The organism is Paenibacillus mobilis, from assembly GCF_058267595.1.
Genome location: NZ_JBZCMS010000020.1, coordinates 1 through 50,028 on the forward strand (window position 1 = coordinate 1; position 50,028 = coordinate 50,028).

A 50,028-nucleotide genomic window follows, 5' to 3' on the forward strand; every position below is an offset into this window, starting at 1 on the left:
GCCACCCGAAGGCGATAGGTTTTCCATTTGAAGTTAAGTTTGTGACTCATTTTGAATCTGACGAGATCGGAGCGAAATTCAAATCCACATGGATTTGAATTTCATCCCCAATGTATCTCATTTGTTTCTCACTCGTTGTTCAGTTTTCAAAGATCAAACCAGCGATTTCACTCGCTTTTCATTCATCGTCGCATCTCAGCGGCGACTTTTATAATATATCACATTATCCAGTTAGCAGTCAAGCACTTTTTTTCAAAAACCTTTTTTCGACTTATTTGTCGAGGCTTGTACCTTCAAGGGACGATGTATAATGTAACACATGCAAAGATAACCCGTCAACTATTACATCCAAGTTAATTTTAAGCCGATAAGAAGCCCTACTCCCGGCAGCCCCAAAACCAACACAGTACCTATGGTAGCGGGATTCAGCGGTATATGGACCTCCGGCAGAATCCCCACAAAGTTGATGGCATAAATGCCTACAGCAGCGAGGGCAAAATGAAGGCCCAGCCTGGTGATCCAGGCGAAGCCTATTCTTTTTGAAATCCAGACATACAGCATTAGCACAACAGACAGCACTAGTATTCCTGCCGCAATTAGTTTCATGATCCTAACCTCCTTACCGTTTGAGAGTTGATAGATCGCGGATAAACATGCAAACCCAGATGAATCTCCAATCTCTTTGCTTCCTTTAGTTGAATCTGATATCTTCTCTCTGCCGCTTCCAGTGTATAAATGGCTACATCCACTTCGTCTTTCCCTGTAGCCGCCTGAAAAGCCAGATGAGCTCTTTCCCATTCCTTATGTGCCCTGAGCACCTCGTAATAGATCCTTTCCCTTTCCTCAAGTTCAAGCTTTTGCTGCTTCCTGTCGTTTGATTTCGAGAATAATGAACCCCACTTCATATAATCCTCCCTTTCTTTACATAGGTTGTTGCAGTTCCCTTTTACAAAAAGAAAGGCCTGGCCCTTTTATTTCATACTTATCGCCGGAAGGACAAACTTAGAACTTCAACTTCTTTTTTATTGCTATGTAGATTTCGTACTTCGAAAAATAAAAAAGAAGCCCGCATTCCCTGGGCTTCTTTGAAGAGTTCTATATAAAATTGATTAATTCAGCTCTCTTCGGCCTTCAAGCGCCTTGGAAAGCGTAACCTCATCCGCATACTCCAAATCTCCGCCGACAGGCAGTCCATGGGCAATCCGCGTCACTTTGATCTCAAACGGCCGGACCAGACGAGAAATGTACATGGCTGTAGCTTCACCCTCAATGTTCGGATTGGTGGCAAGAATCAGTTCATTGACGCGTTCATCGCTAAGACGGGTTAAAAGCTCTTTTAGCTTAATATCGTCAGGACCGATACCTTCCATAGGCGAGATGGCCCCCTGCAGAACATGATAATAACCGTTAAACTCCTTGGTACGCTCCATAGCCACCAGGTCCTTGGTTTCCTGAACCACGCAAATGACAGAGGGATCCCGGGTTTTATCCTGACAGATTTGACAGGGGTCTGTATCGGTAATATTGCCGCAAACGGAGCAATAATGAAGATTGCGTTTTACACTTACGAGCGCTTTGGCAAAATCAATTACATCGTCCTCTTTCATTCGCAGCACGTGAAAGGCAAGCCGGGCGGCTGTTTTCGGACCAACGCCGGGCAACCGGGTAAATGCGTCGATGAGTTTGGCTATCGGTTCGGGATAATACAAAGCGGGGTTCTCCTTTTTGTTCGAATAACCGGGCAAATGCCGGAAACACCAATTATGAATAAACTTCGGAGGTAAGCCCTCCGAAGTTTGGCATGGATCTTGCAACTTTAACATAAAATCAAGAACTTAAATTAATTTAAATTAGAACAAGCCAGGGATTTTCATGCCGCCCGTGAACTTGCCCATATCCTGGTTGGCGATCTCTTCAGCTTTGGTCAAAGCGTCGTTAACGGCTGTCAAAATAAGGTCCTGCAGCATTTCTACATCGTCCGGATCAACAGCTTCCGGTTTGATGGCGATGGACAGGATTTTTTTGTGCCCGTTGGCTTCAACCGTTACAACACCGCCGCCGGAAGTTCCCTCAACACGTTTGTCAGCCAATTCTTCCTGGGCTTTCAGCATTTGCTCCTGCATTTTCTTCACTTGCTTCATCATTTGGTTCATGTTATTCATCTCAAATCATCTCCTTAAATAAGTATATTCAATTTCAGACAAATTCGCCCACCTGGCTCAAACTCGGCCATTCTTGATGATCCTCATCATTCTTTAATGACAACCAGATCTTCGCCGAACAGCTGGACAGCCTCGTCTACCCATGGCTCTTTGCTCGCCGGAGGCTCGTCGCCGTCCGGATGGGAAAGCTCAAACGGCTCCTTGGCCGGTTCCGAGACCGGGCCCTGTGCAGCCGCATCGTTCCAATCCTTCAGCATCATGGTCAACAGCCGGTAAGGTTTGCCGAGCTGCTGCTCCAATACCCGTTCAATGACCTGTTTATTGGCCGGTTTCTCGGTGGTCTCACGGTGAATATCGTTCTTAAAAGCAACCAGAACAGCATCTTCCCAAACGGAAACCGGTTCCCCATTCATGAACCAGGCATGAATGGTAACCTTTTCTTCTTTGACCCGCTGGAGAATCATGTTCCATTTCTGCTGAACAGCAATGAATTCCTGACTGTCGCGATTGCCGACGTACCGGTCAATGTGAGAAGGAATTTTCGCCGTGCTGGAAATGCGCGGCGCAGGCGTTCTGGGCCGGGAGGTTTCGGTTTTCCCGCTTCCCCCGCCCCCGGCTATACCGCCAGAGTTAAGCGCCTGCTCAAGCTTTCTCTCCAGCTCCTGCAGCTGCCGGCGAAGCTGGTCAACCGCCCCGGCGTCCGCCGATCCCGGAGACGCAGCAGGCCTAGCGCCCCCCGCGGCATCTGCCGCAGAATAACCCGAAGACGCAGCGGCTCCAGAACCGCTGCCGCCTTCAGCGATGCTGCACAGCCTCAGCAAGGCCACCTCAAACAGCATCTGCGGCTGGACGGCGTATTTCATTTCATTCTGATAGTGGTTCAGCGTTTCGATAAACTGAAACAGCTGGCTTTTGGAGAAGGCCTCGGCAATTTCCGTAAATGCGCTTGGCTCAAGCACCCTTTCCGTCAGCTTGTCGGCCTGCGGCACCATTTTGATCATCAGCAGGTCCCGGAAGTAATACAGCAGGTTCTCCATGCACTTATCAGCGCTTTTCCCCTCCTGCATCATCCGTTCGATGAGTTGAAGCATACCGCCAATATCCCCATCAAGCAGGTTTCTTGCAAGCTCGGCAAATTGAGCAGCGGGGATCCCCCCGGTCATCTCGAGGACTTGCTTGTAGGAAACTTGTCCCTCCGAAAAGGAAGCAATCTGATCCAGAATGCTAAGCGCATCCCTCATGCCTCCATCGGACAAGCGGGCAATGTAGTCGATCGCCTCGTCATCCGCCTGAATTCCCTCTTCACGGCAAATCCGCTTCAGCCGCTCGCTTTGTTCCTCCAAAGAAACCCGGCGAAAATCAAAGCGCTGGCAGCGGGAGATGACCGTAGCAGGCAAGCGGTGAGGCTCGGTTGTTGCCAGAATAAACATAACATGCGGAGGCGGCTCTTCCAGCGTCTTCAGCAGAGCATTAAACGCTTCCGTTGTCAGCATATGAACTTCATCGATTATATAAACCTTCTGCCGAACTTCAGTCGGAGCATATTTGACTTTATCCCTTAAATCCCGGATTTCCTCAACCCCGCGGTTGGACGCGGCGTCGATCTCCAGAACGTCCATGACAGCCCCGGACGTAATCCGTCGGCAGGCTTCGCATTCATTGCAGGGTTCGGCAGCAGGGCCTCGCTCGCAGTTGACGGCTTTGGCCAAAATTTTGGCCGCACTCGTCTTGCCGGTGCCTCGCGGACCGCTAAACAAATAGGCATGCGCCAGCCGGTCTTCGCGAATCGCATTTTGCAGCGTGCGAATGATATGCTGTTGTCCCACCATGTCCTGAAACGACTGAGGCCGCCAGGCACGGTACAAGGCAACGTGTTCCACTTTATGCGGCACCTTCTTTCAAAACTTTTCGGCTTATGCTGTTTTCCCTTGGCAAGTGACATTACGGGTTCGCAGCGGGCAGTCCGGATCCTTTCCGAGCAGGAAGGGCAAACCGAGACCGCTTTCCTTATTATACTATACTCGGTACTGTCAGAAAAACACAAAAAAACCGTTCGAAGCTTTCCTCAAAGCGGCTGCAAACCCCCGATAGGGAGACTCCGGCTGCCAAAGCTATTTTTTCAGAAAAAATTTTCCATTATATATGAGCCCGTTCTGATTGCCATGCGTTCTTCTCTCAAGAAATAATAAAAAGCACCCCTGACCGCAGTCTGAGATGCTACATGTATAAGTGCCGATTGGCCAAATATGAAAACGATTAGCCGTGCACCTGTTATTGATCGTTGCGATCCAAGCGGCACCCTGCCGGAACACCTCGGGTTAGGCTGCCCTCCGGCACAAAAGTGGGACTGCTTATGGCTGCTTCCTTCCGGACCTGACCAGGTTCACAGATACTCATTGCGGAGGACCCAACCGTCAACGATGACCGACAGGACCAGACCTTACATCAGCAAGACCTCTAACAGGAATTCAACCTCGCTACAGCGGATTGCGAGTTACAGGGCACCGCTACCTCCCCGTCTAGCACGGTGAAAATAAGTATATCTCATGCCTGTACAAATTGCAACCGAAACAGCCATCCTTATAATTCCACCGATCGCGAACACCTATACTACGGCTTTCCCAACCGTGCGAATTAAAAAATCCCCCGCTCACCAGGAGCAGAGGATAGACCTTCGTTTAATCTGTCACGGATTAGATCCCGTATTTTTTCTTAAATTTATCCACGCGTCCGCCGGCATCCAAAAACTTCTGTCTGCCTGTGAAATAAGGATGGCATGCCGAACAGCTTTCTACACGCAAATCCTGTTTCACCGAACCCGTTTCAAATTGGTTCCCGCATGCGCAGGTTACCAGGGTCATGTTGTACTTCGGCTGAATAGCTGAATTCATGACTTTCACCTCTTTCCGCCCTGAGCCTCATGCGGACTCAGAGTATAATGGACAATCAGCCAGAATTATAGCACACGCCGAGAGCCACAACAATCCCAATCTTTGTTAACCCGCGTTTAATGTCCGGAAATTTATGATCCAAAAATCACAGCAGTGTAGGCTTCCGTTTAGCACGCGCCAGCTCGGCCGGAGGTACATGGGTGTAAGAGCCGATCACCACGTCAGGCAGCTCCTCCTGGAAAATCTCGATCGCCTGCTTCATTCCTAAAATATCGCCTTTGGCTTTCGGAATCAGCTCCAGATAGCTTTCGGGGTCGATATTCAGGTTGCGCAGCTGAATCAGCTTAAGCTTGGTGCGGCGCGCAAATTCGATCATGGCTTCCACTTCTTCTTCCCGGTCGGTTACGCCAGGGAAAATGAGATAGTTAATGGAAGTATAAACGCCCTGCGATTCCGCGTACTTCAAGGATTTCTCCACATTGGCCAGCGTGTAGCCGCGTGGTTTGTAGTACGCATTATAATGGTCGTCCAAAGCGCTGATCGTGCTGACGCGCATCAAATCCAGACCTGCATCCACGATCCCGCGGATATGATCGCTGAGACCGGCATTGGTGTTAATATTAATGTAGCCCATATCGGTCCGTTCCCGAACCTGGCGGATGGAATCAATGATCAGTTTAGCCTGCGTGGAAGGTTCGCCTTCGCAGCCTTGGCCAAAGCTGATGATGGATTCCGGCGTTTTCAAATGCTCCAGCATGACTTCCACGAGTTCCTCCGTACGGGGACGGAAGTTCATCCGGGTCTGCGGGGACACAAAACCGCTGTCATCCGGCTGTTCGGAAATGCAGCCGAAACAACCCGCGTTGCAGGAGTAAGATACAGGGACCGCGCCCTCCCAGCGGTTCAGGAAGGTATTGGAGGCGGTCAAACATTCGTAGCCCAACGCACAGTTGGACAAATGCTCATAAAGACGGTTCTCCGGATATTCCGCTCTGAGACGTTTTACGCTGTTCTTCAAGTCCAGCGGATCGCAGTTGAGCGGATTCCACTTCTCCGGATCGTCACTCAGTCTTGCCGTCACATAAAATTGGCCGTCCTTCCAAACAACGGCCGAATATCCGAACAGCGGCAATTTATAGTCCTTGTCAGTTTTGACGTAACCCGGCAGGCAAAGACGGGTAAAACCCTGCGGCAGCAAAGCGCCTACCGCCTGAACATTGCCCGGCAAAGACTGCATTTCGCCCGTATCCGGATCCATCCCTACCGGGCGGGTGCTCGGCAAGCCGACCAGCGTAGCTCCATCCGGCAGGGGAATGAGCTCGTCTTCCATAATTTCAACGATCATATCGCCGCTGCGGGCCAGGCCGTAAAGCGAATCATGGTCGAATACGTTGCCTTGTTCATCTGCGTATACCAAATACATAATGATCTCCTTATAAAGGGACGGCCCGGCGGGTGTTTAGCCGGGCCGTCCAGGTTTTAAACGCCCGACGGCGCTGAAGAACCGGACGACGGGGATGGGGCGGCCGCGCGGGTACGGCGCGGCGTTGAAGAAGCAGACGAAGAGGACGGCTGGGCCGTGCTGCCGTTCGCCTGCGGCGCATCAAACGAGGCGATGAACTCCTCGTTTGTTTTGGCGTTGCGCAGCTTTCTCAAGAATCCTTCGACGAAGTCGTAGGAATCGTTCATATTTTTACGGACATTCCACAAAGTATCGAGTTCTTCCTTCGTCAGCAAAGCTTCCTCGCGGCGGGTGCCGGACCGGCGGATATCGATGGCCGGGAAGATACGGCGTTCAGCCAGCTTGCGGTCGAGATGGAGCTCCATGTTGCCCGTACCTTTAAACTCTTCATAAATAATGTCATCCATACGGGAACCTGTATCGACAAGGGCCGTAGCCAAAATCGTCAAGCTGCCGCCTTCCTCCACATTCCTTGCCGAACCGAAAAACCGTTTCGGACGGTGGAAGGAAGCCGGATCGATACCGCCGCTAAGCGTACGGCCGGACGGTGGCACAACCAGGTTGTAAGCCCGTGCAAGACGGGTAATGCTGTCCATCAGGATGACGACGTCTTTCTTATGCTCCACCAGACGCAGCGCACGCTGCAGAACAAGCTCCGCCACTTTGATATGGTTCTCCGGCAGCTCGTCGAAGGTAGAAGCTACAACTTCTCCCTGCACGGACCGCTGCATATCCGTAACTTCCTCGGGACGTTCGTCGATCAGGAGAACAAAAAGGGAGATATCCGGTCGGTTCGCGGAAATGCTGTTGGCGATTTCTTTAAGGAGAATAGTCTTGCCGGCTTTAGGAGGGGCTACAATGAGACCGCGCTGTCCTAGTCCTACTGGAGCAAGCAAATCCATAATTCGGGTAGACAAATGATTCGGCGACGTCTCAAGCACGAGTTTTTCCTGCGGATATAAAGGCGTTAAAGCAGGGAAATGCAGACGCTCGGAAGCCATTTCAGGATTTTCCCCATTTACGGCATTAACCTGCAGCAGCCCGAAATAACGTTCATTTTCTTTGGGAGCACGGCATTTACCGGAAACCAGATCCCCCGTGCGCAAGTCGAACCTGCGAATTTGAGAAGCGGAGATATAAATATCTTCGGTGCTTGGCAGGTAGTTGATAGGTCTGAGAAAGCCGTAACCCTCAGGCAAAATTTCAAGCACGCCCTCCATAAACATAAGCCCGCTCTGCTCCGCCTGCGCACGTAAAATAGCAAAGATCAGTTCCTTTTTCTTAAGCTGCCCATAGTACGGAATCTGGTACTGTTTAGCCAGCTTGTAGAGATCTGTAAGTTTCTTCCCTTCCAGATCGGCAATTTGAAGATCCATTGTGTAATACCACCTATTCAATTATAAATATCTATCGATTGAGAATATGAGATCTGGGAGACTAGCAGAGGATACTATAGTTATACCCGCCACAGAGAGGAGTTATGCCGATTTTGCAAAATAAGCGGGCAACACCAGCACCATGCCTACGAAAATAAACTCCGAGCTGACCGGCTCACCCTGATCCCGAGAGAAACAGTCTTTAAGAAACGCAGGCCGCGGGAGGAAAAAGGTCAGACGCCCAAGCCGGATCCATAGACCTGTCCGGCCTGCGCGCCTTGAGTTTACTTAATCCTTTTCACGCCAGACTTCTGCGCCAAGCGACCGAAGATTCTCGACCAGATGATCGTAACCCCGGTCGATAAATTCAACTCCCGTCACTTCGGTTACACCCTCGGAGATGGTGAGTCCCGCAATGACCAGGGCGGCACCTGCCCGCAAGTCGGATGCGGATACTTTGGCGGCATTAAGCGACCCACCCTCAATAACGGCCGATCTGCCTTCTACCCGAATTTTGGCGCCCATGCGAACCAGCTCGGGTACGTGTTTAAAACGGTTGGAATAAACAAAATCACTCAATACGCTGACGCCTTCCGTTTGGGTGAGCAAACTGGTCATCGGCGACTGCAAATCGGTAGGAAATCCTGGATAAACCAGCGCTTTGACGTCAACATGGCTGTATGAGTCTGCTCCAATGACGCGAATGGACTCGTCCAGTTCTTCCACCTTAACACCCATCTCGATCAGTTTGGCAGTCAAGGCTTCAAGGTGTTTAGGAATCACATTGTCGATAAGCACATCGCCGCGCGTAGCTGCGGCGGCAATCATGTAGGTCCCTGCCTGGATGCGGTCAGGGATGATCGAATGTCTGCACCCGTGCATCTCCTTCACACCCTCGATCCGGATCGTTTCGGTCCCGGCCCCTTTAATGCTTGCTCCCATCGCGTTAAGCAAAGTCGCTACATCTATAATTTCAGGCTCTTTGGCCGCATTCTCGATAACGGTTGCTCCTTCGGCCCGGGCGGCTGCCAGCATAATGTTGATCGTCGCGCCGACGCTGCTGACATCCAAATAAATTCTGGCGCCGCGCAGCCGCTTTGCATGCAGGTGAATGGCGCCATGTTCGTTGGTTACCGTAGCCCCGAGCGCCTCAAACCCTTTGATATGCTGATCAATCGGACGCGGCTCGAAGTTGCAGCCTCCCGGAAGCCCGATCACCGCTTCGCCAAAACGGCCCAGCAGGGCTCCCATCATATAATAAGAAGCCCGCAGCTTCTTAACAGGTCCGTTAGGCATCGGGATAGACTTAATCTGGCTGGGATCTATTTTAATCTGGTTATCGGACCATTCGACTTTTGCTCCAAGCTCTTCCAATATATGAGTATAAACCGCAACGTCGCTTAGCTGCGGCAGGTTATCCAGAATCACTTCAGACTCTGCCAGGATGGCGGCAGGCAGCAGTGCGATCGCACTGTTCTTGGCTCCGCTTATCTGAACAGATCCGCGCAGTGGACGTCCACCGGCAATCATTAACTTTTCCATAATTCTTAAAAGTCCCCCTGAGTGCTTAAAAAGGTTCTATCATTCCTCACCATAATACCACTTAAACACAGAAAAGGGAAAGACACCGCAATTCGGACGGCGTCTCCCCTTCAAAACAGCCCCGCAACGTGGGGCTTTCTCCGTAATTCCTTAGTTCCTTGGTTCCTTAGCAGGAAACATGGAGCCGTTTATAAAAACTCTTGGCTGACAAGGAAAAGCCCGTTAAGACGCCCCTCGGCAAAGAGCAAAGCCGTCCCCGGAGGAACGGCTTGTTTCTTTTTTATTAAGCGTGGTTGCTTGTTCCGAATTCACGGATTTTACCAATAACCGTTTCTTTGATGGAGTCACGGCCTGGAACCAAATATTTACGCGGATCGTAAGCTTTTGGATTAGCTTCCAAAACTTCACGAACTTTAGCTGTAAAGTTGATTTGGTTTTCGGTGTTAACGTTGATTTTGGAAGTACCCAAAGAGATGGCTTTTTGGATGTCGTGAAGAGGAATCCCTGTACCGCCATGCAAAACGAGCGGAATTTGAACCGCGTCACGAATTTCTTCCATTTCTTTAAAACCAAGATTTGGTTCGCCATGGTAAGGACCGTGAACGGAACCCAAAGCCGGAGCCAAAGTGTCAATGCCTGTTTCTTTAACAATCCGTACGCATTCGTTCAGGTCGGCATATTGAATGCCACCGATTACGTCGTCTTCCTGACCGCCAACCGTACCGACTTCCGCTTCTACGGAAACGCCTTTAGCGTGTGCATATTCAACGACTTTTTTGGTCATTTCGATGTTTTCATCGATTGGATGGTGGGAACCGTCGATCATAACGGAAGTAAAGCCCGCGTCGATCGCTTCTTTACATTTCTCAAAGCTGGAACCATGGTCAAGGTGGATCGCTACAGGAACCGTGATTTTCATGTCCTCGATCAAACCTTCCACCATTTTCACAACCGTTTTGAATCCGCTCATATGACGCGCTGCACCCTCGGAAACGCCAAGGATTACCGGAGCTTGCTCTTCCTGGGCTGCAGCAAGAATTCCTTGCGTCCACTCAAGGTTGTTGATGTTGTATTGACCAACCGCATATTTCCCCTCGAGTGCTTTTTTCAACATTTCGGTCATGGATACTAATGGCATGTTGCATCCTCCTAAGAAAGGTATGTTTTTATGTTTTTAGCCGACATTCACACCATATTATTATACCACATCTCACGTGAAATACTAAACAAGCTTTTGCATTCTTTTACATGCTTCGTGATATTTTTATGATGTTTTCATTAATTTTCAAAAATTCCAGCAGAAAAACCCCTAAAAGGGGTTCTCCGCTACATTTACATTACAGCTTTGCCTTTCAGCTGGCTGTTCACTGCCATTCGCATTTCGTCGATGTCAAAAGGTTTCGTAAAGTGCATTAAAGCTCCGAGCTCCGTGGCCTGCTTAATCATATCGAGTTCTCCGTAGGCCGTCATCATGATAACCTTGATTTCCGGATTCACGGCCTTGATATGTTTAAGAATTTCCAATCCGTCCATGCCCGGAATTTTCATATCGAGAAGCACCAGATCAGGTGAGTCATTCCGAACGATTTCCAGCGCGAGCTTGCCGTTGGCAGCCTGGAACGTTTTATATCCTTCGCTTCCGAACACTTCCATCAATAAGATGCGGATCCCGTTCTGATCATCGACTATCAATACTTTCTTCTCTTCCATGAGAAACCCCCCAAGAATCGGCACATACCGCTCAAAAAGCCATGGCCTTCGCAAAATTCCTGTACTTTCAACTTCACCGACATCGTAAAAAGCCCGTATATAAGGAATATTCGCGTTAATTTTGTCAATTCCTCCTGAAGCAAGAAAAAGACACCAAAGGAAGTTTGAAAGAGTTAAGCGACCGGACAGCAAGGGGCAACCCGGATTAAAGCTTCTTATTCTAAGCGCAAACGAACTGGGCGGCCTAAAAAAATTAAGCCTGCTCGCCGTATTTCAGCGAGGCTTTCACAAATTCGCGGAACAACGGCTGCGGACGGTTCGGACGAGACGTAAACTCCGGATGGAACTGAACCGCAAGGAACCAAGGATGATCCGGAAGTTCCACGATTTCCACCAGGCGGCCGTCAGGCGATGTTCCGGAGATTTTGAGACCCGCACGTTCAATTTCCTCGCGGTAGCTGTTATTGAATTCATACCGGTGACGGTGTCTTTCATAAACAAGCTCATCGTCATAACATTCCATAGCAAGGGAACCCGGAACCAGTTTACACGGATAAAGGCCCAGACGCATCGTTCCGCCCAAATCTTCGATATCCTTTTGTTCAGGAAGCAGATCGATGACCGGGAATTCGGTTTGCGGATTGATTTCCGAGCTGTTCGCTCCATCCATGCCGGCCAAAGCGCGGGCGTATTCGATGACAGCAACCTGCATGCCCAGGCAAATGCCGAAGAACGGGATTTGCCGCTCGCGGGCGTAACGGATCGTAGTGATTTTACCTTCGATGCCCCGGTCGCCAAAGCCGCCCGGTACAAGAATGCCGTCAATGCCGCCCAGCATTTCGTCGACATTGTCTTCCGTTACTTCTTCCGCGTTCACCCAGCGGATCTTCACATCCGCATTGGCGTCAAATCCGGCGTGGGACAAAGATTCAACTACGCTCAAATACGCGTCGTGCAGCGCTACGTATTTTCCGACGATTGCGATTTCAACCGTTCTTTCCAGACGGCTGATCCGGTCCACCAGACCTTCCCATTCCGTCATATCCGGAGCAGGGGTCGTCAGCTTCAAATGATTCACGACAATTTCATCCAAACCTTCGTCACGCAGGTTCAAAGGTACTTCGTACAGCGTATTCGCGTCGCGGCATTCCACAACGGCATTGGCGTCAATGTCGCAGAATAACGCGATCTTGGCCTTCATATCGGCTGAAAGCTCATGCTCGGTGCGGCACACGATTACGTTCGGCTGGATGCCGATGCTCCGGAGCTCCTTCACGCTGTGCTGGGTTGGTTTGGTTTTAACTTCGCCTGCAGCTTTAATATAAGGAATCAGCGTTACATGAATATACATAACGTTCTCGCGGCCGATGTCGCTTTTAATCTGGCGGATCGCTTCCAGGAAAGGCAAGCTTTCGATATCGCCTACCGTTCCGCCGATTTCAGTAATGACTACGTCCGATCCGGCTTCGCGACCCGCGCGGAATACACGTTCTTTGATCTCGTTGGTAATGTGGGGGATTACCTGTACGGTGCCGCCCAAATATTCGCCGCGGCGCTCCTTGCTGATGACCGAAGAGTAAACTTTACCTGTTGTAACGTTACTGTTCTTGGACAGGTTGATATCAATAAAACGCTCATAGTGTCCAAGGTCCAGATCCGTCTCAGCGCCGTCATCGGTGACAAACACTTCACCATGCTGATACGGGCTCATGGTTCCCGGGTCAACGTTAATGTAGGGGTCGAATTTCTGGATCGTTACTTTTAAACCTCTATTCTTAAGCAATCTGCCGAGTGACGCAGCGGTAATCCCCTTGCCGAGGGAAGACACCACGCCGCCTGTTACGAAAATGTATTTAGCCACTGTTGAAAAACCTCCCAAATAAACATAGTGCCGGGCAACGGCACTTTGATTTGATCAATAAACATCCAGAAATCCATCCGACTAGGCTTTAGCGTAACCCATTTTACAGCTAATCACCCGCAATAAAACCCGTAAAAACACAAAAAAAGTGCCACCCGAATTGGTCGGGGCACTTTCCAAACTTCAACTTATTTATAGATCCGATTCATAAGCCCAAGCAATAGTTTAACTGTTAGCCCTGCGGCTTGTCAAGCAACCAGCAGGGATTCCGGAAGCCTATTTTGGGAAGGACAGAAAAGGCTGGTTTTACTGGATTTAATATGAAAAATAAGGACCTTGGGTTCAGACGGCCTCTCCGTTCTTGACGAAAAAAACGGCACACTCTCATTCGAAAGTCTGCCGCCTCTTGCCTGTTTTAGTCCTTCAAATCATCATCGTCGTTGCCCGGGTCTTCTTCTTCCTCTTCGCTCTCTTCCTCGAGATCTTCATCTTCCAGATCTTCGTCGTCCAGCAGCGATTCGTCTTCCACGTCCGCATCTTCGTCTTCGTCCGCAAAAAGGTTTTCTTCCTCGTCTTCGTCTACGGCATCGAAATCCTCATCTTCCGCAGTGAAGGACTCTTCTTCTTCATCCGTGTAATCTTCGTCGTCCAAATCGTCATCCTCATCGTTAATGATGCGCGGACGAGAAGCGTTGGCAATCGGATCTTCGGATTTCTCGATCGGATACCAGCGTTTCAGGCCCCAAAGATTGGTTCCCACGCAGGCAAACCGACCATCGATATTAATCTCCGTATATAGCTGCGCAATGGCTTCTTGGATCTGCTCCTCGGTCATCCCGCGAAGCTTGGCCACTTCATTCATCAAATCACGGTAATAGTGAGGCGTATTGGCTGCTTTCAAAATCATAAATGCGAGATCGACCATCGGAGTTTCTTGTACTTTCTCCGGATCGATTTTCAAATTGAGCGGCGTACTCACTTACGGACACTTCCTCTCAGGCAATGTTAACGGTTGCGTTCCCGATCTGACGGCTTGGCCGGCAAAGGGGGACCTCCCCTAATTTAACTCATCCAACTCATATCACACAATAGTAAAACCTATTTGGAAGGAAAAAGCAAGTTTTATCCGGCCTCGTCGGGGGACTTTCCAAGAGTCTAAAAAGTGACCTTTGACCTGCCTAGCCGAGCCGCACTCTTATCAGGGACAGCAAGAAGCGGAGCGTGCCAAACACGCTCCGCTTCTGCCGACTGTACCCTTTTCGAAAAACGCGGAGGTTATCCGCTTTCTCCGGGATAGTGGGAAGCCGACCCCATTCAGCTTCCTTCTTCCATGGTATGTATACATTTGCAGAATGACACGGTAAGGGCATCAGCAACTTGCAAAAAAAACCGGGAATTATGCAATTTTTTTGCGAGTTGCCGCCTATTTCGGTTCAACCGGGCATGTTCCCCATTCAGCCGATCCCGGCTTTTCATAAGATACTGCAACACGCTTTGATCAGGGGGCTGCTATGCATGAATATTCCGGAATTGCTCCGCTTTCTGAGCGAACATCTTTCTCCCTCCCCGGATGAAGGATCCCGCCACATTCTTTCCTTTCGCAATCCGTCTCACTATGAGGCCTTTCTGAACGAGCTGCAGCTCAATATTCCGGGCTTTGACCCTGATTCCCGCAGGCGTCTCGAAGATTCTACGCTAATTCAGGGATTGGCTTGTTCCCTGCTGTCCGGCGATTTGCCGCTCCGCTTCCGCTACGGGCTTCGGGTAGAAGAAGATTCGCGGGTTAACGTGCATGGTCTGGCAGCTCAAGAACGCCAGATGAATCCCGGCATTCCTTGGGGCGTCAGACGGGTTCGTGCCCCGGAGGCCTGGTCCTATTCCACCGGACTTCAAATCCGGATCGGCGTAGTAGATACAGGGGTTGATTTTAACCACCCCGACCTCAAATACAGCCTGGCCCGCGGGGTCAATTTATTGAGCCGCCACCACTGGCCTCACGACGACAACGGGCATGGCACACACATCGCCGGAACCATTGCCGCCGCCGGAGGACCCGAGGGCATAACAGGCGTGGCTCCCCGTTCCTTGATTTACCCGGTTAAAGCTTTCGACAATAACGGAGCCGCCTATGTCTCCGACATTATCCGCGGCATCGATTGGTGCGTGCAGAATGGCATGCAGATCATCAATATGAGCTTTGGCATGAAAAAAAGAAGCACCGCCATGGAAGAAGTCGTGGAGCGCGCTACCCAGGCTGGCGTCGTCATCGTCGCCTCGGCCGGCAATGACAAAAAAAGACGCAACATCGATTATCCCGCCAAGCTGCCCCAAACGATCTCGGTCGGTGCCACCAACCGCGAACGCCGCATTGCGGGCTTCAGCAACCTGGGGCCTTATATTGACATTTACGCACCAGGCGATCAAATCCGCTCTTCCTGGCTTGGCGGCAAATACCGAAAAATGAACGGCACCTCCATGGCCACCTCCCATGTCAGCGGAGCCATTGCACTGCTTCTTGCCCGGCGTCCGGGACTTACTCCGGCCGAAATCAAAACGCTGCTCCGCCGGACTACGCGTCCGTTATCCCCGTCCGAGGATAAAAATAAAATAAGCGCCGGCGAGCTTGATGCTTTCCGGCTTGTGCGCAGGCGGGTCAAACCCTTGACCTCCATATCCAGAAAGAAGAACTAACCTTTCGGAATACCGGAGGTTCCGGCTAACGCTGCGCAATAGACAAAATTTTCGAGTCCAAAACAAACCGCCCCGGATCTGCTTTCATTGAGGAAAGCAATCCGGGGCGGTTTGTTAGATAAAACCACTTATTGGGGCCGGCTGTAGCTGTGCGCAGCCGCCCCATCTTCCAGGATGTATCTGATTACATCCGTTCAGGAGCCTCGACGCCGATCAGCTTCAGCACGTTGGCGATCGTGATGCGCACCGCGCCGAGCAGGGCGAGGCGGGCAGCGGTTTGCTCCGCGTCTTCCGTGATGACGCGTTCCGCTCTGTAGTAGCTGTGCAGCTGCGACGCCAGCTCGTATACATAGCGCACGATGCGGTGCGGCGCATAACCGTTTGCCGCTGCCGCGATTTCTTCCGGCAGCTCGCCGATTTTCCGGAGCAGGTCAAATTCGTGCTCGGCGGTCAGCTTGTGGAACGGCACGCTGTCCGGTGCCGGAATGGCTACGCCCTGCTCCTCGGCCTGGCGGAAAATGCTGCAAATGCGCGCATGCGCATACTGAACGTAATAAACCGGATTCTCGTTGGACGTCGAAATGGCGAGATCCATGTCGAAATCCAGATGCGAATCCATGCTGCGCATGGTAAAGAAGTAGCGGATGGCATCCACGCCGACTTCGTCCATCAGGTCGACCATCGTGACGGCTTTGCCGGTGCGTTTGGACATTTTTACTTTCTCGCCGTCCTGGAACAGGCTGACCATCTGCGCAATCAGAACGGTCAGTTTGTTCGGATCGTTGCCGAGCGCTTCCATGGCCGCTTTGAGGCGCGGGATGTAGCCATGATGGTCGGCGCCGAAAATATTGATCATCCGGTCAAAACCCCGGTTGTATTTATTGCGGTGGTAAGCCACATCAGGCGTCATGTACGTGTACGTGCCGTCATTTTTCACCAAAACGCGGTCTTTGTCGTCGCCGTAGTCGGTCGTGCGCAGCCAAGTTGCGCCGTCCAGCTCGTAGGTTTGTCCTTTGGCGCGAAGCTCCTCCAGGGAAGCCTCGACTTGACCGTTCTCGTACAGCGAGGATTCGCTGAACCAGACATCAAAACGCACCCGGAAACGGCCGAGGTCGCGTTTGATTTTATCCAGCTCTTTCTCTAACCCGTATTTGCGGAAAAAAGCCGCACGTTCGCTAGGCGAATAAGAAAGCAGCGCGTCTCCTTCGCGGGCTACGAGGTCCTTGGCAAAACCTTTGATGTCTTCGCCATGGTAGCCGTCCTCCGGCATTTCGACCTCTTGTCCCAGCTCCTGCAGGTAACGGGCTTCGATCGATTTGCTCAGGTTGACGATCTGGTTGCCCGCATCGTTGATGTAATATTCGCGGGTCACGTCATACCCGGCAAAATCGAGCACGTTGCACAAGGCGTCGCCAACGGCAGCGCCGCGGGCATGTCCCAAATGCAGGCTGCCTGTAGGGTTCGCGCTGACGAACTCAATCTGGACCTTCTGCCCGTTGCCGAGCTGAATCCGCCCATAGTTTTCTCCTTCCGCATAAACCTTGCCGATTACCGGATAAAGATAACTTTTGCCCAGCGTAAAATTAATGAACCCCGGTCCGGCGATTTCCGCCTTCTCGATGGAAGCTTTGGCGTAATCCAGATGCTTCAGAATTTCTTCCGCGATCTGGCGCGGATTCTTTTTGGCGATTTTGGTAAGCTGCATGGCGGCGTTAGTCGCCAGGTCTCCATGCGCTTTATCCTTCGGCACTTCGAGGGTAATCGCCGGGATTTCTTCAGCGGAAGCCAGGCCGGCCGCCGTGATGGCATCGACGATGGCCGTTTTGACCGCCTGGTTGATCTGCTCTAAAGGATTTTGGGTTGACATGTTCAGACTTCCTCCTGTATTTGCAAACTAATGGTGAACCGGCCTGCCAGTTCCTCATAGACATATAAATCGTAAACCCAGTCCAAGGTCCCCATGGAGCCGTTCAGCCTGATCTCCACGGATTTCGTATCCGTCGAAAGGTTAAACGTCGTAAAAGGGGAGCGGTAGAAGCCGGGAAGTTTTTGTCCGGCGCTAAACGTTTGCTGCGATTCGATTTCGCCATGGCGCAGCACTTTAAGCTCGCCGCCGCTGATGCGGACGGTCGTCCGGGTTTTGCCGCCCTTCGGGCCGGGCTCCGGCTCTTCATAACGGAGATAGCTGCCCGCCGCGCCCTGCACCAGTTCGCCGCGCATCCGCTGCACTGTTCTGTCCGTTCCGTCAAAGCTTGTCAGGGTAATGACCACAGCCTGGCTGCCTGGCATTGCTTTCAGTCCCCATTTCTATAATCTCTTTATCATACTCTACCATATAACCTTATCCAAAGTCTCCGTTCTTAAGACGTTGGAACCGGCGTCAAATATTGATTATACCCGATTCGTCCCTCTTCGTTAATCGAAAAAAAGAGCCCCGCTCTGCGGAAGCCCTTTGGTTCATTCCATTGACCCTTATGTCCTTCAGGAAACGGCATTCGGAATTTCAAACTTCTTATTCCAGCTGGCGCCGCCGTCATGCGTTACATAAACGGCTGTTTCCGTCGCGCTCGTCACCGTCAGCCAGCCGGTCTTCTGCGACGGGAAGGAAATGCGGGCGTCGTACCCTTTCAGGGTCGCCGGCACATTGGTCCAGCTTTGTCCGCCGTCATAAGAACGGCCGACGCCTACAACTCCCCCGGCAGGCGAACCGCCGGCCAGGTAAGCCGTGCTAGCGCCGATCAGCGCCATATTGCCGGGATGGCCGCCCGGAGAGGCAGGCCCTTTAGCGGCCAGCGCTTTCCCTGTGCCTGGTGCGGGACCTCCGCCTGCGGTGTTTTGCCCGATCACGCGCGTCCAGTTCGTGCCTTTGTTCGCGCTGGCATAAACGCTGTACGAAACCTGGGACATGCCCGATTCGCCGTAAACGAGTGCCCATACCTGCCCGTCCTTGCTGTACAAATCTCCGCCGATGGCGGAGCGGGAAGGAATAGAGAGTACGGAACGCCAGCTGTCGCCGCTATTTGTGGTTCTCATCACTTTATAACCTCCGCCGGGAACGACGGTCAGCACGTATCCCGTCTTCCCTGCAGCGTCCTCAAAGGAACCGGCCCGCGTATTCGGCGGGGTTTTGACCTTTTTCCAGCTCTTTGCCCCGTCTTCCGATTTATAGATGCCATTAGAGGTAAAACCGTATAAAGTGCCCGCCACCGCTTTAATTTGATTAAAATGCTCCTTTGTGCTGTCTATCCGTTTCCAGTGAGCACCCCCATCCGTTGTTGATACCAGGTAATTAGTGCGGCCGTTCGGCGTGGTAGCCAGCGCCCATCCTTTTACGTTATCCGGAAAATCAATCTGCATGAAATCCCACGATCCCGTATAGATTTCCTGCCAATGACAGCCCCCGTCCGAGGTGCCGATCAGAAAGCCGTTGCCGGCTGCCCGGCCGGTCGTATCGCTTAGAAAATCAATGTCGGTAAAGTGCAACGGATCTGCGCCGGGACCGGTATGTTTTTCCTTCAACCCGCCCAGCAATCCGTGATCCCCGCTGCCGCAAACGGGACTGGCCGCTCCCGAAAGCGTTACGGGTATGGACGCGCTTACCCCTGCCGTGGAAATTCCTAACGTCAAGGCCGCACAGGCCGCCAATTTCATTAAAGAGCTTAGTCGACGTTTGGTCGGTAACATGTGTAAACACCTCCGCTCGTATTTCATCCAGCTTAACACGACTGGAATCGCTTCCTATTTGATATCATTACCCGTCAGGTTTTTAATGAAGCATTTTAATGATGCATTTGACTATACCCAAACGCTTTCCCCAAACATGAATATCGCCCCTAAACTTTCCCAATAATAAGCATTACAGCCGCCGGATTCCCTTATTTTCCGGAAAAGGCAGCTCCTGCTGCTGCGACTTTAACGATTATGCTCATCCGACAGGAGGTTATTCATTTGCAGCGATTATCGAGGAACCAGCGCAAGCCGAAAGCCAAACGCCTAAAAATGCTGTTCAAGCTCACCCTTGCCTCCGGCGTGCTTGCCGCTGCCGCTTTGGCCATTCTGCTTGTATATTTATACCAGTCTCCGCTCCCGCCGATCGATTCGGATCAGAACTCGGTAATGCTCGACGCCAAGGGCGAAGCCGCGGCCGTCTTCTCCCCCGCGGAGAAAAACCAGGAAAACGTCAAACTGGACCAGATTGCTCCTTCCTTGATTCAGGCTACGCTGGCTGTCGAGGACCGGCATTTCTACGAGCATATCGGCTTTGATTTCAAAGGCATGGCCCGCGCCGTTCTCGTCAACCTCGAGCATCTGGACAAAGTGCAGGGCGCCAGCACGCTGACGCAGCAGCTTGCCCGCAACCTGTATCTGACCCATGAGCGGACCTGGACCCGCAAGGCCAAGGAAGCTTTATATACCGCCCAGCTGGAGATGAAATACAGCAAACCGGATATTTTGCAGATGTATCTGAATCAGATCTATTACGGTCACGGAGCCTACGGCATCGAAGCCGCGGCCAAAACGTATTTCGGCAAGCCCGCCAAGGATTTGACGCTGGCCGAAAGCGCCATGCTGGCCGGCATCCCGAAAGGGCCAACTTATTATTCACCGTTTAATCATATGAAAAATGCCAAGGACCGCCAGAAAACCGTGCTCGGCACGATGGTAGAAACCGGGGCGATCACGCGCCAGCAGGCCGACCAGGCCTACGCCCAATTGCTGCAATTCCAGTCCCCGTCGATGCGGACGACGGATGACAAGGCCCCCTTTTTCCGGGATTATGTGCGCAGCGTGCTGGTGAACAATTTGGGGATCAGCGAAGAGCTGCTGGAGCACGGCGGGTTAAAGGTATACACCACGCTGGATACCGATGCACAGGCCGCAGCGGAAGCAGCCGTAAAAACAGGCGTCGGCAATGACGCCGAGCTGGAGGCCGCTTTGGTTTCCATCGATCCCCGCAACGGCTACGTGAAAGCGCTGGTTGGCGGCACCAACTATTTGCAGAGCCAATACAACCACGTTTTCGCGACCACCAGGCAGCCGGGTTCGTCCTTTAAGCCGATCATGTATTTAACGGCGCTGGCTTCCAAGAAAATGACGGTGGCCAGCCAGTTTAACAGCGAGCCTACTCTGTTTCATTACGATGACAACAGGAAAACGTACAGCCCCAAGAACTTCGGTGAAAAATACCTCGGCGAAATCGATATGAAACGGGCGATCGCCGCTTCGGACAATATTTACGCCGTCAACACGATCCTGACGGTCGGCGCGGACAACGTCATCGACATGGCCCGGAAAATGGGCATTACCAGCAAGCTTCAGGCCGTACCTTCGCTTGCGCTCGGCACCTCGCCGGTCAGCCCGTTCGAAATGGCGTCGGCTTTCGCCGTCATCGGCAACCAGGGCCGCAGCGTCAAACCCGTTGCCGTCCTAAAGGTGACGGACTCCTTCGGCAGCGTGCTCTACGAAGCGCCCGGGGCGCAGCCGGTGCAGGTGGTGGATCCCGCCGCCGCTTATGTGCTGACGCACATCATGGAGGGCGTCTTCGATACCGGCGGCACCGGCAGCCGCGTCTCCGCGCTGATGAAGCGCCCGGTGGCGGGCAAAACGGGCACGACCAGCACCGATGCCTGGCTGGTCGGCTTCACGCCGGAGCTCTCCACCGCCGTCTGGGTCGGCTACGACAAAGGCAAAACGCTCGGCACGGCGGCCTCGCGCAAAGCGGCACCGATCTTCGCCACCTTCACGGAGAAGGCGCTGGAGAAGGTGCCGCCCAAAATGTTCCCCGTGCCGGAAGGCGTGGTGAGCGCTTATATCGATACCGCCACCGGCAAGCTGGCCGATGTAAGCTGCGGCACCAAGGAGCTGGAAGTGTTCATCTCCGGCACGGAGCCAAAGGAAACCTGCACAGGCACGGCGCCGCCGGCTAAATCCGAACCTGCTCCCGAAGCCGTCAAGGAACAAAGCCATTCCTGGTGGCAAGATTTAAAGCGGTGGTGGATGGATTAAGACATACAAAAATAAAGGGGAAACCTTACGTCATCGCTTGACGAGAGGTTTCCCCTTTTCTTTTTCCGTTCATTATATTAGTTGAAAGCATTTAGTTCAAAGCCGCTTTAAACGCCTCAGGCGTCCGTTCCCACCATTCCTCGTTATGGCTTACAAGCAGCTGCTTCAGCGCCGCTTTCTCTTCGCTGCCCAAATCGTCCAGCATCACTTTGCGCTTCAGCGCGTAGTCGAGCTTGTTGACGTGTTCGGCGAGGATTTTCCAGCCGCGTTTGGCTTCCGCATCGATGAGCATCTCACAGGCCGTGGCTCCGCCGTAGCACTTTCCTTCCTCGGTCTGATCAACCGCGACCCAAACCACCCATACCTGGCGGCCGTTCGGCACATCCTCCCGGTTCGGCGAAAACTTGATGCCCCGTTCTACCTTGCTCTTCGCGTGCATCGCCCCGATATCGATCTTGGCTTCCCCGCCGTCGATGATGACCGGAGATACGTTGTTCAAATCGATGGACCCCGCTCCGAATCCTTTATGTTTGGTCTTCTCATTGCTGCTTATAATATTCAAACTCAGCGGTTTCTTTCCCGCGTTCGGCGTATTATCCATAATTCCCTCCAAGGTTAAAGGCGCTTCCATTCACACCTTGTACATTAATTTTATTTTAGCTAATAATCTTTCAAATGCAAACATATACATGCTGTAGATGCTTGTCAACGGGAGGTATCAATCTATGTTTGCACCAAGGAAACGGACCAAAACCATCATGCTCTTGGCGGCCGCCCTGCTCCTGCTGGGGGGGTCGTTTTGGGGATTAACCAAGCTGCGCCCGGGCGATCCAGCTTCTATTGCGACTTCTCTTGCTCCCGGTCAGGCCAAGCCCTCTCTAACGGAACCGGGCGCCACCCCCGTCAAAGAGAGCGTACAGCAGCCCAGCGCCGAGGTGCTCAGCGACAGGGTGTCGGAGTACCATATCGACGTAAAGCTGGACGAACAAACCGGCACCTTAACCGGTACCGAAACGCTTAGCTGGACGCATCCCGGCAAAAAACCAGTGAACGAGGTTTACCTGCATCTGTACGCAAATGCCTTCTCCTCTCCGGACACTACTTTTATGAGGGAATCGGGCGGCGTTCTTCGGGGAGACTCCATGCCCCAGAACGGATGGGGATCGATCACCATGACCGAAATTCGTACCACGGATGGCATTTCCCTGCTCCACCGCCTCCAATATGTGCAGCCTGACGACGGCAACGCAAAGGACAAGACCCTCGTGAAAGTCCGTCTGCCGCAAGCAGTTCAGGGCGGGGAAACCCTGACGCTGAAAATCGGGTTTGAAGTGAAGCTGCCCAAGGTTTTTGCTCGGATGGGCACAGCCGGCGATTTCGTTATGGCCGGACAATGGTTTCCGAAGATGAGCGTTTATGAGCCGGCGGGCACGCGGGGCAGAACGCAGGAAGGCTGGAACCTTCACGAATACCACGGCAATTCCGAATTCTATTCCGATTTCGGCATCTACAGCGTGAAGATCAACGTGCCGCAGAACTATATCGTGGCTGCCACCGGGTTTCCCACCAAGTCGGCAGCAGTCAAAAATGCTAGGAAAACCTATCAATTCTATGCCGACGACGTACATGATTTCGCCTGGGCCGCCTCGCCGGATTTCATTTACGCGGAGGAGCCCTTTGCTTCGGACAGTGTGCCCGGCGTACGCATTAAGCTGTATCTGGACCCGGCTCACAAAGACTTGAAGGACCGCTATTTCTATGCGGCCAAAGCGGCGCTCGCCTCCTACAGCAAGTCTTACGGGCCATACCCTTACTCCACGCTTTCCATCGTGGTGCCTCCGGCTGACGGAAACGGAGCGGGCGGCATGGAATACCCGACGCTCATTACCGCGTTCGGAGCAACTGACGATTCCCCGGGTTACGATCTGGAGAGGACCGTGGTCCATGAAATCGGGCACCAGTATTTTTACGGGATGATCGCCAGCAATGAATTTGAAGAGCCTTGGCTCGACGAAGCCTTCACCTCCTACGCCGAAGACAAAGTAATGGAAAAGGAATTCGGCATCAATCCCAATCTGACGATCCAGTCCGCCATGATTACCCGCCCTCTATCCTTGGATCAAGAGGCATGGAAATACGGTTCTTCCCGGAATTATGCGCTTAACGTCTATACGCGGGGCAAGCTGGTGCTGCTGGACATTGAGCGGCAGATCGGCACCAAGCAGATGAACAAGGTCATGAAAACCTATGCGCTGAAATACCGCTTCAAGCATCCTACGACCGCGGACTTCCAGCGTGTGCTTGAGCAGGTAACCGGGAAATCCTGGAGCGATTACTTCGATTCCTATGTGTATGACGGAAAGATGGTCGACTACGCCGTAGACCACATCACGACCGACCGTAAAGAGCAGAACGGGGAAACCGTTTATGAAGCTACGGTTGCCGTAAGCCGCCGCGGAGCGTCCACTACACCGGTGCCGGTGCTCTTTACCTTCACTGACGGCCACGAGGTCCGCAAGGAATGGGACGGCAAGGTGCCTATTGCCGAATTTAAGGTGGACTACAAGGAGCCGCTCGCCTGGGTGATGATCGACCCCGCCTATACGCTCCTGCTTGAGAACAAACATATCAACAACTATTTAAAAGCCGAAGTGGATCCGGTCGTCGGGTTCAGATGGAATCTGAGCATCGCCAAGCTTGTGGACTCTCTGCTTGGACTGCTGTCATGGTGAGGTGAATGAAGCGATGACCTATATCCGAAAAGGCTGGACGAGCGCGTCCAAGCAGTTGCCCATTGCCATCCTTCTTTTTCTGTACCGGCTGCTTTGGAGCGTATTCCTCTATAAAATCATTCATTCCGCCATTATGCCGGTTCTGCAGAGATATCCGGATTCCGGTCCCGGCGAGCTGAGCCGCCTGCTGTTCGTGGTGGAAGGCCAAATGGGCCTGGCGGGCAGCAGCGAGCTGCGCCTTTACGGCGGGCTGCTCGCCGGCATGATGTTGATCCGCCTTCTGTTTACCCCCCTGATCCGCGCCGGTATTTATCATGGACTGCTGGAAGAAAAGGATCGCGACGGGGCGGGCTGGCTGTTCTTTGAAGGCATCCGCAAGCGCTGGAAGCCCGTCGGCCTCTTATATTTGGCCGAGCTGGTTCTCACCCTGCTTCCGGCTTATTGGCTGCTTCCCCGCCTATATGACCGTTCCACGCTGCTGCTGAACGGCGACCACCATACGCTGTTGGTTACCGCAGGTGCCCTGGGCGGTTGGGGAGTCTGGTTTTTCCTTGTGAAAAGGTTCCTGGAATACGCGCTGCTCGGCTGGCTCTCCGGCTCCGGCGTGTTTACCTCCCTGTTCTGGTGCGCAAGACGGCTGATTCAAGTCATCGGCATCTCCGTGCTGCTGGGCGGGCTCAGCCTGCTGCTGTGCGGCCTGTTTACCGCCGGTTCCTGGATATGGACCGGAATCCTGGGCCTGATCCTGCACCAATCCTATCCGCTGATCAGCAGCATTTTAGGAATCTGGCAGACCGCCTCGCAATTCCACCTGTGGAAGGAAGGGTCTGAAAAATAAATTCTTTTCTACAAGGCCAATAAAAAAAATATAAGCGCCGGATCGGCGCCGCGCAAGGCCCGGGCCAACAGGCTCGGGCTTTTTGGTGCCTGTCCGGGCACTCTTTTTTCAAAAATACGCATTGCCAAATAGTACCTTTTGCTGATACAATGGCTTCAACCAAACAAGTAACAACTTTGTAATTCTTTTTTAATGACTTAGCAGGACTTATGAAAAAGATGTCGAATAAGTAGCTTCAGATGCCATAAAGAATAAGCCTAATCCCAGGCATCAGGGGAACGGGGGAACCACTTTGGGTGAATTGGTCTCGCAACGGAGGGGCCATAGGGGAAACCTTCTACCGAATCCTTAAGCTAACCTCGTAGGCGTTGGAAGGGGTACACACAGTTTGAAGAAGAAGTTGGCAGCAGCAGCAGTAAGTTTTGCATTAATGTTCACCGTGGGTACGAGCGTTTTTGCGGCCGATACCCAACTGGATAAAGCGGTGGACGGAGCTTTGGGCACACCTTATAAATCCGGAGGAACAACAACCAACGGTTTTGATTGCTCCGGTTTCACAAGATATGTGTTTGCAAAGCTCGGCATCACGCTTCCTCACCAATCCGGCTCCCAATACAAAATGGGTAAAGCGGTAGAGAAAAGCGATCTCATTCCAGGCGATCTGGTGTTCTTCAACACTAGCGGCAGCGGCGTTTCCCACGTAGGGGTTTACGTAGGAGACGGCAAATTTGCTCATGCGTCCTCTTCTAAAGGCGTGACCATCAGCAAATTAAGTGAAAGCTATTATGTCAACCGCTACGTTGGAGCCAAACGCATCATGAGCAGTGACGTTTACCAGTCGGTTGCCGCGGACGATTCCGCAGACAACGACAACGTGGAATAAGAACGTCACCAGGCCTGACCTTTAAATCATTCCGGCCGGAATGGTTTAAAGGTTTTTTTTATTTAGAAACCCTGCACTCAGGTTGGAGCCCCGCCGCCGGAGCCGAGTCCCAAATACCGTCATTCTATTAGGTCTAAAAGACGAATTTGGAAGAATTCCCGGATAAAGTGCGGACACGCCTTGCTTCTTTGCCCTCAATTTGTTACAATTACCCATGCATTAGTAACAAATTTGTAATTATTGTTGTCAGTCGCAAGTGATGGACGAGTCTTATGAAGCCTTACTAAATCCATGAAGTCTTCTTTTAAGTCCTCTTCATCCGTAACGCATTGTCAGGTGCCACAACAAACAACAGCCGAATTCCCCGCACCTGGGAAACGGGGGAACCAGTTATGGGTGAATTGACTCCGCTATCAGAGAGTCATAGGGAACCTTCGACCGAATCCTCAAGCTAACCTCGCAGGCCTTGGAAGGAGTTTGACATCTTGAGAAAGACATTAACAGCTGCGGCAGTGGGTTTAGCCATTCTTCTGTCCGCCGGAACATTAGGTACAAGCACTGCATCCGCATCGACACTGAGCTCGGTTGTTAGCTCGGTATACGGTACCCCTTACAAAATGGGAGCTACCGGCAACGGCGCATTTGACTGCTCCGGATTTACGAAGTTCGTATTTCAGAAAATGGGCGTAACTCTTGCCCGCCAATCGGCCGCTCAGTACAAACAAGGTACTGCGGTTGCCAAAGCCCAATTAAAAGCCGGCGATCTTGTCTTCTTTAATACGCTCGGCAACGGCGTCTCCCATGTAGGGATTTACATGGGCAGCGGAACCTTCGCTCATGCCTCTTCTTCAAAGGGTGTTCGCGTGGATAAGCTCAGCAACAGCTATTATGCCAACCGTTATGTTGGAGCCAAACGCATTTTGAGTCAATATTCTTATAAAACGTTTGCTGTTAATCTTTAGGACCCTCCGCCCTGCCAGGCGAAGGAATCCTGCATGTTGTTCCTCTTGGCCGCACGATTCTTGCCGGAATCGCTTGCGGCTTTTTTTGTTTTCCTTACCTATAAACGAGGCAAGCAAGCCAAAGGTTCCACCTTCCGGACTTAAACCTGCGATATTTTTTAAGCCGGCCATGCAGAGGTTTATGGGAAGGAAAGGTTTCCCATATGATTTTTATTTACCCGGTGTTACGACGTTTAAACGGTCTCCGGGGCTTTTTTCCAAAATTTTTGCCAAAGCTTCCGCTCTCGGGTACATTAGACTTGTGCTGCATAAACCCAATATCCTGATTAAGGAGGGATTGGCTTGCCTGAGAAGACCTATTCCTTTCAAGTGGTTCCGATGGAAGAGGCTCATGGGGCCGAGATTTGTACCTGGTGTTATGAACCTCCATACAATATATACGGCTGGCTCCCCTGGGAGCAGATGAAGGGACTTGAGGTCGAGTTCGGCGATCCGGCGATCCGGCGCACGCAATACGTGTCCCTGCTGGACGAGCAGGGTTCGCTTTGCGGGTTTGCGCAGTTTTTTCCGATGGAGGGCGTTACCCGGCTCGGCATCGGCATGAAACCGGAGCTTTGCGGACATGGACGGGGCGGCGCTTTTGTCGCGGCTATCGTTCAGGAGGCGCTCCGCCGCAAGCCGGACAATGAAATTGACCTGGAAGTACTGACCTGGAACAATCGGGCGATCCGCGCCTATCAGAAGGCAGGTTTTACCATTACGGATTTATACGAACGGCAAACGCCTACCGGAATGAAGCCTTTTTATTGCATGGTCTACCAACCGGACGGGCAAAATCGGGCTTGAGCTGCGGCGGAATCTTCAGCTGCGCCTAGCCTGGCTTGGCTTGAACCGGGCTAAAATAAAAAGTGCACCCTGCCGAGCCGGCTAAGGTGCACTTCTCTTTTTTTCATAACGCCTGCAGGTGGAAACAACTTATCGGCTCCATGACTTAAAGGTCAATCTGCGCTGCGCATCTTGTCAAACGCTTCGTTATACTGCTGCGCTTCTTTAATATCCACGCCCGTAATGCCGCCTTCCTCCCAGGAAGTCAGACGGAGCGTAACGACTTTGTAGTCTATCGTAATAAAAGGATGATGCTCGAAAGCCTCTGAAATCGCGGCTACTTCCGCTACAAAAGCAATTCCCTGCATGTAGCTGGAGAAATTGAATTTGCGGACGATCCAGCGCCCCTCTTCCAGTTCCCAGCCTTCCAGCTTTTCCAAATGCGCTTCAACCTCTTCAGGTGAAAATGGCATTGTTTTATACCTCCCAACTTAAAAGGTCACGCTATGACTTAACGAAAAGACCTTTCCGCATCCCACTATTTTATCATCTGGCAGCAGGAAAAGCCATAATTCGACACTTTTCGCCGTCTGCTGCTTTAGCCGGCTCCCGTTTAAATAAGGGAAATGGAGGTCAATTCCTCCTCGCCGATCAATACGTTAATCCGGTGAACGGCCGGATCGTACATCACCACTGCGCTTCCCACGGAAATTACAGGCTCTTCGCCAAGTCCGTAAAACAGATCCTCCGCAAGCGCTTCCCACACTTCCCGGCGATCCTCCTCAGGCAGACGCTCCCAATCCGCGGGCTCCATTTCGAAAAAAATATAACTATCGGGAACAGCCGCCATGGCCTCCGTTAAATCCGCCAAAATCAAGGCATAGTCTCTTCCATGCTTAACGCCCATTGCCAAAGCCCCTTTCTACGCATATTCCAACTTCAGGATACCCTTCATTATACCTGAAAATATGCCTTAAAAAATAATAGAAATCTGTCGATAAAAGAGATAAGCCGTTTCGTGCTTCACTTTCCGGAAGGATGCCGGAAAATGGAAAGGATTCAATTCTCATGGATGAGGTGTATGAATGGAAATTTCAACTATAGTAGGTATTGTGCTGGGCCTGGCCGCCCTGATCGGCGGGATGATCCTGAAAGGCGCTCCCGTAGTCGCCCTGGTCAATAACCCCGCAGCTTATGTCATTATCATTGTAGGGACCGCCGCTTCCCTGTTTGTTGCGTTCCCAATGTCCGAAATGAAGCGACTCCCCAAACTGTTCAAGGTTTTGTTCTTCCCCAACAAGATGCTCAGCAAAACCGAAATCATCACCATGTTTACGGAGTGGGCATCCATTACCCGCCGTGAAGGTTTGCTGGCACTGGAAACCAAAGTTGAAGAAATTAACGACGACTTCCTGCGCAGCGGTATGCGCATGATTATAGACGGCAATGACCAGGAGTTTGTAAGCGACGTTCTGGCGGAAGATATCGCAGCGACCGAGGAACGCCACCGTTCCGGAGCGCTTATCTTTTCCCAGGCCGGCATGTACGCGCCTACGCTCGGCGTACTCGGCGCTGTAGTCGGATTAATTGCGGCCCTTGCCGATATGAGCGACATAGATAAGCTGTCCCATGCGATTGCAGCCGCTTTTATCGCCACCTTGCTCGGTATTTTTACCGGTTATGTCCTCTGGCACCCGATCTCCAATAAATTAAAACGGATGTCCAAAAGTGAAATGGAGATCCGCCTGATGATGGTGGAAGGTTTGCTTTCCATCCAATCCGGGGTATCTACCATAGCTATTCAGCAAAAACTGTCCGTATTCCTGACACCGGCCGAACGCGCGAAACTTCAGGATAAGGAGGCGGACAGCGGTGAGCAAAAAGAATAAAAAACATGAGCACCACGAGGAGCATAACGACGAAAGCTGGCTGCTCCCCTACTCCGACTTGATGACCCTGCTGCTGGCCCTTTTTATCGTTCTGTACGGCATGAGCACTATCGATGCCAAAAAGTTTGATGAATTAAGCGAGGCGTTTAATAACGCCTTTAACGGCGGGGTTGGCGTGCTTGATCAAAGCACCATTAACGGCACCACCAAAAATACACCGGACAAAGAGAAAGACAACAAAAATAACAGCACCCCGGCTCCTACCGCGCAAAGCACGCAGAGCATGTCGCAGCTTCAGAAACGGAACGAGCTGATGAAGCAAGAGCAAGAGGATCTGGAGAAGCTGAAAAAGCAGCTTGATCAGTACATCAAGCAAAGCGGGTTAACTACCCAGCTGAATACCAAGCTGAACCAGTCGCAGCTTGTGATCACGATCAGCGACAACGCCCTGTTCCCGTCCGGCAGCGCCGCCGTTAAACCGGAGGCCCGCGTGTTGGCCAAAGCGATTTCCGGCATGCTTCAGAAGTTTCCGGACTATGAAATCCTGGTCTCGGGTCATACGGACAACGTGCCGATCGATAATGACGAGTTTACTTCGAACTGGGACCTGAGCTTTGCCCGGGCAAGGAACTTTATGGAGATCCTGCTGCTGAACAACAAATTGAATCCGAAAATGTTCAGTCCGATCGGTTATGGCGAATACCATCCGGTGGCTGATAATAATACGGAGGCCGGGCGTTCGAAAAACCGGCGGGTTGAAATTTCGATTATCCGCAAATATCAAGATCCGAACGGCCAGATCACGATCAACCCTTAAAATAAGGGGAAATACCTTACAAGCATAGACAATAAAAGCCCGGGATATCCCGGGCTTTGCTTTTTTTATTCGATAGCATAACTACGTAACGTAGAGAGTCGTCCCTTACGTCTTTGCAGCAGCCTTAAAGGAGCCTGTAATTCAACTGGGCGCCGAGCTCCTGCTTCTCCTGCGGCGTGAGGTCCCGCCATTCACCGGTCCTCAGGCTGCCCAGATGGATATTCATGATCCGAATGCGCTGCAGCTTCCTGACGTTGTAACCAAGTGCGGAGCACATCCGGCGGATCTGACGATTTTTCCCTTCGGTCAAAATAATCCGGAACACTCTTTCCGAAATTCGGGTAACCTTGCAAGGCAGCGTCATTTCGCCCAAAATCTTCACGCCTTCCGACATCGCCTGCAGAAATCTTGGCGTAACCGGCTTGTCGACCGTCACGATATATTCCTTTTCATGTTTGCCTTCGGCCCGGAGAATTTTGTTGACGATATCCCCGTCGCTGGTCATCAGAATCAGACCTTCCGAATCTTTATCCAACCGCCCGATCGGAAAAATGCGCTGCTCATGACCGACAAAATCTACAATGTTTCCCTTGATATGCTGCTCGGTTGTACTTGTAATACCAACGGGTTTATTAAGCGCAATATATACGCTTTCTACCGGTTTGGAAATCAGGGGTTGGCCGTTGACCCTCACGTCATCGCCTTCTTCCGCCTGGCTCCCGAGCAGGGCAACCTCACCGTTAATCGTTACCTTCCCGGCCTCAATCAGCTTATCCGCTTCCCGGCGGGAGCAGAACCCGGTTTCGCTTATAAATTTATTAATCCGCAAACTTCTCTTCCTCCTGATCCTCTCGGCCGCCCGTTTCCTCATCGGTCTCTTCATTTTCCGTATCCCGATGAACGACCGGCAAAGTAATGGTCACCATCGTTCCCCAGCCGACCATGCTGTTAATGCTGATCGTGCCCTTGTGGGCTTCAATAATACGCTGACTGATCATCAGCCCCAGACCGGTCCCTTTCTCTTTGCTTGTATAGAATGGCTCCCCCAGCTTCTCAAGCCGCTCTAACGGGATGCCTTCGCCTTCGTCGATAATGCCGACCAAAGCCTGATTGTTTTCCTTAATGATCTTCAGCCCGATCCCGCCTCCGCGGGGCATCGCTTCCATCGCATTTTTCAATATATTGATAAACACCTGTTTCAGCTGGTTCTCTTCGCAGTATACATAAATCGGTTCTTTCGCAAAATCGGAAACAAATTCAATGCCATATAAATGCGCTTGGCTGTCCAGCAGGGAAATGACGTCACCAAGCACGTACCGAATATCCCTGTCCTGAAAAATATTAGCCTGCGGCTTGGCCAAAATCAGAAACTCGCTGACGATCAAATTGATCCGGTCAAGCTCGGACAACATAATATCGACATGCTGGTCATTCATCGTCTGTGTCTGCTGCTGAAGCTGCAGAAATCCCCGCAAGGTCGTCAGCGGGTTCCGGATCTCGTGCGCAACGCCGGCGGCCAGCTGGCCGACCGTCGTGAGCTTCTCCGATTGGCGCAGCAGCTCCTGCATTTTATTATGTTCGGTCATATCCCTGGAGATCGTAATATAAGCAATGATTTCGCCGTTCGAATTAAAAATCGGGGAGTGGGTAATGCTGACTTCCACCTGGCTGCCGTCTTTACAGAGCCTGACCGTCTCCACACTCTGAAGCGGCTGTCCTTCGGCCAGCGTCTGCTCCCACTCCTCCCATTCTTCCCATAGACCGGCAGGGACAAACGGAAGCTCCTGCCCGGCTATCTCCTCTCCGCTCCAGCCATACAGCCGTTCAAAAGCCTGATTGACCCGGATCACCCTCCATTCGGGATCGGACAAGTGAATGGCATCGGCCGTCTGATTAATGACGGACTCCAGATATTCGCGCATCGAGCGGTTTTCATCGTTCATTTTCTCCAGCTCCGACGTATATTCGCCTAGATTCTCGGCCATGAGATTGATGTGTTTGGCCAGAACGCCGAGCTCATCACGGCTTTTGATTCTCAGCCGGGCGTCGAAACGGCCCTCCGACATCTCTTTGACTCTGACCAGAATATGGCGAAGCGGGCGCATGAGCATTCTTGAAGTATAAGAAACGATCAGCAGCACCAATACCAGCATGGAGATAAAAATCCAAACATAATGCACCATTTGCCGCTCATTTCCCGCGGACAACGGCTCATCGCTGTAAACCACTCTAAGAATATACGGGGTTCCGCCAGGCGGATTAACCGGCAGGTAATTTTCTATGTAACGCTGTCCGTTCAGCAAAAAATCCGCCACCTGCTCCTGTCCGCTTTCCGCAGTTTTCCGAATTCGCAGCTCCGCCTGGTCATCCTCCAAGCCGTAGGTACCGAACAACGGTTGATTTAAAGCCGGCGGGGACCCTTCATTTAAAATCGCCTCGACAGGCGGCCTGCTGAATCCCGTGATCTCCAGAATATTTGGATCACTTTGTTTAATCCGGTCAATCGTAGCCTGGATGCCCATTTGATTCAGATCCTCTTCCACATCCTCCGGCCGCAGAAAAACATGAATCATATAGTTGCTTTTCCCATCGTAATAAAAACCCATCCGGTCCTCGGGAGGTTCGTCTGAACCGAGCCTATACGAATCCATCCAATACGGCTCGCCGCTCAGCACCTTCCGGGTCTCATCGAAAGGCTGGATCAGGGATTGAGAGCTTCCGAAGCCAAGCGTTGGCTCCACAGCCGTACCCAAACGCTGCGGATCTGTGGATATCCCGGTCCACAACTCATTATCTTTTCTATATAAAAGGGAGAGGCCGCTTACTCCGGTCCTCCGGCTTAAGTCCGCCAGCTGCTCCACCGTAACTCCTTTCCATTCCGGTCCCAGCTCGCTGGCCGCTGTTTCGGCGGCTCTCCTTAAATTCTTCTCCAATTCCTTATCCGCGTAAGCCAAGCTGGTTTTTCCCTGCTCAAGCGAAGCGGCGACCTGGCGCGTCGTCAAAATCAGCTGCGAATCGTGCACGTCCCGCAGGTTGCTTCTCGCCCGGGAATAAATAAGAACCATATTAATAAGCAGTATGGTAACGAGCGAAATGACTAACAATAAGGTCATTTTTCTTCTGATCGACAAGCTGCCCGCACCTCCAAGCCAGGATTGGCTAATATTGGCTCACTCTAACATGATACAATTTTCGACGTCATTTGCCTATACATTGATAACCGGATTTAGGATGTTTACAATGGTAACAAACAGGTAAACGCAAGCTTTTTGGGAGCAACTCCTGTATAATTCGATTATTCATCAACATATTGTCCACAGATTGTGCACAATTCCACAAGATTTATTCAACCGTGTTAATAAGTCTGTGGATAAAATAAGCTTTATGCACAGGGTTATCAACATCATGTTAACAATCGAATAAATGTTCGTTGGATAATATCCACAAAATCATTTGCAAGGAGCTGTTTTTGAAGCATGACCGAATTGGAACCATCCCCCTTCCCTGTCGAAGGCAACCCGCTGGATGAGTACTGGATGCGTTTCGCCATAGAAGAAGCCAGGAAAGCCGAAGCGATCGGGGAAGTGCCTATAGGGGCCGTAATCGTCAAAAATAACGAGATTATCGGCCGCGGCCATAATCTCAGGGAAACCACACATGATTCCACTGCCCATGCGGAAATGATCGCGATCCGCCAGGCCAGCGAGCTGCTCGGCGCCTGGCGTCTGCTGGACTGCAGACTCTATGTAACCCTTGAGCCTTGTCCCATGTGTGCCGGTGCCATCGTCCAGTGCAGGCTCCCGGCAGTCGTCTACGGGACGACCGACCCGAAGGCCGGCTGCGCAGGCACCTTGATGAACCTGCTGCAGGAGCCCCGCTTCAACCACCGGACGGAAGTGGTCGCGAATGTGCTGCAGGAGGAGTGCAGCTCCCTCCTGAGCGATTTTTTCCGTCGTCTGCGCCGGAAATAACAATACGGAGCAAACCTAAGAGCCCGCACCGGGAAACCGGTGCGGGCTCTTTTTCCAAAATATAAGAGGCAGAGGATCTAACCAACCTATATTCTATATTCTATATTCCTATGTCACGCAGATACGTTCCGTCCTGCCCCATCGGCAAGGCGTTCTTCCCAAACAGGACCGTTAGTGGATATCCCGTTTCTTAAACCGCCCGCCCTTGACGTCATGAATATTGCCGACAGCCAGAAAGGCATTTTCATCAAAATGATTCACAATTTCTTTAAGCTTAGCCTCTTCGAGGCGGGTAATGACACAAAAGATCACACGTTTGGGATCTCCCGAAAAACCACCCTCGCCGGATAAGTAAGTAACCCCGCGTCCAAGCCTGCTTAGAATGGCGTCGCCAATGTCCTGGATACGGTCGCTGATGATCCATACCGACTTCGATTCGTTTAAACCATCCACTGTAATATCGATTGCTTTGGAAGCAATATAATAAGCTAGTATAGAGAACAACGCGGAATTCCAGTTAAAGACGAAACCCGTGCTTCCAAGAATAAAAAGGTTAAAAAACATAATGATTTCGCCGACGGAAAAAGGCAGCTTTTTCGCAAGCAAAATCGCAATAATCTCCGTCCCGTCGAGTGATCCGCCAAACCGGATCGCAATCCCCGAGCCCAAGCCGAGCAGCATGCCGCCGAATACGAAAGCCAGCAGCGTATCCGTGACCACCCCATCCACATGATGCAGCAGAACGGTAACCACCGACATCACGGTAATGCCCAGCAAGGTGGATAAAGCAAAGGTTTTACCTATCTGCCTATATCCAATAAGCAGGAACGGCAGGTTCAGAAGGAACAGGAATAAACCCAAGGGCCAGCCGCTGAGGTGGGCCACAATCACCGCAATCCCCGTAATGCCCCCGTCCGTAATATTGTTTGGAACCAGAAAGAGCTCTAGCGCTACGGCATAAACAACTCCCCCAATCACGATCGAAAGGCATCTGAGCAAAATATTCGCAATCGAACGCCTGTTATGCTGCTTCGGAGGAAGCGGAGCCGACTGCAGGCCTTGTTCGCCGCCAGCTAAATGGAACATATATTTACACCCCTTTTCCTAAAAGTGTAGATCTCAACTCCGTTTCTGTGCTCGAATTGAGCAATGATGACTTGATGCTTACATTGATCTCTATTCTTTTATTATGACATTAATTCGCCCGTGTGTCTGCTGTTAACTTGCTTAACATCTCTTCAAATAAAATTATTCCCTTGCCCTTCTTGGGAAAAAGAAGCTGCCCGAAAGCCCAAAGACTCTCGAAGCAGCTTCTTACTTAAATTATAGGGATGTGGGTTAGTGATGCTTTTAAAGAAAGGTTAATTGGTTTTTGCTGCTTTAGTTATAAAGGTTAAGCTCGGAAATGGACCACCACCAGGATGGGGTATCCTCCGTTTGGACGATCTTCACATACCGGGCTTTTTGAGCCGGGAAGGTTTCCTTAATATAAGCGGAGGTACCTTCATTCTCGGCAAGCTTCGACCAGTTCTCCCCGTCCTCGGAAATCAGAATTTGATATCCGCGGGCATAGTCATTGCTGCTCCCGGCAGAATCCATCGTTAATGCGTTAAAGCTCTTGAGGTCGCCCAGATCAAGCTGGATCCACTGATCCGGAGCTTGCCCCGTTCCTGTTGTCCACCGGGAACCCAGATCCCCGTCGATCAAACTTTTCAGGGAAGAACCGTCGTCATAAGTCGAAGACGTTACGGTCCAGTCCGTGCGATCAAGCGCCATAGGTTCAGGTTCACCCTCATCGTCCGGAAGATACGGAGTAGGATCGGCCGTAAAAAGACGCAGCTCGGAGATCGACCACCAATGTGAGTCCGATCCCGTTTGCATGATCTTCACATAACGGGCGGTCTGCAGCGGGAACGCCGCCGTTACCTGCGGCCCCTTGCCATCGCCGGAAGCAACCGGGCTGCCCCAGTTCTCGCCGTCGTGGGAAACGTAAACCTCGTAGCCTTTGGCGTAGTCGTCATGGCTATGGCCGCTGTCCATGGCGATCTGATCGAAGGTTTCTTCAGTACCCAAATCAAGAACGACAAAGTCGCCGTTTTGCTGTTCGCTGCCACTTGACCATCGGGTATCCGGATTTCCATCCAGCATCGCCTGAGCGCTTTCGCCTCCTGCCGTAGAAGAAGCCTCTGCAGTCCAGCCGTTAGGCTCAAGCGGTTTTTGTTTGCCATTGCCGTAATTATGAACGTTGAGCTCGGCAACCGACCACCATTTATCGGCTTCTCCCGTTTGCAGGATGCGGATAAACCGGGCATGCTGCACAGGGAAAGTAATCGACATCGTTCCCGGTTCGCCTTTCCCTCCGGTTACCGCCGGTCCCCAGTTCTCTCCGTCTTCGGAAACAAACAGCTTATAACCGCGCGGATAATCGTTTGCGGAGTTGCCGGGATTCAGAGTAACCGTATCAAAGCTTTGATCACTGCCTAAATCCACTTGCACCCATTGTCCGTTGGCCTGGGTACGCCCATTTGTCCAAAGCGTATTGCCGTCCCCATCCAGCATGTTGGCGGTGATATCGCCGCCTTGCGTGGAGGAAGCCGTCACCGTCCATCCGGAACGGTCGTCCAGGGCGCTGTCGTCGTTACCCGTAGGGGCCTCAGCCGAAGATGCGCCGAACTGGGCCAGCTTGATTTCGGAAATCGACCACCAGCTGTCATTAGGTTCGGTCAGGACGATTTTGATAAATTGAGCCGTCTGCAAGGCCGGGAAGGATACGGCAATACTTGGCGAGCTTCCGTTACCGCTCGCTACAGGCTCGCCCCAATCCTGTCCATCTTTGGATACATAAACTTCATAACCATGGGCGTAATCGTTCCAGTTGCCGCCCGAGTTCATGAACAGCGTATCGAAAGACTGCTCGGAGCCCAAATCGATTTGCAGCCAGTCGCCGGTTTCCTGCGTTTTGCTGGTGGACCAGCGCGTCGACAAATCATTGTCGGTCAGGTGCTCTACAGGTTCTCCGGTTTTGGAGGCCGTAATCGTCCAGTCGGAACGATCCAGATATTTGATGCCTTTCGACGGATCCGGACCGTCAAGAACGGTATTTTTCATCGGATTTACCGAAACCAGTGCATTCGCATATACCGTTGCGGAACCCAAGGCACCGTCTTTATTGAAGAAATGAATTGTTTTGGCGCTTTCCGAAGGATTCCAAATTTGCGCCGTGTACACGCCGTCTTTGTTATACACGGTTACCGCCGGATCGTCAGCCCAAATATCAGGGCTCCGCTCGCCAAGCGATTCCATGCTGTGTACAAACCAGTAAGCATTATAGGTTTCGTTTTGCTGCATGTTTGTGGTATCCCACTTGCTCAGCACGGCGTTCGGATCGCTGATCGATTCGAATGGCCAGATAATATGAGACCAGCCTCCCAGCGGTTTGCCGTTCATATCTTTGACCAAACCTTGGTACAAAGCGGCTGCTTTCTCAGGCTGGCGACCGTAATAAGTCATCCATTCAGCAGGCGGAAGCCAGTGAATGCCGTAAACATTTTCCGGCTCACCGGAGAAGTAGGTAGCAAAAGCCGTCGCACTGCCGTATACCTGGCCTGCGGTGGCATGGTTGTAGCCTTCCACCCAGTTGTCGCCGTCATAGTTAAACCAGTATTGCTCGACTGCTTTTTCTTCCGTTGTAAATCCCCAAATACCGGCATCGCGGTACGTATTGTTGCCCGTTACCATGCCCCACATATATTCACCGACCCAGCTGAACAAAGCTTCGCCGGCTGCTTCCTGGTTGTTGCCGCTGTGGTTATCTGCATAACCGCCGGCCCAGGAATGGCCTTCATAAGGGTCAAAGTTGCGGAACCATGGGAATTGGCTGTCATCCCTGTTCGGATTAGCGTAATCCCGGATCAGGGTTTCGACCATACCGCCGTAATCATGCAGGAATTCTTTGTCGTAGCTCGCAAGGACCGCCGAAGCAAAGATGTAGTATCCGTACGTGAAATGGTGGTCGGTCAGACCGGTGTTGATTCCGAAACCGGTCGCATAAGACATCAGAGAACCCCAATATTCGGAGTAGTGGAAATAATAAGAATGCAGTTTTTCTTCAGGCGAATAAGTATACCAGTCCGTCAGAATGGTTTTTAAATCCTTCAAATACTGGTCTCTGCGCTCGGTGTCCCCAAGCTGGTCGCTGATCAGCACCGCCAAAGCGAGCGGATGCAGCTTTTTACCCTGCCAGTAAGGATCCTCGACCATAAAGCCATTGGCCAGATCCGCATCCAACTGATCCAGGTAAGCTACCAATTGGGCACGAGAATAAGTCGGATCGTTGGGTTCGACGAATTGTGGAACTATGCCGTTAAAACGGTCCGATGTCGTAAACGTATTGCCCATTCTTACTTTAAGAGTGCCGCGGATGGATGGATAGCTAAGATCGGTAAGCGGCGTGTTCGAGATTTTCCACTGATGCGGAAACAACGTCATAATAGTGTCAGCCGAAAAACCGGGACGTTTCACTTCGGTAGAAGTCGTGAAGTTTGTAGTTACAAGCGAAGCTTGCTCGTCGAAGTTATAGTCCACTCTTGTATCCGTAACAAAAGCATAGGCATGCTGATAAAATTCACCCAGCTCGGACGCGGAAGGGAGCGCCGCGAGGGACAGGTAATTTTCACCGGAGCCCAGCTTGATCTTGATGGTATTGCCAAGCTTCATGAAAGTGGTGCCTTCAGGAGCAAAGATGCCGTAATCGCGAACGAAGGTTTGCGGCGTAGGCGCTTTGTCCTTGTTGGTTACTTCCAGGCCGATGTGATCCGCCGTATAGACGTCGCCGTCGTTAACCAGCACCGGATTGTTGTTATCGTCAAACAAACGGGTGATGACCGGCGATTGAACAATTACGGCATCCGGATTTTCGTACGTATTGTAAATGAAAGGCGATCCTTTTACAAAGGTGGTGCTCATTTTCGCCGTATCGTCATCGCTGAGGATCACGCTGGCCGAATAGTCGCCATAACCCGAAATTTTTGTTTCTATGTTCGCAGGATTGATATTGTTGCTGGACAGATACAGATCCGGATCCCCGTCGGCATCGATGGAATCGCCATGAGCGAAACCGGCGCCAGGGTTCAAAATCGCAAGTCCCTGTTTCGTGTACCAGTTCTTGAGCGGCAGAGTTACCAAGCTGTTGCCATCGCCAAGATTGGAGATCAGGATAGATTGCCACCAGTCGTTAGACGGAATAGGTGTATCAATGTTTGAGGTTCGATATGTAGGGTTCTTAGGTTCTAGTTGTGTAATATCATTAATCTCGTAGCTTCCTGCTCCTACTTGAACCGCAGAGGCAGTCGGAATAGCTGGAATATCATAGGTCGGCTTCGGATCGCCGTCACGGTAGGCATGCACTTCAAACTCGAACAACGAAAAACCGTTTGTGGTTCCGCGCGCAATGCCGGCCATTTTTACATAACGGGTTTTGGCGTACACCGGAATGGTTTCCTTGCCGCCGTTGCCGTTCAGCTGACGATAGATCGTGGTCCAGTTTTTGGCGTCGTCCGACACCTGAATGTCGTAAGCCCGTCCAAAGGCGTTTTCCCAGTTGAACGCTACGCTGCCGATTTCGCTTTCCTGTCCCAGGTCCACATAGATCCATTCATTATCTTTGTAGATGGAAGACCAACGTGTGTTTGGATCTCCGTCGGTAACATTTTTAGCCAGGTAGTTTCTTTCTTCCATGTTAGCTTTGTCTTCAGCCGATCTGCTGGGTTCGTCGATCTCCAAAGAAGATGCGGCTACATCCTTGTTCAAAGCCAGATTTGGAGCGGCTGGTTTCGGAGGCCCGCCAACGCCGCCGGTTCCATAAATGCTGAATTCGAAAATGGAAACCCCGTAAGCCTGTTGCGCCCGTTCCGTACTGTAGAGACGGACATAACGTCCGGTACCGGATACGTCTGTGCTTACTTCACCGGCTTTCCCATGAATGACCGGGGAAATATCGCTCCAATGAAGTTCATCATCAGAAGTCTGAATGGTGTACGCGCTGGAATAGGCGTTTTCCCAATTCACGGTTACCTTGCTGAGGGTTGCGCTAGCGCCCAGATCCACATAAATCCACTGCGGATCCTTTTGCCATTCACTTTCCCAGCGGCTGTTCGTATCACCGTCCACGGCCAAATTCGGGATATTGCCGCCAAGCGATGACGAGGCGTAAACAGGCCGGTTGAGGGACAGCAGGTAATCTCCCGCATCCGCCGCCGCATGCGCAGTCATAGCGGACAAAGACGGAACGCTGCCGACTAACAGAAGCAAGGCCGTAATAACACGTGTCCAAAAGGCACCGGTCTTGCCCGTTGCTTTTAACAACTTGTTCATTTCTTCTCTCCTTTTTTATTTTTTTAAAACGGCGGTTAATTAGAAAGTCAATTCCACCGTTCTAACTCTCTTATCGGTTTAAGTTTCCTGTTTTTTTGAGTCCTAACCCCCTAAAACCGCAAAGATAGGAAGATGGAACCATTAAGTATAAATTTCTTTGCATAAAAAAACAAAAAAGGTCAGACCTAAGTCCGACCTTTTTCTTTGATTTTCCCGCCGACCTATGTCTCCGGTCTCGCTCCAAATTGCACAGGTCTCCGGAGCATAACACAGCTTCACCTAAAACGGCCTAGCCCTCCGGATTGTTATGATCCACGTGGTTCCGGTTTTTCACCTTCTTGGATCCGGAAAGCGGTTCGGGTCCGCCGTTCCCTTTGCGGCGCTCCTGTTTCGGCTGTACGCCGGGAACCGGCATGCTTTTCGGTTTGCTCATTCGTTTCCCCTCCTCTCGAATGCTGAGCTTCGCGCATCTTCCTTACTAACATGCGAAGAAGAAGGATTTTATATTCAGATCAAAAAACCGCGGTCCCGAAAGGGAACCACGGCTATCAGCTGTATGTATGGCGGAGAGAGTGGGATTCGAACCCACGTGGGCTTGCACCCTAACGGTTTTCAAGACCGCCCCGTTATGACCGCTTCGGTATCTCTCCAAATAAAATCGTCATCGACGTTAAATAACAACGTAACGAATTAGATTTTATCATATTTTCAAGTCATCAGCAAGTTAATTCTTCTTCGTGATACGGGTAACGCCGCCCATATAAGGACGCAGCACCTCCGGAATTTCCACGCTGCCGTCTTCCTGCTGGTAGTTCTCCAGAATGGCGGCAACCGTGCGTCCAACGGCCAAACCGGAACCGTTCAGCGTATGCACAAACTCCGGTTTTGCCTTAGGCTCCGGACGGAAACGGATGCTCGCGCGGCGGGCCTGGAAATCCTCCACGTTGGAGCAGGAAGAAATCTCGCGGTACATGCCGCTTTCAGGCAGCCACACTTCCAAGTCATAAGTCTTGGCGGCCGTGAAGCCCATATCTCCGGTACACAAGCTCAAAACGCGGTAGGGAAGGTTCAGCAGCTGCAGCACGCGTTCGGCGTTGGCCGTCATTTTTTCAAGCTCCTCGTAAGAGCTGTCAGGGTGAACAAGTTTGATCAATTCCACTTTGTTGAACTGGTGCTGACGGATCAAACCGCGGGTATCCCGTCCGGCCGCACCTGCCTCGGAACGGAAGCAGGAACTGTAGGCCACATAATAGCGAGGCAAATCGGTACCATCCAAAATTTCATCGCGATGATAGTTGGTTACCGGAACTTCAGCCGTCGGGATCAGGTAATACTCGCTGTCCTTCAATTTGAACAAATCCTCTTCAAACTTCGGCAGCTGTCCGGTTCCATACAGGCTGTCGCGGTTGACGATGTACGGCGGCAAAATCTCTTCATAGCCGTGCTCGTTGCTATGCAGGTCCATCATAAAGCTGATCAGCGCACGCTCCAGACGTGCCCCAAGCCCTTTATAAAAAGTAAACCGGGAACCGGTCACCTTGGCCCCGGCTTCAAAATCGAGGATTCCAAGGTCGACAGCCACGTCCCAGTGCGCTTTAGGCGTAAAAGAAAACTCACGCGGCTCGCTCCAGCGACGAATCTCGACATTATCCTCTTCCGAAGCGCCTACCGGAACGCTGTCACTGGGAATGTTAGGAATGCTCATTGTCAGCTGCTGGATCTGCTCTTCAAGCACGCGGACCTCTTCGTCCAGCTCTTTAATCCGATCGCCGACCTGGCGCATTTCGGCAATCATTTCGTCTGCATTTTCTTTGGCTTTCTTCAGCTTGGCCACTTCAGCGGAAACCACGTTGCGGCGGTTCTTCAGCTGTTCGCTTTCCTGCAGCAGCTCGCGGCGTTTTTCGTCCAGCTTGGGAAAATCAGCGATCAAATCCAGCGACTTGCCTCTTGCTTTAAGCGCGGCTTCTACGCGGGCGTAATCATTACGCAAAATTTTGACATCCAACATGGGTTACCCTCCTAAATCAGAACCATAGGCATAAAATAGAAAACCGTCTATCGTGATGGCATTTCCATAATCTAAAAAAATCAAGGCAAAAGGAGCGGAATTGCCCCCGCCCCTCTATTTTTCACATCACGGGCCCATTCTTAACCTCTTCAGGCCGAAATTACCCGCCATTTATCATATCGAGAAAATATTTGTGCAAAGAAAAATCATCGGTCAGCTCCGGATGAAAAGAACTTACGAGCAGCTTTCCTTGTCTGGCCGTCACGATTTCGTCCTTATACGTGGAAAGCACCTCAACGCCGGCTTCCGTTTTCGTAATCAAAGGGGCACGGATAAAAACGGCCCGCACAGGATTGTCGATCCCTTTTACATCCAGGTCGGTTTCGAAGCTTTCCCGCTGACGTCCGAATGCATTACGGGAAACCGTAATGTCCATCAGTCCCAGGTGCGGCTCTTCGCCGCCTTCAATCGACTTAGCTAATACAATCAGCCCGGCGCAAGTGCCGAACAACGCCTTGCCTTCGCTCGCAAATTGACGAATGGCATCGATAAAGCCATACTTGCGCATCAGCTTGCCGATCGTAGTGCTTTCGCCCCCAGGGATAATCAAACCGTCAAGCTCATCCAGCTGATCGACCCGTTTAACGGCGACGCCTTCGGCACCAGCCCATTCAATGCTTCGTATATGTTCCGCAACAGCGCCCTGCAGCGCCAATACTCCTATCTTCATGAACGGTTCCTTCTTTCTCTCTGAAAAACAGCCATTTATCCGTTATGGATGGTTGTTGCCCATCCCATTCAAATGGATTACCAGCCGCGCTGGGACATACGTTCGTTAGCAGCCAGCGTGGAAATTTCGATGCCTTTCATCGGTGTGCCCAAGTTTTTGGATACCTCGGCAATCAGTTTGTAATCCGTGTAATGCGTAGTGGCTTCTACGATAGCACGAGCAAACTTCTCAGGGCTGTCCGATTTAAAAATACCCGAGCCTACAAACACGCCGTCAGCTCCCAAATGCATCATCAAAGCCGCGTCAGCCGGTGTAGCTACCCCGCCTGCCGCAAAGTTAACGACCGGCAGTTTGCCGTTTTCGTGGACTTCAAGCAGCAGATTGTAAGCCACGCCAAGATTTTTGGCTTCCGCATAAAGCTCGTCTTTCGACATGTTCTGCACTTTGCGGATTTGGCTGTTGATCAAACGCATGTGGCGTACAGCTTCTACGATGTTGCCTGTTCCCGGCTCGCCTTTTGTACGGATCATGGAAGCTCCTTCACCGATCCGGCGAAGCGCTTCGCCCAAATCTTTAGCGCCGCATACGAACGGAACCGTAAACTCATGTTTGTCGATATGGAAAACTTCGTCGGCCGGTGTCAAAACTTCGCTTTCGTCGAGGTAATCCACGCCAAGGGATTCCAGCACTTTGGCTTCGACGTAGTGACCGATACGGGCTTTCGCCATAACCGGAATGCTCACGACTTTCATCACTTCTTCAACAATCGTAGGGTCAGCCATACGGGCTACGCCGCCTGCCGCACGAATGTCGGAAGGTACGCGTTCCAATGCCATAACCGCAGTAGCTCCTGCGGCTTCGGCAATCTTAGCCTGCTCTGCGTTCATGACGTCCATGATGACGCCGCCTTTTTGCATTTCAGCCATGCCTCTTTTAACTCTAGATGTTCCTGTCTCCATAATTGACCTCCCGTTGTATAGATCATTTACTCTCTTAGAGCCCTAACGAACCGCCGAAAGTAAAAAATTCCATCCTTTAATCTAACTTTAAATTTTACATGAAACAGACCCAATATACAATCATGGAACTCGGATTTACCCGATTTTCATAAGGTTAAAACAAATTTTTGATGCTTCCAAACAAATCGTGGAAGAAATCGCCGGTCGCCCGCATTAAAAGCTTAAACCAGCCGGCTTTGTCCACGTCTTGGGCAGTTACCAGATTCACCGTTTTTTCAATCGGCGTGTCCGAGCCTTTTACTTTATAAGAATAAGTGGCCGTGCCGACTTTTGTTCCGCTTTTTACAGGAGCCATAAGTTCCTGGTTGGTCAGTTTGACCGTAACGCTTGCTCCCTTCGGATCAGCGTCTTTAGGAAGGACAAAATCCACATCCTGATCCGTCACGAGCGGCACGGAGGTTTGTTTGCCTTTCTTTACGCTGACGGTTTCCGCAGAAGCCACGGTCGATTTGGCCTGGCTCACCTTTTTGATTTCAAAATTGTTAAAGCCGTAATCCAGCAGCTTGGCTGTTTCTGTAAAGCGGTGGGCTTCCGTATCCGCACCCATAACCACGCTGATCAGACGTACTCCGTTGCGAACTGCCGTACCTGTAAAACACTGCCCGGCAGCATTCGTATGCCCTGTCTTCATGCCATCCAGCCCCGGATAAGCAAACTGCTTCAGATATGTATTCGAAGCGTTGGCAGGCAGCATCCAGTCGTAGTTGATGATAGGATCCTTGTCCCGCTCACGAAGCTTGTAGGACGGAATGGTTGTAAAATCGGAGAAGTCCGGATGATCTTCCACAATATATTTGGCCAGGATAGCCGCATCCATAGCCGACATCACGGTTTCTTTGTCGCTGTCAGGCCGGTACCCTTCCGGCATATCGGCAATGTTGAGACCCGTTGAGTTCGCATAATAAGCCGTTGGCAGTCCCATGCGCTTCGCTTCATCATTCATCATCTTCACGAAGTTTAGTTCCGTTCCGCCCACCAGTTCGGCCAAAGCCACCGTAGCGTCATTTGCGGAGCCAACCGCCATAGCAATGTAAAGCTGTTTAACTGTATATTGTTCTCCCTCGGCCAAAAATACTCGCGAACCGATTTGCTTAGCCGCATTTTCTTTAATAGTAACTACATCGTCCCATTTGATCTTGCCTTCCTTCACCTGCTCGGCCACGATGTATTCGGTCATCATCTTGGTCATGCTCGCAGGGGGAAGCGCATCTTCACTGTTGTATGAGTACAAGACTTGTCCGGTAGTCGGTTCAAGCAAAACCGCGGACTTCACGTCTAGATCCGGAACAGCCGGCATTACGATTTCAGCCGCATTATTTGCAGCAGGCGTAGCCGCCGTATTGGCAGCAGACGTATTTGTTGCAGTGGCATTCGTAGCGGATGTATTTGCATCTGCGCCTTCAGCCCAAATCGCCGTAGGAGCAGCAGTCAGCATCTGAATTAATAGAATAGTAGCAACGGCTCTCTTAAAATTACGCTGTTTTGCCCATTTATGCTTGGTTTCCGTTGATTTCAAAACATTAACTCCCTTCATCTTCTCTTTTGAACTGTTTTCTATTCTATCATAGGCCATACAGCAAAAAAAAGACAGACCAGGCGTTCTATGCCTGGTCTGCCCTAGCAGTTATTTCCAATTCATCTGTATTACAGAGAATAGTTTGGAGCTTCTTTCGTAATTTGAACGTCATGCGGATGGCTCTCACGGAGACCAGCGCCTGTAATCCGGACAAATTCCGTATCATTGCGCAGCTCTTCCAGCGTTTTGGTTCCGCAGTATCCCATACCGGAACGCAAACCGCCGATCAGCTGATGAATCGTATCAGACAAAGGACCTTTGTAAGCTACCCGGCCTTCGATGCCTTCGGGAACGAGCTTCTTGTCATCGTCCTGGAAGTAGCGGTCTTTACTGCCCTGCTTCATAGCGCCGAGGGAACCCATGCCGCGATAAACCTTGTACTTACGGCCTTGGTAAATTTCCGATTCGCCCGGGCTTTCATCCGTACCGGCGAACAAGCTTCCGAGCATAACGGCATGTGCGCCGGCAGCAAGGGCTTTTGTGATCTCACCGGAGTATTTGATGCCGCCGTCAGCGACAATCGGTACGCCATACTCACGGGCCACGGTCGCACAATCGTAAACCGCCGTAATTTGCGGTACGCCGATCCCTGCGATAACGCGGGTTGTACAAATCGAACCGGGACCGATCCCGACTTTAACGATCGAAGCGCCGGCTTCGATCAGCTCGCGGGTTGCGTCGCCAGTCGCTACGTTGCCGGCCATGATGGTCAGGTCAGGATAACGCTCGCGCAGGCTTCTCACTGCATCAATGATATTGATATGATGTCCGTGTGCAGAGTCGACGGTAATGAGGTCAACGCCAGCATTCACCAGCGCCTCCGTACGTTCGAAGGTATCTTTGGAAATGCCAATAGCAGCACCGACTAACAGACGGCCCTGTGCATCTTTTGCAGCGTTAGGGAATTGAATGGCTTTCTCGATATCTTTAATGGTGATAAGACCTTTAAGGACATTGTTGCTGTCCACGAGCGGAAGTTTCTCAATTTTGTGCTGCTGCAAAAGGATCTCCGCTTCCTGTAGGGTTGTCCCAACCGGAGCTGTCACCAGATTCTCTTTCGTCATCACTTCGCTAATCTTGATGCTGTAATCATGAATGAAGCGAAGGTCACGGTTTGTAAGAATGCCTACCAGCTTCTGCTGCTCATCTACGATCGGCACGCCGGAAATCCGGAATTTGCCCATCACGCGTTCCGCATCGGAAACCAGATGATCAGGAGTCAAATAAAACGGGTTTGTAATAACGCCGCTTTCGGAACGTTTAACCCGGTCCACTTCTTCCGCCTGCTGTTCAATTGTCATGTTCTTGTGAATAATACCGATACCGCCTTCACGTGCAATCGCAATCGCCAACGCGGCTTCCGTTACCGTATCCATCCCTGCACTGATGAGCGGAATGTTCAGCTTAACCCCGCTGCTGAGCTGCGTGGACACACTCACCTCTTTAGGCAATGTTACCGACTTACGCGGAATCAGCAATACATCATCAAACGTTAAACCCTCTTTAGCAAACTTGTTCTCCCACACCTCAAATATCCTCCTTATTTTATCCCTCTGATTTCGTACTCTACAGCCGAATTTCCTTATATGATAAGACCAAGGCGGCACCTGCGCAAAAATATATTATTGCAATCTTAGCAAAGGCACTATAGGCTGTCAAGGCTCGTAAAAAGGCAAAAAACAAAGCACACCGCAAGCACACGGCTGTCTTTTTCACGAGGACATTTTAACATTATATGCAAAAAAAGAAGCCTTCACCCATACCGGATTAAGCCTCTTCATACAGATCATGCTAATTCATTTGCTCCGCTCGTTCAATGCTGGCTGCTGTAAATCACCTTATCGATAATCCCGTAATCCTTCGCTTCTTCTGCCGTGAAAAAGAAATCGCGGTCCATGTCCTTTTCAATCCGCTCCAAAGGCTGACCCGTCCGCTCGGCTGCGATCTCATTCAGCTTCTGTCTGATCCGGATAATCCGTCTGGCGCTGATTTCAATATCGCTGGCCTGCCCTTGAGCACCGCCATGCGGCTGATGAATCATGATTTCGCTGTTCGGCAGGGCAAATCTTTTTCCTTTAGCTCCCGCTAATAGTAAAATGGCGGCAAAGGAGGCGGCCATCCCCATACAAATCGTCTGAACGTCCGGTTTCACATGCTGCATCGCATCATAAATGGCAAACCCGGCCGAAGTGGATCCTCCAGGACTGTTAATGTAGAAAAAAATATCCTTCTCCGGATCCTCGGCCTCCAGGAACAAAAGCTGGGCAATCAGGCTGTTAGCCGTCTGATCATCCACGGCCGACCCTAAAAATACAATCCGATCCTTCAACAGCCTCGAGTAAATGTCGTAAGAACGTTCGCCCCGGCTGGATTGTTCAATCACGTAAGGAATGAAATTGCTCATGGTAAGTAACCTCCTCTTTTTTCGAAAAATTGATCCGCTTGGTATAACGTAACGTAACGCTTACGTTTTACGTATTAACCTTCTCCCGATCGAAACTCAGGCGGCCAGCAGGAAACTTGTTTCCGTATTGTTCATTATGCGGTTTGTCCGTATATCCTTCCTAAGCACTATCGGAAGTTCCTGCTCATTGGCTTTGGCTTCCATATGATTAGCCGCTTCAAATTCCCGTTTGACCACTTCAATATTCTTCCGCATGACAGGGGCCGTTCTCTGCAGCCCCTCTCCGTTAAATAGAGCCGTTAATGCCGCAATGTCATGTGATTTAAACGCTTCCATATAAGCACCAACAGTTATGGCATCTGCATCAGCAGCTGCCTGCAGGTTGCGGCCAGAATCCGCTTCTTCTATTTGGTCCTTAGGTTTATAGTCGTTTTTTGGCTGTGCACGTTTTTTATTCAGCCGTTTTAGATTTTGTCTTGCCCGGTGAAGGGAGGCTTTCACTGCTCCTTCCGTGGTTTGCAAAATCTCCGCCGCTTCCTCAGCGGTATACTTGTAGATATCCATCAGCATTAAGGCCGCCCTCTGGCTGACCGTCAGATGTTTGATCATATTTTCAAATGCGGCATACATAGCTGCCGCGTCAATCCCTTCCGGCTGTGCAAGATCATTGAGCAGGAGGTCCAAATGTCCCAAATCTGATTGAGCATCCCACTTCCTGCACCGATCGATCCAAGCATGATAAGCCGTACGGCGAAGGTAGGTTCGATTCACCCGCAGCCTGCTCTGCTGTTTCTTGGCCATCCAAACCTTCATCCACGTCTCCTGAAGCAGGTCCTGTCCTTCCCAATCCGATCCCGTCAAATAACGGCAATAAAGCGCCAGGGCTTGATGATGGGCCCCTACCCATTCGGAAAAATCGTCCTCCCAGGCATGTTCGCCACCATTGCTTTGGATTTCAAACGATTCTCCCATTGTTTTGCCTCCTTACGAATTGTCAATTCAATCACTTAAACGGAAATGATTCCCGAAAAGATACGGGCAAATAAAAACACTCATTAAAATATCTATGTAGCCGAAATTTATTTTCTTAGGTTAAACATCAAGTAACTTAGATATATACAAAAAAAGCTCCGTTGTACACAAAAAAACACCATCTCATAAGAGATGGTGTTTAAGTTGCTTGGCGGCATCCTACTCTCCCAGGACCCTGCGGTCCAAGTACCATCGGCGCTGGAGGGCTTAACGGTCGTGTTCGGGATGGGTACGTGTGGAACCCCTCCGCCATCGCCACCAAACATGAT

Annotated in this window: 41 protein-coding genes, 1 tRNA gene, 1 rRNA gene, 1 other RNA gene and 2 riboswitches; of the genes, 10 read left to right on the forward strand and 34 right to left on the reverse strand. The window is 51.3% G+C overall.

Annotated features, from left to right (window positions below):
- Window positions 1-342 precede the first annotated feature (342 nt).
- The 14 genes from AC3ZPD_RS22410 to rpoE form a co-directional block, all read right to left on the reverse strand.
- Entirely contained in the window at window positions 343-606 is a 264-nt protein-coding gene (locus AC3ZPD_RS22410; protein WP_490986462.1) for a pro-sigmaK processing inhibitor BofA family protein, read from the reverse strand.
- A complete protein-coding gene (locus AC3ZPD_RS22415) occupies window positions 603-905 on the reverse strand; it encodes a DUF2508 domain-containing protein (protein ID WP_490986463.1) in 303 nt (100 codons plus the stop codon). The genes AC3ZPD_RS22410 and AC3ZPD_RS22415 overlap by 4 nt, the downstream gene beginning before the upstream one ends.
- A gap of 204 nt (window positions 906-1,109) precedes the next feature.
- Window positions 1,110-1,709, reverse strand: coding sequence for a recombination mediator RecR (gene recR, locus AC3ZPD_RS22420; RefSeq protein ID WP_068698819.1), 600 nt, complete (start codon window positions 1,707-1,709; stop codon window positions 1,110-1,112).
- Window positions 1,710-1,850: 141 nt separating this feature from the next.
- Window positions 1,851-2,162 (reverse strand): YbaB/EbfC family nucleoid-associated protein, encoded by a 312-nt coding sequence (locus tag AC3ZPD_RS22425; RefSeq protein ID WP_490986464.1) that lies wholly within the window; start codon window positions 2,160-2,162, stop codon window positions 1,851-1,853.
- Window positions 2,163-2,248: 86 nt separating this feature from the next.
- Window positions 2,249-4,042: a DNA polymerase III subunit gamma/tau gene (dnaX, locus tag AC3ZPD_RS22430; protein ID WP_490986465.1), complete on the reverse strand. Its 1,794-nt coding sequence runs from the start codon at window positions 4,040-4,042 to the stop codon at window positions 2,249-2,251.
- Between the two features lie 380 nt (window positions 4,043-4,422).
- Window positions 4,423-4,690, reverse strand: an RNA gene (gene ffs / locus AC3ZPD_RS22435) — signal recognition particle sRNA large type.
- A gap of 165 nt (window positions 4,691-4,855) precedes the next feature.
- Complete coding sequence (gene rpmE / locus AC3ZPD_RS22440) at window positions 4,856-5,053, reverse strand: 50S ribosomal protein L31 (protein ID WP_490986466.1); 198 nt, start codon at window positions 5,051-5,053, stop codon at window positions 4,856-4,858.
- A 145-nt stretch (window positions 5,054-5,198) separates the two neighbouring features.
- Window positions 5,199-6,476 carry a radical SAM family protein gene (locus tag AC3ZPD_RS22445; RefSeq protein WP_490986467.1) on the reverse strand — a complete coding sequence of 426 codons (1,278 nt, stop codon included), beginning with the start codon at window positions 6,474-6,476 and terminating at the stop codon, window positions 5,199-5,201.
- Between the two features lie 56 nt (window positions 6,477-6,532).
- On the reverse strand, window positions 6,533-7,891 hold the full coding sequence (rho, locus tag AC3ZPD_RS22450; protein ID WP_490986468.1) for a transcription termination factor Rho: 1,359 nt from the start codon (window positions 7,889-7,891) through the stop codon (window positions 6,533-6,535).
- Window positions 7,892-8,179: 288 nt separating this feature from the next.
- Window positions 8,180-9,433, reverse strand: a complete 1,254-nt coding sequence (murA, locus tag AC3ZPD_RS22455; protein WP_490986469.1) for a UDP-N-acetylglucosamine 1-carboxyvinyltransferase — start codon at window positions 9,431-9,433, stop codon at window positions 8,180-8,182.
- Window positions 9,434-9,716: 283 nt separating this feature from the next.
- Entirely contained in the window at window positions 9,717-10,571 is an 855-nt protein-coding gene (gene fba, locus AC3ZPD_RS22460; RefSeq protein WP_490986470.1) for a class II fructose-1,6-bisphosphate aldolase, read from the reverse strand.
- Window positions 10,572-10,765: 194 nt separating this feature from the next.
- On the reverse strand, window positions 10,766-11,143 hold the full coding sequence (locus tag AC3ZPD_RS22465; protein ID WP_094094642.1) for a response regulator: 378 nt from the start codon (window positions 11,141-11,143) through the stop codon (window positions 10,766-10,768).
- A gap of 253 nt (window positions 11,144-11,396) precedes the next feature.
- Window positions 11,397-13,004 (reverse strand): CTP synthase, encoded by a 1,608-nt coding sequence (gene pyrG / locus AC3ZPD_RS22470; RefSeq protein ID WP_490986471.1) that lies wholly within the window; start codon window positions 13,002-13,004, stop codon window positions 11,397-11,399.
- Window positions 13,005-13,419: 415 nt separating this feature from the next.
- On the reverse strand, window positions 13,420-13,983 hold the full coding sequence (gene rpoE / locus AC3ZPD_RS22475) for a DNA-directed RNA polymerase subunit delta (protein ID WP_490986472.1): 564 nt from the start codon (window positions 13,981-13,983) through the stop codon (window positions 13,420-13,422).
- A gap of 536 nt (window positions 13,984-14,519) precedes the next feature.
- Here rpoE and AC3ZPD_RS22480 point away from each other — a divergent pair.
- Window positions 14,520-15,695, forward strand: coding sequence for a S8 family peptidase (locus AC3ZPD_RS22480; protein WP_490986473.1), 1,176 nt, complete (start codon window positions 14,520-14,522; stop codon window positions 15,693-15,695).
- Window positions 15,696-15,879: 184 nt separating this feature from the next.
- On the opposite strand, the gene argS is transcribed toward AC3ZPD_RS22480, so the two are convergent.
- From argS to AC3ZPD_RS22495, 3 genes are all read right to left on the reverse strand, one after another.
- On the reverse strand, window positions 15,880-17,562 hold the full coding sequence (gene argS, locus AC3ZPD_RS22485) for an arginine--tRNA ligase (RefSeq protein ID WP_490986474.1): 1,683 nt from the start codon (window positions 17,560-17,562) through the stop codon (window positions 15,880-15,882).
- Between the two features lie 2 nt (window positions 17,563-17,564).
- Window positions 17,565-17,984 (reverse strand): YwiB family protein, encoded by a 420-nt coding sequence (locus tag AC3ZPD_RS22490; RefSeq protein ID WP_490986475.1) that lies wholly within the window; start codon window positions 17,982-17,984, stop codon window positions 17,565-17,567.
- Window positions 17,985-18,176: 192 nt separating this feature from the next.
- Window positions 18,177-19,379: a WD40/YVTN/BNR-like repeat-containing protein gene (locus AC3ZPD_RS22495; protein ID WP_490986476.1), complete on the reverse strand. Its 1,203-nt coding sequence runs from the start codon at window positions 19,377-19,379 to the stop codon at window positions 18,177-18,179.
- 237 nt (window positions 19,380-19,616) lie between these two features.
- Between AC3ZPD_RS22495 and AC3ZPD_RS22500 the strand changes: the two genes are divergently transcribed.
- On the forward strand, window positions 19,617-21,701 hold the full coding sequence (locus tag AC3ZPD_RS22500) for a transglycosylase domain-containing protein (RefSeq protein ID WP_490986477.1): 2,085 nt from the start codon (window positions 19,617-19,619) through the stop codon (window positions 21,699-21,701).
- Window positions 21,702-21,792: 91 nt separating this feature from the next.
- Here AC3ZPD_RS22500 and AC3ZPD_RS22505 read toward each other — a convergent pair whose 3' ends face one another.
- The gene (locus AC3ZPD_RS22505; RefSeq protein ID WP_490986478.1) at window positions 21,793-22,302 is read right to left on the reverse strand and encodes a YwhD family protein; all 510 of its coding nucleotides are present in this window, start codon (window positions 22,300-22,302) and stop codon (window positions 21,793-21,795) included.
- Between the two features lie 124 nt (window positions 22,303-22,426).
- Here AC3ZPD_RS22505 and AC3ZPD_RS22510 point away from each other — a divergent pair, with 124 nt between their 5' ends.
- The 5 genes from AC3ZPD_RS22510 (at window position 22,427) to AC3ZPD_RS22530 (ending at window position 27,962) form a co-directional block, all read left to right on the forward strand.
- Complete coding sequence (locus AC3ZPD_RS22510; protein ID WP_490986479.1) at window positions 22,427-24,433, forward strand: M1 family metallopeptidase; 2,007 nt, start codon at window positions 22,427-22,429, stop codon at window positions 24,431-24,433.
- Between the two features lie 13 nt (window positions 24,434-24,446).
- Complete coding sequence (locus AC3ZPD_RS22515; RefSeq protein ID WP_490986480.1) at window positions 24,447-25,271, forward strand: hypothetical protein; 825 nt, start codon at window positions 24,447-24,449, stop codon at window positions 25,269-25,271.
- 244 nt (window positions 25,272-25,515) lie between these two features.
- Window positions 25,516-25,654, forward strand: a riboswitch (cyclic di-AMP (ydaO/yuaA leader).
- Window positions 25,655-25,659: 5 nt separating this feature from the next.
- Window positions 25,660-26,154: a C40 family peptidase gene (locus AC3ZPD_RS22520; protein ID WP_490986481.1), complete on the forward strand. Its 495-nt coding sequence runs from the start codon at window positions 25,660-25,662 to the stop codon at window positions 26,152-26,154.
- 343 nt (window positions 26,155-26,497) lie between these two features.
- A riboswitch (cyclic di-AMP (ydaO/yuaA leader) is annotated at window positions 26,498-26,635 on the forward strand.
- A gap of 4 nt (window positions 26,636-26,639) precedes the next feature.
- Window positions 26,640-27,116, forward strand: coding sequence for a C40 family peptidase (locus tag AC3ZPD_RS22525; RefSeq protein ID WP_490986482.1), 477 nt, complete (start codon window positions 26,640-26,642; stop codon window positions 27,114-27,116).
- 378 nt (window positions 27,117-27,494) lie between these two features.
- A complete protein-coding gene (locus AC3ZPD_RS22530) occupies window positions 27,495-27,962 on the forward strand; it encodes a GNAT family N-acetyltransferase (RefSeq protein ID WP_490986500.1) in 468 nt (155 codons plus the stop codon).
- Between the two features lie 152 nt (window positions 27,963-28,114).
- On the opposite strand, the gene AC3ZPD_RS22535 is transcribed toward AC3ZPD_RS22530, so the two are convergent.
- Window positions 28,115-28,414: a 4a-hydroxytetrahydrobiopterin dehydratase gene (locus AC3ZPD_RS22535; RefSeq protein WP_490986483.1), complete on the reverse strand. Its 300-nt coding sequence runs from the start codon at window positions 28,412-28,414 to the stop codon at window positions 28,115-28,117.
- A 140-nt stretch (window positions 28,415-28,554) separates the two neighbouring features.
- Window positions 28,555-28,848 (reverse strand): hypothetical protein, encoded by a 294-nt coding sequence (locus AC3ZPD_RS22540; protein WP_490986484.1) that lies wholly within the window; start codon window positions 28,846-28,848, stop codon window positions 28,555-28,557.
- Window positions 28,849-29,026: 178 nt separating this feature from the next.
- Here AC3ZPD_RS22540 and motA point away from each other — a divergent pair, with 178 nt between their 5' ends.
- Window positions 29,027-29,830, forward strand: coding sequence for a flagellar motor stator protein MotA (gene motA / locus AC3ZPD_RS22545; RefSeq protein WP_490986485.1), 804 nt, complete (start codon window positions 29,027-29,029; stop codon window positions 29,828-29,830).
- Window positions 29,814-30,647: a flagellar motor protein MotB gene (gene motB / locus AC3ZPD_RS22550; protein ID WP_490986486.1), complete on the forward strand. Its 834-nt coding sequence runs from the start codon at window positions 29,814-29,816 to the stop codon at window positions 30,645-30,647. Before motA ends, motB begins: the two co-directional genes overlap by 17 nt.
- A gap of 124 nt (window positions 30,648-30,771) precedes the next feature.
- Here the strand turns inward: motB and rluF are convergent, their stop codons facing one another.
- Together rluF and AC3ZPD_RS22560 are read right to left on the reverse strand one after the other, a co-directional pair.
- Window positions 30,772-31,476, reverse strand: coding sequence for a 23S rRNA pseudouridine(2604) synthase RluF (gene rluF, locus AC3ZPD_RS22555; protein WP_490986487.1), 705 nt, complete (start codon window positions 31,474-31,476; stop codon window positions 30,772-30,774).
- A complete protein-coding gene (locus AC3ZPD_RS22560) occupies window positions 31,466-33,778 on the reverse strand; it encodes an ATP-binding protein (RefSeq protein WP_490986488.1) in 2,313 nt (770 codons plus the stop codon). Before AC3ZPD_RS22560 ends, rluF begins: the two co-directional genes overlap by 11 nt.
- A gap of 345 nt (window positions 33,779-34,123) precedes the next feature.
- On the opposite strand from AC3ZPD_RS22560, the gene tadA reads away from it, so the two are divergent.
- Window positions 34,124-34,618 carry a tRNA adenosine(34) deaminase TadA gene (tadA, locus tag AC3ZPD_RS22565; RefSeq protein WP_490986489.1) on the forward strand — a complete coding sequence of 165 codons (495 nt, stop codon included), beginning with the start codon at window positions 34,124-34,126 and terminating at the stop codon, window positions 34,616-34,618.
- 171 nt (window positions 34,619-34,789) lie between these two features.
- Here tadA and AC3ZPD_RS22570 read toward each other — a convergent pair whose 3' ends face one another.
- From AC3ZPD_RS22570 to rrf, 12 genes are all read right to left on the reverse strand, one after another.
- A complete protein-coding gene (locus tag AC3ZPD_RS22570) occupies window positions 34,790-35,704 on the reverse strand; it encodes a YitT family protein (RefSeq protein ID WP_490986490.1) in 915 nt (304 codons plus the stop codon).
- Between the two features lie 294 nt (window positions 35,705-35,998).
- Entirely contained in the window at window positions 35,999-40,990 is a 4,992-nt protein-coding gene (locus AC3ZPD_RS22575; RefSeq protein ID WP_490986491.1) for a discoidin domain-containing protein, read from the reverse strand.
- Between the two features lie 289 nt (window positions 40,991-41,279).
- The gene (locus AC3ZPD_RS22580) at window positions 41,280-41,423 is read right to left on the reverse strand and encodes a small acid-soluble spore protein P (RefSeq protein WP_490986492.1); all 144 of its coding nucleotides are present in this window, start codon (window positions 41,421-41,423) and stop codon (window positions 41,280-41,282) included.
- Between the two features lie 128 nt (window positions 41,424-41,551).
- A tRNA-Ser gene (locus AC3ZPD_RS22585) sits at window positions 41,552-41,640 on the reverse strand.
- A 74-nt stretch (window positions 41,641-41,714) separates the two neighbouring features.
- Window positions 41,715-42,998: a serine--tRNA ligase gene (gene serS / locus AC3ZPD_RS22590; protein WP_490986493.1), complete on the reverse strand. Its 1,284-nt coding sequence runs from the start codon at window positions 42,996-42,998 to the stop codon at window positions 41,715-41,717.
- 160 nt (window positions 42,999-43,158) lie between these two features.
- A complete protein-coding gene (gene pdxT / locus AC3ZPD_RS22595; protein WP_490986494.1) occupies window positions 43,159-43,728 on the reverse strand; it encodes a pyridoxal 5'-phosphate synthase glutaminase subunit PdxT in 570 nt (189 codons plus the stop codon).
- A gap of 77 nt (window positions 43,729-43,805) precedes the next feature.
- The gene (gene pdxS, locus AC3ZPD_RS22600; RefSeq protein ID WP_490986495.1) at window positions 43,806-44,687 is read right to left on the reverse strand and encodes a pyridoxal 5'-phosphate synthase lyase subunit PdxS; all 882 of its coding nucleotides are present in this window, start codon (window positions 44,685-44,687) and stop codon (window positions 43,806-43,808) included.
- A gap of 154 nt (window positions 44,688-44,841) precedes the next feature.
- Entirely contained in the window at window positions 44,842-46,263 is a 1,422-nt protein-coding gene (locus tag AC3ZPD_RS22605) for a D-alanyl-D-alanine carboxypeptidase family protein (protein WP_490986496.1), read from the reverse strand.
- A 128-nt stretch (window positions 46,264-46,391) separates the two neighbouring features.
- Window positions 46,392-47,849, reverse strand: a complete 1,458-nt coding sequence (gene guaB, locus AC3ZPD_RS22610; RefSeq protein WP_490986497.1) for an IMP dehydrogenase — start codon at window positions 47,847-47,849, stop codon at window positions 46,392-46,394.
- Window positions 47,850-48,136: 287 nt separating this feature from the next.
- The gene (gene clpP, locus AC3ZPD_RS22615; protein ID WP_490986498.1) at window positions 48,137-48,727 is read right to left on the reverse strand and encodes an ATP-dependent Clp endopeptidase proteolytic subunit ClpP; all 591 of its coding nucleotides are present in this window, start codon (window positions 48,725-48,727) and stop codon (window positions 48,137-48,139) included.
- A 96-nt stretch (window positions 48,728-48,823) separates the two neighbouring features.
- Window positions 48,824-49,699 carry an RNA polymerase sigma factor gene (locus AC3ZPD_RS22620; RefSeq protein WP_490986499.1) on the reverse strand — a complete coding sequence of 292 codons (876 nt, stop codon included), beginning with the start codon at window positions 49,697-49,699 and terminating at the stop codon, window positions 48,824-48,826.
- 206 nt (window positions 49,700-49,905) lie between these two features.
- Window positions 49,906-50,022: ribosomal RNA gene (gene rrf / locus AC3ZPD_RS22625) — 5S ribosomal RNA — on the reverse strand.
- Between the last annotated feature and the right edge of the window lie 6 nt (window positions 50,023-50,028).

Coding starts and splice junctions, on each gene's coding strand:
- AC3ZPD_RS22410 (WP_490986462.1), bottom strand. CDS start 606: ATGAAACTAATTGCGGCAGGAATACTAGTGCTGTCTGTTGTGCTAATG.
- AC3ZPD_RS22415 (WP_490986463.1), bottom strand. CDS start 905: ATGAAGTGGGGTTCATTATTCTCGAAATCAAACGACAGGAAGCAGCAA.
- AC3ZPD_RS22425 (WP_490986464.1), bottom strand. CDS start 2,162: ATGAATAACATGAACCAAATGATGAAGCAAGTGAAGAAAATGCAGGAG.
- rpmE (WP_490986466.1), bottom strand. CDS start 5,053: ATGAATTCAGCTATTCAGCCGAAGTACAACATGACCCTGGTAACCTGC.
- AC3ZPD_RS22445 (WP_490986467.1), bottom strand. CDS start 6,476: ATGTATTTGGTATACGCAGATGAACAAGGCAACGTATTCGACCATGAT.
- rho (WP_490986468.1), bottom strand. CDS start 7,891: ATGGATCTTCAAATTGCCGATCTGGAAGGGAAGAAACTTACAGATCTC.
- murA (WP_490986469.1), bottom strand. CDS start 9,433: ATGGAAAAGTTAATGATTGCCGGTGGACGTCCACTGCGCGGATCTGTT.
- fba (WP_490986470.1), bottom strand. CDS start 10,571: ATGCCATTAGTATCCATGACCGAAATGTTGAAAAAAGCACTCGAGGGG.
- AC3ZPD_RS22465 (WP_094094642.1), bottom strand. CDS start 11,143: ATGGAAGAGAAGAAAGTATTGATAGTCGATGATCAGAACGGGATCCGC.
- AC3ZPD_RS22480 (WP_490986473.1), top strand. CDS start 14,520: ATGAATATTCCGGAATTGCTCCGCTTTCTGAGCGAACATCTTTCTCCC.
- argS (WP_490986474.1), bottom strand. CDS start 17,562: ATGTCAACCCAAAATCCTTTAGAGCAGATCAACCAGGCGGTCAAAACG.
- AC3ZPD_RS22490 (WP_490986475.1), bottom strand. CDS start 17,984: ATGCCAGGCAGCCAGGCTGTGGTCATTACCCTGACAAGCTTTGACGGA.
- AC3ZPD_RS22495 (WP_490986476.1), bottom strand. CDS start 19,379: ATGTTACCGACCAAACGTCGACTAAGCTCTTTAATGAAATTGGCGGCC.
- AC3ZPD_RS22500 (WP_490986477.1), top strand. CDS start 19,617: ATGCTCATCCGACAGGAGGTTATTCATTTGCAGCGATTATCGAGGAAC.
- AC3ZPD_RS22505 (WP_490986478.1), bottom strand. CDS start 22,302: ATGGATAATACGCCGAACGCGGGAAAGAAACCGCTGAGTTTGAATATT.
- AC3ZPD_RS22510 (WP_490986479.1), top strand. CDS start 22,427: ATGTTTGCACCAAGGAAACGGACCAAAACCATCATGCTCTTGGCGGCC.
- AC3ZPD_RS22515 (WP_490986480.1), top strand. CDS start 24,447: ATGACCTATATCCGAAAAGGCTGGACGAGCGCGTCCAAGCAGTTGCCC.
- AC3ZPD_RS22530 (WP_490986500.1), top strand. CDS start 27,495: ATGGAAGAGGCTCATGGGGCCGAGATTTGTACCTGGTGTTATGAACCT.
- AC3ZPD_RS22535 (WP_490986483.1), bottom strand. CDS start 28,414: ATGCCATTTTCACCTGAAGAGGTTGAAGCGCATTTGGAAAAGCTGGAA.
- AC3ZPD_RS22540 (WP_490986484.1), bottom strand. CDS start 28,848: ATGGGCGTTAAGCATGGAAGAGACTATGCCTTGATTTTGGCGGATTTA.
- motA (WP_490986485.1), top strand. CDS start 29,027: ATGGAAATTTCAACTATAGTAGGTATTGTGCTGGGCCTGGCCGCCCTG.
- tadA (WP_490986489.1), top strand. CDS start 34,124: ATGACCGAATTGGAACCATCCCCCTTCCCTGTCGAAGGCAACCCGCTG.
- AC3ZPD_RS22570 (WP_490986490.1), bottom strand. CDS start 35,704: ATGTTCCATTTAGCTGGCGGCGAACAAGGCCTGCAGTCGGCTCCGCTT.
- AC3ZPD_RS22575 (WP_490986491.1), bottom strand. CDS start 40,990: ATGAACAAGTTGTTAAAAGCAACGGGCAAGACCGGTGCCTTTTGGACA.
- AC3ZPD_RS22580 (WP_490986492.1), bottom strand. CDS start 41,423: ATGAGCAAACCGAAAAGCATGCCGGTTCCCGGCGTACAGCCGAAACAG.
- serS (WP_490986493.1), bottom strand. CDS start 42,998: ATGTTGGATGTCAAAATTTTGCGTAATGATTACGCCCGCGTAGAAGCC.
- pdxT (WP_490986494.1), bottom strand. CDS start 43,728: ATGAAGATAGGAGTATTGGCGCTGCAGGGCGCTGTTGCGGAACATATA.
- pdxS (WP_490986495.1), bottom strand. CDS start 44,687: ATGGAGACAGGAACATCTAGAGTTAAAAGAGGCATGGCTGAAATGCAA.
- clpP (WP_490986498.1), bottom strand. CDS start 48,727: ATGAGCAATTTCATTCCTTACGTGATTGAACAATCCAGCCGGGGCGAA.
- AC3ZPD_RS22620 (WP_490986499.1), bottom strand. CDS start 49,699: ATGGGAGAATCGTTTGAAATCCAAAGCAATGGTGGCGAACATGCCTGG.